Source organism: Rhodococcus indonesiensis, from assembly GCF_047782815.1.
Classification (GTDB): domain Bacteria; phylum Actinomycetota; class Actinomycetes; order Mycobacteriales; family Mycobacteriaceae; genus Rhodococcus; species Rhodococcus indonesiensis.
The window spans coordinates 793,461-851,131 of sequence record NZ_CP180630.1; the positions used below are offsets into that span (position 1 = coordinate 793,461).

Annotated in this window: 51 protein-coding genes (2 of these 51 cut by a window edge); 43 read left to right on the forward strand and 8 right to left on the reverse strand. The window is 67.7% G+C overall.

Going from position 1 to position 57,671, the window contains the following annotated elements:
- The 12 genes from ACM26Y_RS03755 to ACM26Y_RS03810 all read left to right on the forward strand — a co-directional run.
- Positions 1-125, forward strand: the 3' portion of a protein-coding gene (locus tag ACM26Y_RS03755; RefSeq protein ID WP_054371605.1) for a ferredoxin. 61 nt of this gene lie to the left of the window's left edge; 125 of the gene's 186 nt are visible here — the last part of the coding sequence; its start codon lies beyond the left edge, outside the window; it ends in the stop codon at positions 123-125.
- A 118-nt stretch (positions 126-243) separates the two neighbouring features.
- Positions 244-1,188, forward strand: coding sequence for a 3-oxoacyl-ACP reductase (locus ACM26Y_RS03760; protein ID WP_416062672.1), 945 nt, complete (start codon positions 244-246; stop codon positions 1,186-1,188).
- A gap of 465 nt (positions 1,189-1,653) precedes the next feature.
- Positions 1,654-2,418 (forward strand): MlaE family ABC transporter permease, encoded by a 765-nt coding sequence (locus ACM26Y_RS03765; protein ID WP_003939591.1) that lies wholly within the window; start codon positions 1,654-1,656, stop codon positions 2,416-2,418.
- A 20-nt stretch (positions 2,419-2,438) separates the two neighbouring features.
- The gene (locus ACM26Y_RS03770; RefSeq protein WP_040784616.1) at positions 2,439-3,287 is read left to right on the forward strand and encodes an MlaE family ABC transporter permease; all 849 of its coding nucleotides are present in this window, start codon (positions 2,439-2,441) and stop codon (positions 3,285-3,287) included.
- A 4-nt stretch (positions 3,288-3,291) separates the two neighbouring features.
- Positions 3,292-4,470: an MCE family protein gene (locus ACM26Y_RS03775; RefSeq protein WP_003939593.1), complete on the forward strand. Its 1,179-nt coding sequence runs from the start codon at positions 3,292-3,294 to the stop codon at positions 4,468-4,470.
- Between the two features lie 57 nt (positions 4,471-4,527).
- Complete coding sequence (locus tag ACM26Y_RS03780) at positions 4,528-5,547, forward strand: MCE family protein (RefSeq protein ID WP_416062673.1); 1,020 nt, start codon at positions 4,528-4,530, stop codon at positions 5,545-5,547.
- Positions 5,544-6,602: an MCE family protein gene (locus ACM26Y_RS03785; protein ID WP_416062674.1), complete on the forward strand. Its 1,059-nt coding sequence runs from the start codon at positions 5,544-5,546 to the stop codon at positions 6,600-6,602. The genes ACM26Y_RS03780 and ACM26Y_RS03785 overlap by 4 nt, the downstream gene beginning before the upstream one ends.
- The gene (locus ACM26Y_RS03790) at positions 6,599-7,924 is read left to right on the forward strand and encodes an MCE family protein (protein WP_416062675.1); all 1,326 of its coding nucleotides are present in this window, start codon (positions 6,599-6,601) and stop codon (positions 7,922-7,924) included. The genes ACM26Y_RS03785 and ACM26Y_RS03790 overlap by 4 nt, the downstream gene beginning before the upstream one ends.
- A complete protein-coding gene (locus ACM26Y_RS03795; RefSeq protein ID WP_416062676.1) occupies positions 7,921-9,156 on the forward strand; it encodes an MCE family protein in 1,236 nt (411 codons plus the stop codon). The genes ACM26Y_RS03790 and ACM26Y_RS03795 overlap by 4 nt, the downstream gene beginning before the upstream one ends.
- A complete protein-coding gene (locus ACM26Y_RS03800; protein ID WP_416062677.1) occupies positions 9,153-10,568 on the forward strand; it encodes an MCE family protein in 1,416 nt (471 codons plus the stop codon). Before ACM26Y_RS03795 ends, ACM26Y_RS03800 begins: the two co-directional genes overlap by 4 nt.
- A complete protein-coding gene (locus ACM26Y_RS03805; RefSeq protein ID WP_054371599.1) occupies positions 10,568-11,098 on the forward strand; it encodes a hypothetical protein in 531 nt (176 codons plus the stop codon). The genes ACM26Y_RS03800 and ACM26Y_RS03805 overlap by 1 nt, the downstream gene beginning before the upstream one ends.
- The gene (locus tag ACM26Y_RS03810) at positions 11,095-11,673 is read left to right on the forward strand and encodes a twin-arginine translocation pathway signal (RefSeq protein ID WP_416062678.1); all 579 of its coding nucleotides are present in this window, start codon (positions 11,095-11,097) and stop codon (positions 11,671-11,673) included. Before ACM26Y_RS03805 ends, ACM26Y_RS03810 begins: the two co-directional genes overlap by 4 nt.
- Before the next feature lie 6 nt (positions 11,674-11,679).
- Here ACM26Y_RS03810 and ACM26Y_RS03815 read toward each other — a convergent pair whose 3' ends face one another.
- The 3 genes from ACM26Y_RS03815 to ACM26Y_RS03825 are packed head-to-tail and all read right to left on the reverse strand — an operon-like array spanning position 11,680 to position 13,913.
- Positions 11,680-12,204, reverse strand: coding sequence for a response regulator (locus ACM26Y_RS03815; RefSeq protein WP_152975344.1), 525 nt, complete (start codon positions 12,202-12,204; stop codon positions 11,680-11,682).
- Positions 12,201-13,691: an alpha,alpha-trehalose-phosphate synthase (UDP-forming) gene (locus ACM26Y_RS03820; RefSeq protein WP_416062679.1), complete on the reverse strand. Its 1,491-nt coding sequence runs from the start codon at positions 13,689-13,691 to the stop codon at positions 12,201-12,203. Before ACM26Y_RS03820 ends, ACM26Y_RS03815 begins: the two co-directional genes overlap by 4 nt.
- Before the next feature lie 48 nt (positions 13,692-13,739).
- Positions 13,740-13,913, reverse strand: a complete 174-nt coding sequence (locus tag ACM26Y_RS03825; protein ID WP_003939603.1) for a hypothetical protein — start codon at positions 13,911-13,913, stop codon at positions 13,740-13,742.
- Between the two features lie 157 nt (positions 13,914-14,070).
- On the opposite strand from ACM26Y_RS03825, the gene ACM26Y_RS03830 reads away from it, so the two are divergent.
- From ACM26Y_RS03830 to ACM26Y_RS03840, 3 genes are all read left to right on the forward strand, one after another.
- On the forward strand, positions 14,071-15,798 hold the full coding sequence (locus ACM26Y_RS03830) for an ABC transporter transmembrane domain-containing protein (protein WP_416062680.1): 1,728 nt from the start codon (positions 14,071-14,073) through the stop codon (positions 15,796-15,798).
- Positions 15,795-17,561, forward strand: a complete 1,767-nt coding sequence (locus ACM26Y_RS03835) for an ABC transporter ATP-binding protein (protein ID WP_416062681.1) — start codon at positions 15,795-15,797, stop codon at positions 17,559-17,561. Before ACM26Y_RS03830 ends, ACM26Y_RS03835 begins: the two co-directional genes overlap by 4 nt.
- 109 nt (positions 17,562-17,670) lie before the next feature.
- Positions 17,671-18,471 carry an alpha/beta fold hydrolase gene (locus ACM26Y_RS03840; RefSeq protein ID WP_416062682.1) on the forward strand — a complete coding sequence of 267 codons (801 nt, stop codon included), beginning with the start codon at positions 17,671-17,673 and terminating at the stop codon, positions 18,469-18,471.
- Positions 18,472-18,656: 185 nt separating this feature from the next.
- Here the strand turns inward: ACM26Y_RS03840 and ACM26Y_RS03845 are convergent, their stop codons facing one another.
- Positions 18,657-19,253, reverse strand: a complete 597-nt coding sequence (locus ACM26Y_RS03845) for a TetR/AcrR family transcriptional regulator (protein WP_003939607.1) — start codon at positions 19,251-19,253, stop codon at positions 18,657-18,659.
- A 72-nt stretch (positions 19,254-19,325) separates the two neighbouring features.
- On the opposite strand from ACM26Y_RS03845, the gene ACM26Y_RS03850 reads away from it, so the two are divergent.
- From ACM26Y_RS03850 to ACM26Y_RS03905, 12 genes are all read left to right on the forward strand, one after another.
- Positions 19,326-20,513 (forward strand): aromatic ring-hydroxylating oxygenase subunit alpha, encoded by a 1,188-nt coding sequence (locus ACM26Y_RS03850; RefSeq protein ID WP_416062683.1) that lies wholly within the window; start codon positions 19,326-19,328, stop codon positions 20,511-20,513.
- Positions 20,510-21,277, forward strand: coding sequence for an enoyl-CoA hydratase/isomerase family protein (locus ACM26Y_RS03855; RefSeq protein WP_416062684.1), 768 nt, complete (start codon positions 20,510-20,512; stop codon positions 21,275-21,277). The genes ACM26Y_RS03850 and ACM26Y_RS03855 overlap by 4 nt, the downstream gene beginning before the upstream one ends.
- A 9-nt stretch (positions 21,278-21,286) precedes the next feature.
- Entirely contained in the window at positions 21,287-21,949 is a 663-nt protein-coding gene (locus ACM26Y_RS03860; RefSeq protein ID WP_371384363.1) for a PaaI family thioesterase, read from the forward strand.
- Positions 21,946-23,175, forward strand: a complete 1,230-nt coding sequence (locus ACM26Y_RS03865; RefSeq protein WP_371384364.1) for a CaiB/BaiF CoA transferase family protein — start codon at positions 21,946-21,948, stop codon at positions 23,173-23,175. The genes ACM26Y_RS03860 and ACM26Y_RS03865 overlap by 4 nt, the downstream gene beginning before the upstream one ends.
- Before the next feature lie 276 nt (positions 23,176-23,451).
- The gene (locus ACM26Y_RS03870) at positions 23,452-25,017 is read left to right on the forward strand and encodes a class I adenylate-forming enzyme family protein (RefSeq protein WP_416062685.1); all 1,566 of its coding nucleotides are present in this window, start codon (positions 23,452-23,454) and stop codon (positions 25,015-25,017) included.
- A gap of 31 nt (positions 25,018-25,048) precedes the next feature.
- The gene (locus ACM26Y_RS03875) at positions 25,049-26,428 is read left to right on the forward strand and encodes an MFS transporter (RefSeq protein ID WP_416062686.1); all 1,380 of its coding nucleotides are present in this window, start codon (positions 25,049-25,051) and stop codon (positions 26,426-26,428) included.
- A gap of 141 nt (positions 26,429-26,569) precedes the next feature.
- Positions 26,570-28,687, forward strand: coding sequence for a molybdopterin-containing oxidoreductase family protein (locus ACM26Y_RS03880; protein WP_416063610.1), 2,118 nt, complete (start codon positions 26,570-26,572; stop codon positions 28,685-28,687).
- Positions 28,677-30,914 carry a molybdopterin-dependent oxidoreductase gene (locus ACM26Y_RS03885; protein WP_416062687.1) on the forward strand — a complete coding sequence of 746 codons (2,238 nt, stop codon included), beginning with the start codon at positions 28,677-28,679 and terminating at the stop codon, positions 30,912-30,914. The genes ACM26Y_RS03880 and ACM26Y_RS03885 overlap by 11 nt, the downstream gene beginning before the upstream one ends.
- Positions 30,911-32,143 (forward strand): 3-hydroxyacyl-CoA dehydrogenase family protein, encoded by a 1,233-nt coding sequence (locus ACM26Y_RS03890; protein WP_416062688.1) that lies wholly within the window; start codon positions 30,911-30,913, stop codon positions 32,141-32,143. Before ACM26Y_RS03885 ends, ACM26Y_RS03890 begins: the two co-directional genes overlap by 4 nt.
- On the forward strand, positions 32,140-33,774 hold the full coding sequence (locus tag ACM26Y_RS03895) for a 4Fe-4S binding protein (RefSeq protein ID WP_416062689.1): 1,635 nt from the start codon (positions 32,140-32,142) through the stop codon (positions 33,772-33,774). The genes ACM26Y_RS03890 and ACM26Y_RS03895 overlap by 4 nt, the downstream gene beginning before the upstream one ends.
- A gap of 86 nt (positions 33,775-33,860) precedes the next feature.
- Positions 33,861-35,384 carry a class I adenylate-forming enzyme family protein gene (locus tag ACM26Y_RS03900; protein WP_416062690.1) on the forward strand — a complete coding sequence of 508 codons (1,524 nt, stop codon included), beginning with the start codon at positions 33,861-33,863 and terminating at the stop codon, positions 35,382-35,384.
- 7 nt (positions 35,385-35,391) lie between these two features.
- Positions 35,392-36,132, forward strand: coding sequence for an SDR family oxidoreductase (locus tag ACM26Y_RS03905; RefSeq protein WP_416062691.1), 741 nt, complete (start codon positions 35,392-35,394; stop codon positions 36,130-36,132).
- 119 nt (positions 36,133-36,251) lie between these two features.
- Here ACM26Y_RS03905 and ACM26Y_RS03910 read toward each other — a convergent pair whose 3' ends face one another.
- The 3 genes from ACM26Y_RS03910 to ACM26Y_RS03920 all read right to left on the reverse strand — a co-directional run bounded on the left by ACM26Y_RS03910 (position 36,252) and on the right by ACM26Y_RS03920 (position 40,688).
- Positions 36,252-37,613 carry an MFS transporter gene (locus ACM26Y_RS03910; RefSeq protein ID WP_416062692.1) on the reverse strand — a complete coding sequence of 454 codons (1,362 nt, stop codon included), beginning with the start codon at positions 37,611-37,613 and terminating at the stop codon, positions 36,252-36,254.
- Positions 37,614-37,699: 86 nt separating this feature from the next.
- Positions 37,700-39,841, reverse strand: coding sequence for a molybdopterin-containing oxidoreductase family protein (locus ACM26Y_RS03915; RefSeq protein ID WP_416062693.1), 2,142 nt, complete (start codon positions 39,839-39,841; stop codon positions 37,700-37,702).
- 4 nt (positions 39,842-39,845) lie between these two features.
- Complete coding sequence (locus ACM26Y_RS03920) at positions 39,846-40,688, reverse strand: glucose 1-dehydrogenase (protein ID WP_416062694.1); 843 nt, start codon at positions 40,686-40,688, stop codon at positions 39,846-39,848.
- Between the two features lie 96 nt (positions 40,689-40,784).
- Here ACM26Y_RS03920 and ACM26Y_RS03925 point away from each other — a divergent pair, with 96 nt between their 5' ends.
- The 8 genes from ACM26Y_RS03925 to ACM26Y_RS03960 all read left to right on the forward strand — a co-directional run bounded on the left by ACM26Y_RS03925 (position 40,785) and on the right by ACM26Y_RS03960 (position 50,141).
- Complete coding sequence (locus ACM26Y_RS03925; RefSeq protein WP_416062695.1) at positions 40,785-41,600, forward strand: enoyl-CoA hydratase/isomerase family protein; 816 nt, start codon at positions 40,785-40,787, stop codon at positions 41,598-41,600.
- Positions 41,601-41,645: 45 nt separating this feature from the next.
- A complete protein-coding gene (locus ACM26Y_RS03930) occupies positions 41,646-42,683 on the forward strand; it encodes an LLM class F420-dependent oxidoreductase (protein WP_416062696.1) in 1,038 nt (345 codons plus the stop codon).
- Positions 42,680-44,167: an acetyl-CoA acetyltransferase gene (locus ACM26Y_RS03935; RefSeq protein ID WP_416062697.1), complete on the forward strand. Its 1,488-nt coding sequence runs from the start codon at positions 42,680-42,682 to the stop codon at positions 44,165-44,167. Before ACM26Y_RS03930 ends, ACM26Y_RS03935 begins: the two co-directional genes overlap by 4 nt.
- Before the next feature lie 77 nt (positions 44,168-44,244).
- Entirely contained in the window at positions 44,245-44,562 is a 318-nt protein-coding gene (locus tag ACM26Y_RS03940; protein WP_289378434.1) for a hypothetical protein, read from the forward strand.
- Entirely contained in the window at positions 44,559-45,014 is a 456-nt protein-coding gene (locus tag ACM26Y_RS03945) for a Zn-ribbon domain-containing OB-fold protein (RefSeq protein ID WP_416062698.1), read from the forward strand. Before ACM26Y_RS03940 ends, ACM26Y_RS03945 begins: the two co-directional genes overlap by 4 nt.
- Complete coding sequence (locus ACM26Y_RS03950) at positions 45,011-46,204, forward strand: thiolase C-terminal domain-containing protein (protein ID WP_416062699.1); 1,194 nt, start codon at positions 45,011-45,013, stop codon at positions 46,202-46,204. Before ACM26Y_RS03945 ends, ACM26Y_RS03950 begins: the two co-directional genes overlap by 4 nt.
- A gap of 23 nt (positions 46,205-46,227) precedes the next feature.
- On the forward strand, positions 46,228-47,673 hold the full coding sequence (locus ACM26Y_RS03955; protein WP_416062700.1) for an aldehyde dehydrogenase: 1,446 nt from the start codon (positions 46,228-46,230) through the stop codon (positions 47,671-47,673).
- Between the two features lie 41 nt (positions 47,674-47,714).
- Positions 47,715-50,141, forward strand: coding sequence for a CaiB/BaiF CoA transferase family protein (locus ACM26Y_RS03960; protein WP_416062701.1), 2,427 nt, complete (start codon positions 47,715-47,717; stop codon positions 50,139-50,141).
- 76 nt (positions 50,142-50,217) lie between these two features.
- On the opposite strand, the gene ACM26Y_RS03965 is transcribed toward ACM26Y_RS03960, so the two are convergent.
- Positions 50,218-51,456: a cytochrome P450 gene (locus tag ACM26Y_RS03965; RefSeq protein WP_416062702.1), complete on the reverse strand. Its 1,239-nt coding sequence runs from the start codon at positions 51,454-51,456 to the stop codon at positions 50,218-50,220.
- A 472-nt stretch (positions 51,457-51,928) separates the two neighbouring features.
- Between ACM26Y_RS03965 and ACM26Y_RS03970 the strand changes: the two genes are divergently transcribed.
- The 8 genes from ACM26Y_RS03970 to ACM26Y_RS04005 form a co-directional block, all read left to right on the forward strand.
- Positions 51,929-52,360 (forward strand): cupin domain-containing protein, encoded by a 432-nt coding sequence (locus tag ACM26Y_RS03970; RefSeq protein ID WP_416062703.1) that lies wholly within the window; start codon positions 51,929-51,931, stop codon positions 52,358-52,360.
- A gap of 1 nt (position 52,361) precedes the next feature.
- Positions 52,362-53,585 (forward strand): LLM class flavin-dependent oxidoreductase, encoded by a 1,224-nt coding sequence (locus ACM26Y_RS03975; RefSeq protein ID WP_416062704.1) that lies wholly within the window; start codon positions 52,362-52,364, stop codon positions 53,583-53,585.
- Between the two features lie 52 nt (positions 53,586-53,637).
- Positions 53,638-54,450, forward strand: a complete 813-nt coding sequence (locus tag ACM26Y_RS03980; protein WP_416062705.1) for a mycofactocin-coupled SDR family oxidoreductase — start codon at positions 53,638-53,640, stop codon at positions 54,448-54,450.
- A 75-nt stretch (positions 54,451-54,525) separates the two neighbouring features.
- Positions 54,526-55,008, forward strand: coding sequence for a Zn-ribbon domain-containing OB-fold protein (locus ACM26Y_RS03985; protein ID WP_416062706.1), 483 nt, complete (start codon positions 54,526-54,528; stop codon positions 55,006-55,008).
- Positions 55,005-56,180, forward strand: a complete 1,176-nt coding sequence (locus tag ACM26Y_RS03990; protein ID WP_416062707.1) for a thiolase C-terminal domain-containing protein — start codon at positions 55,005-55,007, stop codon at positions 56,178-56,180. The genes ACM26Y_RS03985 and ACM26Y_RS03990 overlap by 4 nt, the downstream gene beginning before the upstream one ends.
- Before the next feature lie 18 nt (positions 56,181-56,198).
- Positions 56,199-56,681, forward strand: coding sequence for a lipocalin-like domain-containing protein (locus tag ACM26Y_RS03995; protein WP_416062708.1), 483 nt, complete (start codon positions 56,199-56,201; stop codon positions 56,679-56,681).
- Between the two features lie 316 nt (positions 56,682-56,997).
- Positions 56,998-57,534, forward strand: a complete 537-nt coding sequence (locus ACM26Y_RS04000) for a flavin reductase family protein (RefSeq protein WP_416062709.1) — start codon at positions 56,998-57,000, stop codon at positions 57,532-57,534.
- Positions 57,534-57,671, forward strand: partial view of a TetR/AcrR family transcriptional regulator gene (locus tag ACM26Y_RS04005; RefSeq protein ID WP_371384387.1) — the beginning only. 516 nt of this gene lie beyond the right edge of the window; the window shows 138 of its 654 coding nt (coding positions 1-138); it begins with the start codon at positions 57,534-57,536; its stop codon lies off the right edge, out of view. Before ACM26Y_RS04000 ends, ACM26Y_RS04005 begins: the two co-directional genes overlap by 1 nt.

Here is a 57,671-nt window from a genome sequence, read left to right on the forward strand (position 1 = left end):
CCGAGGTCTTCGACTTGAACGACGACGACGAACTGATCGTCACGCGTCCCATTGCGCCGGAGCAGGAGGAGAACGTGCGCACGGCGATCGCGCAGTGCCCCCGCGCGGCACTGAGCGAGGCCTGACGAGGCCGCTTGTCAGAAACGAGAACACGTTCTACATTTCTGGTGGTCGCCGGAATCCGCGGCGGCCAGGAACCCGGCGGCCGGGCGGTCGCCCGATATCGCTAGGGAGAACGCGTCGATGAGTGCAACCGGCAACGGTCTCGGCCCCGCGGGAAACGGTGCGGCGGACAACGGCGGCGTGAGTCTCGAGGGCAGGGTTGCCGTCGTCACCGGAGCCGGCGCCGGACTCGGACGCGCGGAGGCCGTCGCGCTGGCCCGGGCCGGTGCCGCGGTGGTCGTCAACGATCTCGCGGCGACGGACGCCGTCGAGGACACCCTCGCCGAGATCCGAGACCTCGGCGCCGACGCGGCCTTCGTGGCCGGCAGCGTCGCCGAACGTGCCACGGCCGATGCTCTGCTCGCGACGGCCCGGGACCGCTTCGGTCGGCTCGACATCGTCGTCAACAATGCCGGCATCGTGCGGGACCGCATGCTGTTCAACATGTCCGACGAGGACTGGGACGCGGTGATCGCCGTCCATCTGCGCGGTCACTTCCTGCTGTGCCGCAACGCGGCGGCGTACTGGCGTGGCGAGTCCAAGAAGGCCGGCGGACCCGTCTACGGCCGGATCGTCAACACGTCCTCCGAGGCCGGCCTGCTCGGTCCCGAGGGGCAGGCCAACTACGGCGCCGCCAAGGCCGGGATCACCGCACTCACCCTCTCCGCAGCGCGGGGTCTGTCCCGATACGGGGTGCGGGCCAATGCCATCTGCCCGCGGGCCCGCACCGCGATGACGGAGGGCGTCTTCGGTGCTGCGCCCGAGGGCGAGGTGGATCCGCTGGCGCCCGAGCACGTCTCGGCGCTGGTCGCCTACCTGGCATCTCCCGCGGCGGACCGGATCAACGGCCAGGTCTTCGTCGTCTACGGCCCGATGGTCGCGCTGATGGCCGCGCCCGTCGTCGAGGAGCGGTTCGACGCGGACGTCCGCTGGACCCCGGAGGCCCTCGCCGATCGCGTCGGGGGGTACTTCGACAACCGGGATCCCGCCCGCACCTTCTCGGCCGCGCAAGCCCTCGCACTCTGAGATCCCGCTAGGTGATACCCGAAGTGACACGCAACGGTGTCCTTCGGTAATATCGCGCCGTCCCGGACCGATCCGGTTAGTGTCGGGCTCGACCCGGGGGGTGCCCCGCCCGGCGACGTCGCCGGGTGTGCCGGCCGCGACCCGGGGCGCGTGAACAGCGATAGTACCTGTTCTAGTTTTCGGTCTTCGAAATCCTGCGTGAGGCGCCGCGACCCGCCGTGGCCGGATGCTGTGGACGGGTGTCGGGCGCGGGCGTCCCTGTCGGCATCTTCCCAGTTCCAGGCTAAATTTCGGGTTCGTCGTGAGTGCTGTGACGGGGTCGGTGCGGCACGGTTCCCGCCGCGTGGACGATGCCGTGTCGCGACGGTCTTTGACACATGAACACGTTCTAGTTAATATGACGCGGGTCACAAGCTGACCTCTCGTCGGCCGCGGCCGGCGAGCGAACCAACGGAGGAGGAGACGGTGGTAGACCTCCTCGAGGTCCCGCTCCGCGCGGTAGGCGGATTCTTCGCGATGACCGGTGAGACCGCCCGGGCGGTGTTCTCCCGGCCCTTCCAGCGACGCGAGTTCGTCGATCAGGCCTGGTTCGTCGCACGGGTGTCCCTCGTCCCGACGGTCCTCGTCGCGGTGCCGTTCACCGTCCTGGTCAGCTTCACCCTCAACATCCTGCTGCGCGAGATCGGTGCCGCGGATCTCAGCGGCGCCGGCGCCGCGCTCGGTGCCGTCACCCAGGTGGGTCCGATGGTCACCGTGCTCATCGTCGCCGGTGCCGGGGCCACGGCCATCTGCGCGGACCTCGCCGCCCGCACCATCCGAGAGGAGATCGACGCGATGCGCGTGCTCGGCATCAACCCGATCCACCGCCTCGTGGTACCCCGGGTCCTCGCCTCCACCGTCGTCGCGCTGCTGCTCAACGGGCTGGTGTGCTCCATCGGCATCCTCGGGGGCTTCGCGTTCTCCGTCTTCCTCCAGGACGTGAACCCCGGTGCCTTCGTCAACGGCATCACCCTGCTCACCGGCTTCGGCGAACTCATGATCTCCCAGGTCAAGGCCGGGCTGTTCGGCATGATCGCCGGTCTCGTCGCCGCCTATCTCGGCCTCAACGTCAAGGGCGGCGCCAAGAGTGTCGGCGACGCGGTCAACCAGACGGTCGTGTTCGCCTTCATGGCATTGTTCGTGGTCAACCTCCTCGTCACCGCCGTCGGCATCAAGCTGACGGGCGGGTGACCGGCACGGCGGTGATGTAGATGGCAGTGATCTCCTGGCGCTTCCCCCGCGCGCGGCGCCGCATCGCCCGGGCCTCCGACTCCGTGGACCGGCTCGGCGAACAGGCGCTCTTCTTCGGCAAGGCGCTCGGCTACACCCCGCGGGCGCTGCTGCACTACCCGAAGGAGACGGTCCGGCTGATCGCCGAGATCAGTATGGGCACCGGGGCGCTCGCCGTGATCGGCGGCACGGTCGTCATCGTCGGCTTCCTGACCCTGTTCACCGGCGGGATCATCGCCGTACAGGGCTTCAGCTCCCTCGGCAACATCGGTGTCGAAGCCCTCACGGGCTTCTTCGCCGCCTTCATCAACGTCCGCATCGCGGCACCCACCATCGCGGGCATCGGCCTGGCCGCCACCATCGGCGCCGGCTCGACCGCCCAGCTCGGCGCCATGCGGGTCTCGGAGGAGATCGACGCGCTCGAGGTCATGGCGATCCCGTCGATCCCGTATCTCGTGAGCACCCGCGTGCTGGCGGGCATGATCGCGATCGTCCCGCTGTACTCGCTGGCCGTGATCGCCTCGTTCGTCGCCAGCCGCTTCGCCACCGTCGTGCTCTACGGCCAGTCCGCGGGCGTGTACGACCACTACTTCGACACGTTCCTCATCCCCACCGACATCCTGTGGTCGTTCGTGCAGGCCATCGTCATGGCGATCGCGGTCATGCTGATCCACACCTACTACGGATTCAACGCCGGCGGCGGCCCGGTCGGCGTCGGCGTCGCCGTCGGCAACGCGGTGCGGGCCTCCCTGATCGCCGTGGTGACCGTGACCCTGCTCATTTCGCTCGCGGTGTACGGAGCGACCGGCAACTTCAACCTGTCGGGATAGGCGTATGGACACACCCTCCTGGAAGAAGAAACTCGCGGCCCTCGGTCTCGTCGGGGGCCTCACCGTCGCCGTCGTGCTGGCGCTGCTGATGTTCGCCGGTGCCTTCACCGCCACCACCCCGGTCACGGTCACCTCGGCACGGTCCGGCCTGGTGATGGAACCCGACGCGAAGGTCAAGCTGCGGGGAGTCGAGGTGGGCCGGGTCCGGTCCGTGGAGCACACCCCCGACGGTGCGCTGCTGCAGCTCGCGATGGATCCCGGCCAGCTGCACCTGGTGCCGTCCAACGTGCGCGTGGCCATCGAGTCCACCACCGTGTTCGGGGCGAAGTTCGTGAACCTGATCGTGCCGGACGACCCGTCGCCGGTGCCGCTCCAGGAGGGCGCGATCATCGCGGCCGAGAACGTCACCGTCGAGTTCAACACCGTCTTCCAGCACCTGTCCGACGTGCTCGCGCAGATCCAGCCGGAGAAGCTCAACGCCACACTGGGGGCGATCTCCGAGGCCCTGGACGGTCGCGGCGACACCCTCGGCGCCACCCTCGTCGAGGCCGAGGACTATCTCGCGACGATGAATCCCTCGCTGCCGCAACTGCAGTACGACATCGCCGTGGCTGCCGACGTCACCAACCTCTACGCCGACGTCGCACCCGACGTGATGAACCTGCTCGACAACGCCACTTCGATCGGCAACACCGTGGTCGACGAGCAGGCCAACCTGGACCTGATGCTGATGAACGTCACCGGCCTGGCGAACACCGGGCGCGACGTCCTCGGCGAGAACGAGACGCAACTGACCTCCGCGCTGGATCTGCTGACGGAGACCACGACGCTGCTCGCCGAGTACTCGCCCGAGCTGCCGTGCTTCATCGTCGGGCTCAACGACGCGCGAATCGCGTTCGAGCCCATGGCCGGCACCGGAAAGTACCCGGCACTGATGCTGAGCACGAACTTCCTGGGCGGCGCCACCATGTACGACCATGAGAAGGACCTGCCGGTGGTGGGAGCGTCGGGCGGGCCGAACTGCCACGGGCTGCCGAACTTCGATCCCAAACGCGACGGCCACGCCCCCTTCGTCGTCGCCGACACCCATCCCGTGCCGTACCACCCGAACACCGAGACGTGGGTGCGGTACCCGACGATCTTCGGTTTCCTGTTCGGCGACATGATCCCGGGAGGAGAGTGAGATGCCGCAGGCGCAGATGCGGACGGACCGGGCGGCACACGAAGGCGAGGTGATCCGGTGAGGCCCACCACGGTCAAGTTCCTCGCCTTCACCGTCGTGATGGTGCTGATCTTCGCGGCGCTGGCGATCGTGTTCAGCCAGGTGCGATTCACCGGCACGCAGACCTATCACGCGACGTTCACCGACGTGTCCGGACTGCAGGCCGGTGACAAGGTCCGCATTGCGGGGGTGCCCGTCGGGTCGGTCGACAGCGTCGACGTCGGGCGAGACAATCAGGCCGAGGTGTCGTTCGACGTCGACGCCGAGCACACGCTGCTGGTGAGCACCAAGGCCACGGTGCGGTACGAAAACCTCGTGGGCGACCGCTATCTCGAACTGCTCGAGGGGCCGGGGACCAGTGAGACGCTGCCGGACGGCGGCACGATCCCGGTGTCGCAGACGGAACCGGCGCTCGACCTCGACCTGCTGCTCGGCGGATTCAAGCCGCTGTTGCAGGGCCTCGACGCGCAGCAGGTCAACGACCTGTCCGGCGCGCTGCTCCAGGTCTTCCAGGGTCAGGGCGGCACCCTGGTGTCGTTGCTGGGCAACACGAACTCCTTCACGAACTCCCTCGCCGACCGGGACCGGCTGATCGGCGACGTCATCGATAATCTCAACGCGGTCCTCGCCACCATCGACGAGAACGACCAGCAGTTCACCGAGACCGTCGACCGGTTGCAGACCCTGGTGAGCGGGCTCGCGCAGGACCGCGATCCGATCGGCACCGCCATCCCGCGGATCGCGGCCGGCACCGGTGATCTCGCGTCGCTGCTGCAGAGCAACCGGCCGGACCTGCAGTCGGTGATCGCCGAGACCAACCGCACCATGACGCAGCTCGACCTCGGGCGCGGCGACATCAACCGGACACTCGAACGGCTGCCGAACGACTACAAGAAGCTCATCCGGGTGGGGGCGTACGGCAACTTCTTCCAGTTCTTCCTGTGTGCCAACACGTTCAAGTTCTCGGGACCGGACGGGACCACCATCCGTTTCACGTCGGCCGAGCAGACGACCGGAAGGTGCGCGAAGATCGAATGAGTCCGATCCGTGAACGCAATCCCGTGCAGGTCGGCATCGTCGGCCTGTCCGTCGCCGCCGCGACGGTGCTCGCGGGCCTGCAGTACGACCAGTTGCAGTTCCTCTCCGGGGGCCTGACCTACTCGGCGTACTTCGCCGACGCCGGCGGTCTCGTGCCCGGCGACACCGTCACACTCGCCGGCGTCGACGTCGGCGAGGTCACCGACGTCCGCCTCGACGACCGGCAGGTGCTCGTCGCCTTCACCGTTCGCGACGGCATCGCCCTCGGCGAGGACACCGGCGCCGACATCAAGACGAACACGGTGCTCGGCCGCAAGTCCCTCGCCGTGCAACCCTACGGTTCGGGGACGCTGGACCCGCGCGAACCGATCCCGTCGACACGCACCGACTCCCCGTACTCGCTCACCGACGCCCTCGGCGACCTCGCGACCACGGTGTCCGATCTCGACACCGAACAGATCGACGCCTCGCTCGATGCGCTGTCGGATTCGCTGCAGGACACCCCGCCCGAGCTGCGGGGGGCGCTCGAGGGCATGACCAGGCTGTCCCAGTCCGTCAACGCACGCGACGAGTCGCTCGAGGACCTGCTGGCCCGCGCCGAATCGGTGACCGGGATCCTCGCCGAACGCAGCGACCGGATCAACGCGCTCGTGGTGGACGCCAACGCCCTCTTCGGGGAGCTGAGCCTGCGGCGCGACGCGATCACCGAGCTGATCGCGAACATCTCCGCGGTCTCGCGGCAGCTGTCCGCCCTGGTGCAGGAGAACCAGGCGCAGATGGCTCCCACCCTGGACAAGCTCAACGCGGTGACCGCCAACCTGCAGGCGAACAAGGAGAACATCGCCGGCGCCCTGGACGGGCTCGGCCCGTACATCAGCGCGCTCGGCGAGTCCGTCGCGAGCGGTCCGTTCTTCAACGCGTACGTCTCGAACGTCCTGCCCGCCCCGTGGTGGAAGGCTCTGGTGGACAGCATGGTCGCCCCCGAACTGCTGCAGCAGGACCTGCAGGACATCATCCCGAAGAACCCGCCGTCGATCACGAAGGATGGCGAATGAGCACCGATACCCTCGAAGCCCCGGAGGACCGGTCCGGGAAGCGCCGCCGCGTGCTGCTGCCGGTGATCGCCGGTGTCGCAGTGGTGGCCCTGGCCCTCGTCGCGTTCGCCGTGGTGCCCGGCTGGGGCAAGCGCACCGTCAACGCCGAATTCGTCTCCACGAGCGGCCTGTACGAGGGCGACGACGTGCGGGTGCTGGGCGTGAGCGTCGGCAGGATCACCCGCATCGAGCCGGGCGACGACCTGGTGCGCGTGCAGATGCAGGTCGACGACTCCGTCGACATCCCGGCCGACGCCAAGGCGGTGATCATCGCGCAGAGCCTCGTGTCCGCGCGTTTCGTGCAGCTGACCCCGGTGTACTCGGGGGGACCGCAGCTCGCCGACGACGCGACGATCCCGGTCGAGCGCACCGCCTCGCCGGTCGAATGGGACCAGATCAAGACGGAACTGATGCGCCTGTCCGAGGCGCTCGGCCCCCAGGGGCTCGACCCCCAGGGCTCGCTCGGCCGTTTCATCGACACCGCCGCCGACAACCTCGACGGCAACGGCCTGACCGTCCGCGCCACGCTGCGCGAACTGTCCGACACGATGCACACCCTGTCGGAGGGGCGCACCGACCTGTTCGGCACCGTCCGGAACCTGCAGGCGTTCGTGTCGGTGCTCTCGACCAGCAACGACCAGATCGTGCAGCTCGGTGGCCGGCTCGCCTCGGTCTCGGACGTCCTCGCCGAGAGCTCGGGCCAGCTCGGCACTTCGCTTGCGGATCTCGATCTCGCGGTCGGTGACGTGCAACGGTTCGTGCAGGACCACCGGGTTGCGCTGACCGAGTCGGTGCAGCGCCTCGCCGACGCCACCGAGGTCCTCGCCCGCAAGCGACCCGAGATCGAACGGGTCCTGCACTCCGGACCGACGTCGCTGGCGAACTTCTACGACATCTACAAGCCCGCACAGGGCTCGCTCACCGGTGCGCTGGCGATCAGCAACCTCGCCAATCCCGTCGAGTTCATGTGCGGGTCCGTGGCCGCGGCGGCGAACGCCACCTCCGACCGCAGCGCGGAACTGTGCCGCCAGCAGCTCGGACCGGTGCTCCAGTCGCTGGCGATGAACTACCTGCCGGTCATGACCAACCCCATCGCCGCGGTGGAGGCGTTCCCCGACCAGATCCAGTACACCGAACCGGGTCTCGAGGCGGAAGCCGCGGCTGCGGGGCGGGGTACCGCGCCCGCGGACGCCGCGCCGCCGGCCGGGCCGCTGCCCGGCCTGCCCACCGTGACGGTTCCCCCCGACCTCGGTGCGCTTCTGCAGCCGGGAGGAGGACGATGAGCACCCGAATCCGGCACTCCCGCCCGGCGCGGCGCTGCGCCGCCGCCGCGACGGTGGTCGTGGCGGCCCTGACACTGACCGGATGCGAGTGGGAGGGCCTGAACTCCCTTCCCCTTCCCGGCACCGCCGGGCACGGCGAGGACGCCTACCAGGTGCGGATCCAGATGCCGAACGTGACCACCCTGACGCAGAATTCGCCGGTGCGGGTGGACGACGTCCAGGTCGGCAGCGTCACCAGGATCGAGGTCGAGGACTGGCACGCCCTCGTGACGGTGGCCCTCGACGGCGACGTCGCACTCCCGGCGAACGCGACGGCGAAAATCGGGCAGACCAGCCTGCTCGGCTCCCAGCACCTCGAACTGGGGGCGCCGGCGGACGAGCCTCCGCAGGGCCGCCTCGAGGACGGCGACCTGATTCCGCTCGAGCGGGCCGGGGTGTACCCGACCACCGAGCAGACGCTGTCGTCGCTGTCGGTGGTCCTCAACGGCGGTGGACTCGCACAGATCGACGACATCACCACCGAACTGAACGCGGCGCTGAACGGGCGGGAGGATTCGATCCGGAACCTGCTGCCGCGGCTCGACGAACTCGTCGGGACCCTCGACCGGCAGCGCGACGACATCATCGCCGCGATGGAGGGCATCGACCGCCTGGCATGGACGGTCGACGCGCAGAACGCCACCCTCGTCCGCGCCCTCGACGAGATGCCGGCCGCGCTGAACGTGCTCGTCGACCAGCGCCAGGACCTGACCACCGCGCTCACCTCGCTCGGTGAGATGAGCACCGTGGCCAGCCGGCTCGTCGAGAACAGCGGCGAGGACCTGCAGACCAACCTGCAGGCGCTGGCTCCGACACTGCGGGCGCTCGCCGACTCCGGCAACGCACTGACCGAGGTGCTCGGCGTGCTGTTGACCTATCCGTTCCCGCAGGCCGGCCTCGACCAGATCATCCGGGGCGACTACACGAACCTCGCCATGACCATCGACCTCACCCTCGAACGGCTGGACCTGAACTTCCTCACCGGCACGCCGCTCGCCGGGCGCCTCGCCGGACCGGAAGGCATCCTCGGCCAGGACGCCGGGCTGGCGGCCCAGTCCGCGGACCCGTTCCAGGCCCCGCTCGAGCAGCCGGCCGCTCAACCCGCACCCGGCCCGGCCGGGACCCTGTCGGTCCCCGGCCTGGGTGAGATCACCATTCCGGGGCTGCCCCCGCTGGGGGTGCCGGCGCCGTGATGCTCTCGAAGTTCGTCCGGATCCAGCTCGCGATCTTCGCGGTGCTCACGGTGGTCGGGCTGCTGGTGATGTCGCTGCAGTACGTCAAGCTCCCGCAGCTGTTCGGCGTCGGCCGGTACACGGTGATCGTGGAGCTGACGTCCACCGGCGGCCTCTACCCGCACGCGAACGTCACCTACCGCGGCAACACCGTCGGGGTGGTCGACAAGGTGCAGCTCTCGCCCACCGGGGTGGAGGCGATCCTGTCGATCGACAGTGACCGCGCGATCCCCGCCGATGTCGACGCGGCGGTGCGCAGCGTGTCCGCCGTCGGCGAGCAGTACGTGGACTTCGTTCCGCCGCAGAACGGTTCGAGTGGGGAGTACCTGTCGGACGGCGATGTGATCCCCGCCGACCGCACGTCGGTGCCGCAGGAGGTGGGTGAACTGCTCGACCAGGCCGACGTCCTGCTCGCCAGCATCAGCGACACTCGGCTGCGCACCGTCGTCGACGAGTCGTTCGACGCGTTCAACGGTTCGGGACCGGACCTGCAGCGCCTGATCGACTCGACCCGCCTGTTCGTGCAGGAGGCGAATGCGGGCAGCGAGGAGACAAAGGTACTGCTCGATCAACTCGGTCCACTCCTCGACACCCAGGTCGTCACCAGCGACGCGATCCGGTCCTGGACCCGGGACATGCTGACGTTCACCGACGGGCTACGGGCCGCCGATACCGACCTGCGGTCGGTACTCGCGAAGGGACCGGGCGCCGCGGCCGAAGCCGAACAGCTGCTGCAGGACCTGCGGCCGACGCTGCCGCTGCTGCTGGCCAACCTGGTCAGCATCGGGGAGGTCGGGGTGATCTACAACGCCGGTATCGAACAGGTCCTGGTGCTGTACCCGCCGATGACCACGGCCCTGATCACCGCGGCCGGCAGCGGACCGGCAGAGGACGGCGCGGTGGTCGACTTCCACCTGCAGCTGCACGATCCGCCGCCGTGCCTGTCCGGCTTCCTGCCGCCCGAGCAGTGGCGCAGCCCTGCGGACACCACGATGGTGGACACCCCCGGTGATGTGTACTGCAAGCTCCCGCAGTCGGATCCGAACGCCGTGCGGGGCGCGCGCAACCTGCCGTGCATGGAGTTCCCGGGCCGGCGCGGACCCACGCCGGAGGCGTGCCGCAACGGGTACCAGCCCGAGTACCTCGACAATCCGTGGCGGGGCGCGCCGACGCCCGTGCAGTCGGAGGGCGACGTGCCGGTCCCGGCCTCCCATGCAACCGGCACGAACCCGGCCGCATCCGCCGGGGTCACGGCGCGGGGCATCGACCCGGCGACAGGGACGTACATCGGTCCCGACGGTACGGTGTACCGCAGCGTCGACACCGGCCCCGAGACCAGTTTGGAGACGTACATGAAGGCGCAGCAAGGCTGATGGCAGACGAACAGACCACCCCGACGTCGACGGCGGAGACCGCACCCACCCGGCCGGGCCGGGTGCTGCCCGCGATCGCGGCCGTGATCGTCCTCGCCCTGGTGGGCGCCGGGGTATGGCTGTGGCTCGACGCGAGAGCCGACCACGACCACGACGCCCGGCGGGCGGCGTACCTGCAGGCCGCGCGGCAGACCGTGCTGAACCTGACCACCATCCACCCGCAGAGCGCGGCGGCGGACGTGCAGCGCCTGCTCGACGGGGCGACCGGTGACTTCAAAGCCGAATTCGAAGGCCGCGAGGGGCCTTTCGTCGACGTGGTGACCAAGGCGAACGTCGACACCACCGGGGAGGTCATCGAGGCCGGCATCCAGACCGAGGACGGCGCCTGCATGTCCTCGCTCGTCGCCGCGCGCTCGATGGTCAGCAACGCGGAACAGACCGAACCCGAACCGCGCGACTTCCGGCTGCGGGTGACGATCTGCGACGAGAACGGCCGGTTGCTCGCCTCGAAGGTGGACTTCGTACCGTGACCGAGAATTCGAAGGACGACGCCGTGACCCGGACCGACGACACCACGCGTGTGGACGCCGCGGAGAACGCGCCGGCACCGCCCCGCTCCGCAGGAGGTCGGCGACGGCTGCTGCTCGCGACCCTCACCGCCGCGGCGATCGTGCTCGCCGGCCTCGTCGGATTCGGCGTGTACGACAAGGTCGAGCGCGACGGTGCCGAGGCCGCCCGGACCGAGGCCCTGCAGGCCGCCGAGGAGCAGGCCGTCGCGATGCTCGCGTACGACCACGGCACGGTCGACGAGCAGGTCGCCGCGGCCGCCGACGGGCTCACCGGCGACTTCCGGGACGAGTACACCAACCTGATGAAGAACGTCATCGCGCCCGGCGCAAAGGAGAAGTCGATCACCGTTCAGGTGAGTGTGCAGGCGTCGTCGGTCGTGTCGGCCGAGGCCGACCGGGCGGTAACCTTGTTGTTCCTCAACCAGATCACCACCAGTTCCGTCAATCCCGAAGCGGTCAGCAGCGGCAGTCGTGTGCGTGTCGAACTCGAGAAACACGACGGCCGGTGGCTGGTGAGCCGCCTGACGCCGGTGTGAGCCGGATCAGCGACCGGGCAGGCGCACCATGTGCACGAAGAACCGGTCGATCTGCCGCACGGTGGCAACGAACCTGTCGAAGTCCACCGACTTGGAGACGTAGGCATTGGCCCGAAGCCGGTAACTGCGCACGACGTCCTCCTCGGCGGTGGACGTCGTCAGCACGACGACCGGGATGGATGCCAGGTCGGGATCGGCCTTGACCGCCTCGAGCACCTGCCACCCGTCGTACTTCGGCAGGTTCAGATCGAGCAGCACCAGCGCGGGCCGCACGGCGTCGGCGTGGTCCCCCCGCCGGTGCAGGAAGTCGAGGGCCTCCGCGCCGTCCCGCACCACGTGCAGGGTGCTGCCGATCTCGTTGGCCTCGAACGATTCCCGAATGATCAGCTCGTCCCCGGCGTCGTCCTCGACGAGCAGCACGTCGAGGGAACCGGTAGGCGTGCGTTGCGCCGGGACGTCGGCCGGCGCCGCCTCGATGCGCTCCGGCGACGGTGGGGAACCGTAGTCCTCGCGGTCCGGTGTGCTCGTCACTCGGGCTCGCCGACCTCCGCCGGCGCGATCAGCGCCGGACCGGCCGCGCCCTGATGGGCGAGCGCGTCGAGGAAGGACCGGGCCCACCGGTCCACGTCGTGGGCGAGGACCTGCCGGCGCAGTGCCCGCATGTGCCGCCGGCCGTCCTCGCGCGGCTGGTTCAGGGCCGCCTCCATCTTGTCCTTGACGTCCTCGAGGTCGTGCGGATTGCACAGGAAGGCCTGGCGCAGTTCGGCTGCGGCCCCGGTGAATTCACTCAGGACGAGGGCGCCGCCGAGGTCGCTGCGACACGCCACGTACTCCTTGGCGACGAGGTTCATGCCGTCGCGCAGCGGTGTCACCAGCATGACGTCGGCCGCGACGAAGAACGCGATCAGTTCGTCCCGCGGAATGGGCCGGTGGATGTAGTGCACCACGGGCCGGCCCACCTCGGCGTACTCGCCGTTGATCCGGCTGACCGTCTTCTCGATGGCGCCGCGCATCTGCACGTACGACTCGACGCGTTCCCGGCTGGGGGTGGCGAGCTGCACCATCACCGTCTCAGCCGGATCCACGCGCCCCTCGGCGATCAGCTCGAGCAGTGCGTCGAGGCGGACGTCGATGCCCTTGGTGTAGTCGAGCCGGTCGACGCCGAGCATGATGTGCTTCGGATTGCCGAGTTCCTTGCGGATCTGCTTGGCGCGGTCGCGGATCGGCTTGCGGCGGGCCTGCTCGTCGAGCTGCCCGGAGTCGATGGAGATGGGGAACGCCCCGACGCGCACCGCCCGGAACCCCACCTGCACCACCCCGAGTTTCGAGCGCACGCCCACGGTGCCGCGGGAGGTCTGGTGACCGGCCAGCCGGCGCGCCAGGTACAGGAAGTTCTGGGCGCCGCCGGGCAGGTGGAAGCCGATCAGGTCGGCGCCGAGCAGACCCTCGACGATCTCGGTCCGCCACGGCATCTGCATGAACAGTTCCACCGGCGGGAACGGAATGTGCAGGAAGAAGCCGATGGTCAGGTCCGGGCGCAGCATCCGCAGCATCTTCGGCACCAGCTGCAGCTGGTAGTCCTGCACCCACACCGTCGCGCCCTCGGCGGCAGCCTTCGCGGTCTCCTCCGCGAACCGGCGGTTGACCTCGACGTAGGTGTTCCACCACTCGCGCCGGTACTCCGGCCGGACGATCACGTCGTGGTACAGCGGCCACAGCGTCGCGTTGGAGAAGCCCTCGTAGTAGTCGGCGATCTCCTGCGCGCTCAGCGGGACCGGATACAGCTCGAGGCCGTCCTGGACGATGGGGTCGAGTTCGGCGTCGGCGACACCGGCCCAGCCGACCCACGCTCCGCGGTTGCTGCGCAGGATCGGCTCGAGCGCGGTGACGAGGCCACCCGGGCTGCGCTTCCACCGGGTCGAGCCGTCCGCAAGACGCTCGAGGTCGACGGGCAGGCGGTTCGCGACGACGACGAAGTCCGAACCACCTGTGCGCGTCGACTCCTCAGCTGCAACCACGTGGTGCCCCCTGTCCTTGTCCGACTGTCCCTGTCCGGCGGTGTCCGATCAGTCCATCTTCGGGTTCGGGCCGATGCCGAGCATGGACAGCAGCATGCGGCACTCGTCCGCATCCTCCGCGTAGGCAGCGACGACACGCTGCGCCTGGCGGGCTGTCTCGTCCGCGACGGGTTCGAGTTCCTCGTCCGGAATGTCGTTCTCGGTGGTGGCGTCCGCGGCCATGGTTGTTCCTCCCGGGCTTGCTGCTCCGTTCGAGCAGGTCATTCGTAGTGCGACTCTATGAGAACCGGCGCTTCCGACGCCACCCGCGCTGCAAGTTAGGGTTGACTCACTTCTCGGGGTGGTGACGTGGAACGGAGAGTTTCGTGTGGTGGAACGCATGAGCGGTGACGGCGACCGCCGGGTCGGCGACGGGAAGAAGCCAGGTCGGGGGCTGTTGCGGCGCACGATCGCGAACCAGCGGATCGCGCTGGCAGTCGGCACCCCGCTGGTCTCGCTGCACCAGGTGATGGAGACCCTCGTGCCCGTCGCCATCGGGGTGATCATCGACGGGCCGGTCACCGACGGCAACGTGTCGATGCTGGTCGTCGCCCTCGCGGGACTCGCCGCGTTGTTCGTCGTGCTCACCTACTCGTGGCGTTTCGGTGCGCGCCGGCTCGTCGCGGCGATCGAGGCGGAGTCGCACCGGCTACGGGTCGCGGTGGCCCGCCGGATCCTCGATCCGCGCGGGGTGCGCACCTCCCTGCGCACCGGGGAACTCCTGGCGGTGGCGACGACCGACGCCGGGCGGGCCGCGCAGATCCTGCACGTGGTGCCCGCCACCGCTGCGGCCGTCACCGCGGTGGTCGGGGCCGCCGTCGCGCTGCTGCTCGTCGACGTCCCGCTCGGTCTGCTGGTGCTGCTGGGCACACCCGCGATCCTCGTCGCGCTCGACCGCGCCACCCCGTTGCTGACCCGGCGCATCACCGCACAGCAGGAGGCGGTGGCGCGAGCGTCGGGTCTGGCGACGGACCTCGTCACGGGTCTGCGGCCGCTGCGCGGCATCGGTGCCGAACCGGCCGCCGCCCAGCGTTACCGGGACGCCAGCGCGGACGCGCTCGCCTCGACACTGCGCGCGACCCGCGCCCTCGGCGTCTATACCGGAACCTCGTCGGCGGTGAGCGCGCTGCTGTCCGTCGCGGTCGCGGGCGTCGCGGGCTGGGCCGCGCTGGCGGGCCGGATCTCGGTCGGCGAACTCATCACCGTCGTGGGCCTGGCCCAGTTCGTCGTCGAACCGCTCGGGACGCTCGCCGCCCTGCCGTCGACGTGGGCCGCGTCCCGCGCCTCCGCCGATCGGCTGGCGCTCGTGCTGCACGCGCCGTCGCTGCTGCCCGCCGGAACCGGGACACCGTCGGACGGCAGCCTCGAGCTGCGCGGGCTCGGCTACCGGTCGCTGCGCAGGATCGACCTGACCGTCGCGCCGGGGGAACTGCTCGGTGTCCTCGCCCACCGGTCGCAGGACGCGGAGGCCCTCGCCGACGTGCTGTCCGGCCAGGTGCCGCCGGAGGACGTCCGCGGCGAGCTGACCGTCGGGGGAGTGCCGCTCGGTGCGCTCGACCCCGTAGCCGGACGCCGGACCGTTCTCGCGGAACCCCACCACAGCGACCTGTTCGCCGGAACGCTCGCCGACAACATCACCGCCGGTATGAGCCGGCCGTCCGACGGCATCCCCCCGGAGGTGCTCGGTGCCTCCGCCGCCGGGCAGGTCGCCGACACCCATCCGGACGGCCTCGACCAGCGGATCGTCGACCGCGGCAGCAGCCTGTCCGGAGGGCAGCGGCAGCGCGTGGCGCTGGCCCGGGCGCTGGCGCGGCGCGCTCCGGTGCTGGTGCTGCACGAGCCGACCACCGCGGTCGATGCCGTCACCGAACAGGCCGTCGCGGAGGGGATCGCGCGCCTGCGGCACGACGGTGACGAGCACACGACCGTCGTCATCACCTCGAGCCCGGCGCTGCTCGCCGCCGCCGACCGCGTGGTCGTGATCGACGACGGTGCGATCGTCGCGTCCGGCACCCACGCCGAACTGTCCGCCACCCACCCCACCTACCGAGCGGCGGTGCTGCGATGACGAGCAACGAGTCCGAGCTGCTGCCGATCGCCTCCGCCGGACGGTCGTGGCGCTGGCTGGGAGCACAGCTGCGCGACGTGCCGGGGCGGGTCGCGCTGACCGTGGCGGTGTCCGTCGGGGCGGCGATCGCCGCGGTGGTGCCGGTGCGCGTCCTCGGTGTCCTCGTCGACCGGGTGCGCGAGCAGGCCCCGATGTCCACACTCGGATGGGTCGTCGCGCTGATCGCGGCGGCGGCGGTCGTCGGCGGCGTGCTCGAGGGGGCCGGCCTGCACCTCGTTGCGCGTCTCGGCGAGACGGTGCTGGCGCGGCTGCGCGAGACGGTGCTGGCGCGGGTGCTGACCCTGCCCCCCGAGACCGTCGAACGCGCCGGGCACGGCGACGTCCTCTCCCGCGTCGGCGACGACGTCGCGGTGCTGGCGAAGGCACTCGGCTCGGTGGTACCGCAGCTGGTGGCCGCGCTGATGCTGGTGGTGGTCAGCGTCGCGGCGATGGTCGGAATCGACTGGCGGCTCGGTCTCGCCGGCCTCGTCGCGCTGCCGATGTACGCGCTCGCCCTGCGCTGGTACCTGCCCCGCTCGGCACCGCTGTACGCTGCGGAGCGGGTCGCGATGGGCGAACGGTCGCAGGCACTCGTCAGCAGCATGCACGGGGTGCGCACGGTCCGGGCCTACGGCCTCGACACGGCCCACCTGTCCGGCATCGATGCCGCCTCGGCCCGGGCGCGCGACCTCACCGTCGGCGTGTTCGGTCTGTTCACCCGGTTCGCGGGTCGTGCCAACCGCGCCGAATTCGTCGGTCTCGCAGCGCTTCTCGTCGCCGGATTCGTCCTGGTACGGGCCGATGCGGTGACCGTCGGCGAGGCCACGGCGGCGGCACTGCTGTTCCACCGCCTGTTCTCGCCCCTCGGGCTGCTGCTGTTCACCTTCGACGACGTCCAGTCCGCGGGCGCGAGCCTCGCCCGGCTCGTGGGCGTCGCCGACCTCCCGGCGGCGCAGACCCGGGAAAACGGTCCGTCCGACGAGCCGCGCGGCGGCCCGCCGGCGCTGGAACTGACCGGGGTGCGGCACCGGTACGCGCACGGTCCCGAGGTCCTGCACGGCGTGGACCTGAAGGTTGCGCCGGGGGAGACGGTGGCCCTGGTCGGCTCGACCGGCGCCGGGAAGTCGACGGTCGCCGCTGCCGCGGCCGGGGTCGTCACGCCCACCTCGGGTGAGGTCCGTATCGGTGGCCGGGCGCTCTGCGAACTCGGCCCGCGGCTGCGCCGCCACGTCGTCGTCGTCAGCCAGGAGGTGCACGTGTTCGGCGGCCCCCTGCTCGACGACGTGCGCCTGGCCCGGCCCGACGCCACCGTGGACGAGGTCGCGGCGGCACTCGACGCCGTCGGGGCGGGCGAGTGGGTCCGCGCCCTCGACGACGGCGTGCACACGGTCGTCGGTGAGGGCGGCCGTCCCGTGACCGCGGCCCAGGCCCAGCAGCTCGCGCTGGCTCGGGTGCTGATCGCCGATCCGCAGGTGGTGGTGCTCGACGAGGCGACGGCGGAGGCCGGCAGCGCGGGCGCCCGGGCCCTCGAAACCGCTGCGGCGGTCGTGACGCGAGGACGCACCGCGCTGGTCGTGGCGCATCGGCTGACGCAGGCCGCGGCGGCGGACCGGGTCGTCGTGCTCGAGGCGGGCCGGGTCGTCGAGGAGGGCCCGCATGCGGCGCTCGTCGCCGCCGGAGGCCGCTACGCGCGGCTGTGGCGCGCCTGGCAGGGCGGCGACTGAGGATGTGCTGGCAGGGGCGCGACCTGCGGTGCAGGGTAGTGTGGATCGGTCCGTTGTGCCCGTGCTGCCGTGCGGCCGCACCCGTGCCACCCATCTCAGGAAGGTTCTCATGCCCATCGCGACAATCAACGGGATCCCGCTGAACTACCAGGTCAAGGGGACCGGCGACCTCGTCGTGCTGATCATGGGGACAGGCAGCCCCGGCCGGGTGTGGGACCTGCACCAGGTTCCCGCGCTGGTCCAGGCCGGCTACCGCGTCGCCACCTTCGACAACCGCGGCATCGCACCGTCGGGGGAGAGCCTCGGCGGCATGACCATCGACGACCTGGTGGCCGACACCGCCGGCCTGATCGAGCTGCTCGGCGGTCCCGCATACGTCGTGGGCACCTCCATGGGTGCGCGCGTCGCGCAGGAGCTGTCGCTGACCCGCCCCGACCTGGTGCGCAAGGCGGTGTTCCTGGCCGGGCACGCCCGCATGGACCAGTTCCAGGTCACCCTCACCGAGGGTGAGCGTCAGCTGTACGACAGCGGCGTCGAACTGCCTGCGAAGTACCGGGCGGCGGTCACAGCCGTGATGAACCTGTCGCCGGCGTCGCTGGCGGACCCGCACACCGCGCGGGACTGGCTCGACGTGTTCGAGTTCACCGGCGGCAAGACGTCGCCCGGCGTGCGGGCCCAGCTGGGAATGGACCGTGAGTTCGACCGTCGCGCCGCCTACCGGGCGGTGCGGGTGCCGTGCCTGGCCGTCGGTTTCGCCGACGACCGGATGATCCCGGCGTACCTGTCGCGGGAGGTCGCCGACGCCATTCCCGGCGCGAGCTACCAGGAGATCCCCGACGCCGGGCACTACGGCTACCTCGAGCAGCCGGAGGCCGTGAACAAGGTGCTGCTGGAGTTCCTGGCCGCTTGACGGGTCCTGGCAGACACGATCGTTGCCGCCCCCCCTGTCACAGCCGGGGGGTCGAGACTGCTGTGACGCCGCGATCGGCTCAGCGGCGTCGGCGCAGACGTGATGGCCTGCCCGTTCGTCGTCGAATCCTGTGAGGACCCGAGTCCGGACAGGATCCGGTCCCAGTGGCCTTTGCGCACTGTGTGTCACGGCTGGGCGAGGAGCGAGGGCACGAAGAAGGCGTACAGTTTCGCGCGCAGCCGGTCGAGCGAGCCTGCATTGGCGCCCAGGGCACTGATGTAGTTCATCTCGATCTCGGACAGCCATTCGTACAACAGGTCCATGTCGATGTCGGAGCGAAGCGCGCCGGATTCCTGAGCTTCGAGCAGGATCGGCTCCCACAATTCGCGAGTCAGTTCGACGGCGCGGCCTGAGGTTGCGAGCAGGGATGTAGCGAGTGTCGCCTCGGCAGGCGACACGAGCAGGTGGATCATCGGGTCGCGAAGGCCGCGGCGGATGTTGGTGCACAGACCTTCGACGATTCGTTCCCCGAGCGTCGGGTACTCCCGGACGCGTGCGCGCCACGACTCCATGTTCATGCGTGCGCGACGGACTATCGATGCCACAATGAGCGATTCCCGGTCCGAGAAATATCGGTACACGGTCGCGCGAGACATGTTCGCGGCCCGGGCGACGTCCGCCATCGTCGTCTTCGCGATGCCGAACTGTTCGAAGCAGGATTCGGCGGCGACGAGGATCGCAGCGCCGACGTCCGCGGTTTCGGTGTCTGTCTTGTGTGCCACCCAGGCACCATACCGCCGGGTAACTCGAATAAGACACTAGACATGCAATGTCTCATGTGCCACTCTCGATCCATGCAGCGTGACGACAAGATCGACCTCACCCGGCGCCTCATCGCACATGTGGACAACGACACCACCGACTACGCGGACGACATGCTCCGCGTGCCATTCTCGGTGTTCAACGATCCGGAACTGGCGGATCGCGAGCGGGAAGTCGTTCGCCGATTCCCGCACATCGTGGCGCACCTGGACGAGTTGAAGAACACCGGCGACTTCGTCACCACCGAACTCATCGGCACCCCGCTGCTGGTGGTCAGGCAATCCGACGGCAGCGTCAGAGCCTTCTCCAACGTGTGCCGGCACCGGGGCGCGAAGGTCGAATTCGCCGAGTCCGGATGCAAGCGCATCTTCAGCTGTCCCTACCACAACTGGGCCTACGGCCGGGACGGTGCGCTGCGGGGTATGCCGCACGCCGAAGGGTTCGACGGGCTGGATCGATCGCAGTACGGCCTGGTCGAGTTCCCGTGCGAGGTCCGTCACGGACTGGTGTGGGTGGTGCCGACGGTCGGCGCCGAGCTCGACATCGCAAGGACGCTCGGGGAGAAGCACGACGCCGAAGTGACCGATACCGGCATCGGCAACTCCTTCCAGGTGCGCAAGGAGACCTGGAAGCTCGACATGAACTGGAAGATCGCCGTCGACGGTGTGCAGGATTCGTACCATCTGTGCCAGCTGCACACCAAGACGGTGTGCAACTTCTTGGAGGGCAACATCACCGCCCTGGACGTCGTCGATCGATCGTGGCGAATCGTGGTGGCCCGCAAGTCGATCACCGAGGTCCGCGACGCCGACCCGGACTCGTTCGACGTGCGCGACTACTCGCTTGCGAACTACACGATCTATCCCGGCACGATGCTGGTCACCGAACCGAACCACTTCGAGATCTGGACGATCGTTCCGGACGTCGAGGATCCCAACGTGTCGTACTGCACGATCCGGCTGCTGGCTCCGAGCGAACCCACGACCGCGCGCGAGCAGCGGGTGCTCGACAAGAACTGGGAACTGCTCATGGAGACGCTCCACGCCGAGGACTGGTTCGTCACGAAGACGATCACCGACAACGTTGCACACGGACAGGTCGACGAACTCGTGTACGGACGAAACGAGCTGCCCGGACAGGTGTTCCACAAGATGATCACGCGCGACGCTGCCGCGATCGCCGCCGAGCGGCGCACGGCCGCAGCCGGATCGGCGCCGTGACCGCACAGCAGCTGCGCGAATCATTCCCCGCGCCGGGCGTTCTGCAGCTGACACTCGATCGTCCCGAGGTCCACAATGCGATCTCGATGTCGCTGCAACGGGCACTCGACGAGCGGCTCACCCGCGCTGCCACCGAGGACGACGTACGGGTCGTGCTGGTCGCCGGCGCCGGTGACGCAGCGTTCTCCGCCGGATACGACCTTCACGAACTCGCGGAGCTGTCACCGGACGAAAATGCGACGCTGGTGCGCGAGCGGGAAGCCCTGCTGTGGCGGTACCTCGAGTTTCCCAAGCCGACGATCGCGGCCGTGCACGGCCTGTCCTACGGTGCCGGAACCCTCTACGCGGCATGCTCCGATCTCCGGGTGGGTGGCCCGGCGTCCCGTATTTCCGTGACCGCCGCGACATACGGCGGGGCGAATCTGACCTGGATCCTCGACACCTTGATCGGTGCGGGGCAGACGCGCGATCTGCTCATGACCTCGCGCGTCGTCGGCGGAGCGGAGGCGTTCCGCATGGGCTTGCTCACCCGATACGCCGAAGACGGGGACGTGTCGGGGGCGGCGACGGCGGCGGCAATGCAGATCGCGACGCAACCACCCGAGGCCGTCCGCGAGATCAAGTCCCTCCTGCTGACCGGCCCGGGCAGTGATCTGCGCAGTCGCTACGACCGCGAGAACGCTGCCGCGCGCAGCACCTTACGGCCACGCCCGATCGCCGAGATGTTCACGGAGTTCTTCCGTGCCCGCGCAGGAACCGAGTGAGAGGCCCCCATGGACGTCACCCAACAGTCGACAATGCCGGGGGATATCTGGAATCCGGATTGGAACGATCCGTTCGTACCCACCGTCGAACCGAACGACGCCTTCGCCGAACTGGTATCGGCGGTGCACGAGGTGCAGGAGGCGTTCACTCGTGCCCGCCCGACCCCCACCGCCTGCGCGGCACTGGCGTCGGACCTGCGCGCCGTCGCAGCGAAGCTGAAGATGTTCGAGGTGGGAGAGGACGATCAGCTGGCTGGACACCGGTGGGATCTGGCCGGTCGAGGTCAGGCCATGGCTCCCCCGCTGCACATCGAGGAGGTCACCGCGACGACGGCGAAGGGCCGGATCACGGTGGGCCGCTTTCATTCCGGACGCTACGCCATGAACGGCGGAGTCACGCCGCTGATCTTCGACGAGATCATGGCGCGGCTCGCCAACAGTGCCGGCCGGCCGTGGGCCCGTACCGCCTCCCTCGACGTGGACTTCCGAGCGCCCGCACCCCTCGACGTCGAACTCAGAGTGCAGGCGCAGTTTCTCCGACAGGACGGACGCAAGCGATACATGCGCGGCACGATGCACCACGGAGACGTACTCGTCGCCGAAGCCGACGGCCTGTGGGTGGAACTGAAACCCGAACAGACACGCAACATCTCCGAAAGAGACACACCATGAGCGGATACTCCTTGCTCGAGGGCCTACGGATCCTCGAGGTCGCGCAACTGGCGCCTTCCTCGGTCGGTGGGCACCTCGCCGACCTGGGCGCAGAAGTCATCAAGATCGAATCAGGTCCGCTGGGGGATCCGGTGCGGGTCGGCGGCAGCCGCGCGATCGGCGACGAGGACGGGCCGTCCTTCATGCATCTGCGGTGGAACCGAGGGAAGAAGAGCGTCGCGCTCGATCTGCGAACACCGGAGGGAAGGCAGGCGTTCCTGGACCTCGCCCGCACCTGCGACGCGGTGGTCGAGGGCATGCGCGGCGGCTACCTCGACTGGCTCGGCGTCGGCTACGAGCAACTGCGCAAGGTCAATCCGAGACTCGTGTTCTGCTCGGTGTCGGGCATGGGCTCGGACGGTCCGTACCGGAATCTCGGGACCGGAGGTCCCGTCTTCGATGCGTTCGCAGGGCTGCGGGAGGTCCACACCCCCGAGGAACCTCCGACCGAGGGAATCGCCGGGTCCACGACTCCACCGATCGCCATGTATGCGCTGGGTGCGTACGGCGCGATGGGCCTGCTCGCAGCGGTGCACCGTGCCGGTCGCACAGGTTCGGGCTGCAAGCTCGAGGTGGCCGGAATCGACGTGGCCGCGGCGTGGATGCCCGACCTGGTCGATGCCGAACTCAACAAGGATCGATCGATTCATCGCCCGTCGTGGCTCCCCGACGGCCGGTTGCCCGACTGGCCGCGACTCGAGGCGTACCGCACCAAGGACGGCGAAGCCGTCCTGTTCGGCTCGCACGTCGATAAGTTCTGGCGAAACTTCTGCACGGCCGTCGACCGGCCCGACCTGCTCGAGATCGATCTGGCCGGCACCGACCCGGAGGCGCCGGCGCGCGCCGACCATGTGTACCGCGAGCTTCGGAACATCTTCGGGCAGCGCACCCGCGAGGAGTGGGTCGCGCTGTTCCTCGCGCACGACATCGCGGGTGGACCGGTGAACAGCGTCCGTGACCTGGTCACCGATCCGCACTTCACCGGTCGCGCGAACACCTACCGGGTCGAGTACGAGGGCGTCGGTGAACTCGAGTTCGTGGCGAGCCCGATCCGGGTGCAGGGCGAGAAGTTCACGCCGTCGCTACCACCGGAACTCGGAGCCGACACGGAAGACGTCCTTCGAAAAGTGTTTGCACGCAGTGTGTCCGATGTTTCCAGCGCCGGGGTACCGATCTCGCCCGAGTAGGGGCGACGAGTCGGCATCGCCGCGACCGTAGGTGCGAATTCGATGCCGCATTCTGTTGTGACAGACATCTACAAATGTTAGATTACTGGCGACTTCAGTGACGGCGATCACACACCTTTCCGGTGTGTGATCCGGCCCGACGGTCACACAGCTACTCCAGACGCGCCGCCCGACACAGGCGCGTCCGAATCGGGTGGACGGGCCCGGCGCGGGCCGCACCCCCACCGCCGTGAGCGAGAGCGGGCACGCCGCCGCGGCGAGCACGAGGAGACGACAATGAATCTGACCGATCTGGTTCGGTACTGGGGCAAGACTCGTCCCACCCAGCAGGCAATCGTGTTCGGCAACACCTCCCAGACCTGGTCCGAACTGGATGCGGTCACCGACGCGCTGGCTCGTGGCCTGGCCGCCCGGGGAGTTCGTAAGGGTGACCGTGTCGGGGTGATGATGCTCAATCGCCCGGAACTGGCGCACGTCATCCTTGCGACCCTCAAGCTCGGCGCGATCAGCGTCCCGCTCAACTTCCGGTTGATCGGCAAGGAACTGGCGCCGATGCTGGTGGATTCGGCGCCGCGGGTGGTAATCGTGGAGAACGAGCTGGCTTCGTTGTTGGAGGAGGCGGTGGCGCAAACCGAGTTCGAGATCTTCGCGATCGGTGGAAGCGACCACCGCGCATACGAGACGCTGCTCGACCCCGGCCCGGGACCGGACGTTCACATCGAGGCGTCCGATCCGGCATTCATCTGCTACACCTCGGGCACCACCGGTGTTCAGAAGGGTGCGCTCGTCACCCATCGCAGCGCCCTCGCCCCCGGCATCGCGCAGGTGCTCAGCCACGGCATCTCCCGCCGCGACCGCGTGATGTGCTCGGCGCCGCTCGTCTACACGGGCTCGGTGCTGTCGATCTTCATGCAGCTCGTGGTGCTTCCGGGCTCGACGATGGTGCTGCTGCGCGAGTTCGATCCGGCGATCGCCCTGGACACCTTCGAGCGGGAACAGGTCACCGCGACCACCACGGTCCCGGTGATCTGGGAGCGCATGTCCCAACTCCCGGACTTCGGAACGCGCAAGCTCGCGAAGTTCACGTTCGCCGGCGCCGGTGGCGCACCCGTGAGCCTGGACCTGCTCGACTTCTACAACAGCCGCGGTGTGCCGCTCACCCAGGCGTACGGACTCACCGAGGCATCGGGAATGGTGTCGACGCTGTACTACGAGGACGCCCGTACCCGGCCGGGCTTCGCCGGCCTGGCCTTGACCGGCACGCAGATACGCATCGGCAGCATCGACGGCGGCTTCGCCGCACCGAACGAGGTCGGCGAGATCCTGGTGCGCGGCGAGCACGTCATGCGTGAGTACTGGAACAAGCCCGAGGCGACCGCGGAGACGCTCGTCGACGGCTGGCTGCGCACCGGCGATCTGGGCCTGCAGGACGAAAGCGGCTTTCTCAAGGTCGTCGACCGCCGGAAGGACATGCTCATCTCCGGGGGCCTCAACGTCTACCCGGCGGAGATCGAAAAGGCACTGCACGGCATCGACGGCTTGGTCGACCTCGCGGTGATCGGCGTCGAGGACGACCGATGGGGTGAGGTCCCGATGGTGGTGTTCCACAGCGAACGACCGGCGGACGAGGTCGTCACCGACATCGCGTCCGTCGCGAGCGGGAATCTGGCCAAGTTCAAGCGCCCCGCGATGGCGGTCGCGCTCGACGAACCGTTGCCGCGCACCTTCTCGGGAAAGCTCGCGAAAGCGGTTCTACGAGAACGGTTTCAGAAGCCACCTGCCGATGCGATCCCGGTTGCCCGCGAGGTTCCGGCGGCCGATGCCGCGACGTCCCGGTCCTGAGTTCGCTCCCTACTCCGAGAGGATACGCACCGTGAGCAGTACTCGCGATGTGGACATCACCAAGATCATCGACGACGCGCCGCTGTCATCCCTGCAGAAGCGCGTTCTCGTCCTGTGCCTGGGTCTCGCGATCCTGGATGGCATCGACGCCCAGCTGATCGGGTTCGTCATTCCCGCCATGTCCGCGGACTGGGGGCTGTCGCCCGCGTCCTTCGGGTTCACGCTTGCGTTGAGCACGGGCGCAATGGTCGTGGGCAGCTTGCTGTTCGGGCCACTGGCCGACCGATACGGTCGCCGCAGGATCATTATCGTGTGCACCGTGGTATTCGCGGTGTTCACGCTCGCCACCGCGCTGGTGACCTCCATGACGGCTCTGATCGTGCTGCGCGTGATCGCCGGTCTCGGCCTCGGCGGTGTGACGCCGAACCTCATCGCAATGGTGAGTGAGTACAGCCCCGCCCGCATCAGGGCGACGATGGTGACCGTCACGGTTGCGGGTATGTCGCTGGGCGGCTTTCTCGGTGGCTTCGCGGCCGCGTTCCTCATTCCCGAGTTCGGGTGGCAGGCGCTGTTCGTCGTCGGTGGCGTGCTGCCGTTGATCTTGACGGCTGTCGTGATCCGGTGGCTGCCGGAATCCGTGAAGTTCCTCGTTGCCGGAGGCCGTACCGAGGAAGCCGCGCGCATCGTCGACAAGATCGCGGCCCGCGAACGCGTGACGGCCACGTCCAGGTTCGTGCAGGACACATCGGCTGCGACGAAGTCGCCGGTGGGCGCGCTGTTCCAGGGCGGCCGCGCGGTCGACACCGTCCTGCTGTGGGGCGTGTTCGTCATCAACTTCCTGGTCATCTATTTCCTGCTCAGCTGGATGCCGACCCTGTTCGGCGAGGGCGGTCGGAGCGCATCGACCGCGTTGCTCGCCGCGTCGCTGTTCAACCTCGGCGGGATGACGGGTGCACTCACATTCGGCCGGATCACCGACCGGATCGGCAACGGCTTCGTCGTGGTGATGGCGGGCTACACACTCGGTGCCGTGTGCACGGCGCTGGTCGCGATGCTTCTCGGCAGCGGATGGGTGCTGCTGGTGGCGGTCTTCTTCGTCGGTTTCGGTATGTCCGGTAGTTCGGCCGGCATCATAGCGATCGCGGCCGCGGTGTATCCGGTGGCTGTCCGTGCCACGGGCGTGGGCTGGGCGATGGGCATCGGTCGAATCGGCTCGATCGCGGGTCCGGCGGTCGGTGCACTCCTCATCGCGGCGGGGTTGGGGGCACAGAGCATCTTCCTGCTCACGATCGTGCCGACGCTGCTCGCTGTCGTGACTCTCGGAATCATGTCGCTCCGGGCCCGCCGGGTACAGGGCACCCGCAGTTTCCGGACCACTGGGACACCGCACACCATGGCTGCGGCCGAATAGCACTTCGCGTGGCGGACGTAGCGGAACCGGGTTGTGCCGTTTATCTACAGATGTTAGATTCTCGACACGTCGGTGACGGCAATCACATCCCGCAGAGCCCATTGCCTCTGCCGATCAGTGGACGGAGAGCAGACAGTGCCGGTGAAGTTGTCCTATTGCCGCCTGTGCCCCGCCTCGTGTGGGGTGCGAGTAGAAATCGACGGCGATCGGATCCTCAGCATCGTCGGCGACGGCCTGCACCCGTTGTCACGCGGCTACTCATGCCCGAAGGGGCGTCGCGGTGGCGACCTCCACCAAGGGCCGGATCGGCTCACCACCTCGATGCGCCGCACCCCCGGCGGCACCTTCGAGCCCGTCCCGGTGGAGGTCGCGATCGCGGAGATCGCCGAGCGTCTCGAAGCGATCAAGGGGGAGCACGGTCCGGACGCACTGGCGCTGTTCATGGGAACCCAGCAGAACTTCGCAGCGCTGACCGGTCCGATGGCGCGGGCATGGTTCCGCACCACCGGCTCGCGGAAACTGTTCTCGACCATGACGATCGATCAGTCCGCCAAGTGGATCGTGCAGGCGCGGATGGGGGAGTATCTCGGCGGGCGCCAGCGCTTCGACACCGCGGACGTGTGGCTGCTGGCCGGCACGAATCCGATGGTGTCGCTCAACGGCGGGGACGGGGACGGCGCGATCACCCAGAACCCGTCCGTCACGATCCGCAGGGCGCGCGAGCGCGGGCTGAAGCTCATCGTCGTCGATCCTCGGCGCACCGAAACTGCGGTTCGTGCGGACCTGCACCTGCAGCTCCGCCCCGGCACCGATGCCGTACTGTTCGCAGGGCTGCTGCACGTGATCCTGTCCGAGGCTCGTCACGACCGCATATTCTGCGACCGTTTCGTCGAGGGCCTCGACGAACTCCGCGCGGCGGTCGCGCAGGCGACACCCGCGCACACCGAAGCGGTGACGGGCGTGCCGGCGACCGACGTGATCCGCGCGGCCCGGATGTTCGCCGAGGGGCGGCGGGGCATGGCGACCACGGGCACCGGGGTGTGCATGGGCCCGCATTCCAACGTCGCCGAGCATCTCGTCGCATGCCTGAACGTCGTCTGCGGCCGGTACCTGCGCGAAGGGGAGATGACACCCGACCGCAACGTTCTCGCGCGGACGATCCCGTTGAAGGCGGAGGTTCGTCCGCCGCACCGGACCTGGGAATCCGGCTTCCGCAGCCGCATCGGCGGGATCGGCACGATGAACGGCGAGCTGCCGTCGGGCATTCTTGCCGACGAGATCCTCGAGCCCGGCGCCGACCGGGTGCGGGCCCTGGTGGTCTCGGGCGGAAACCCGGCGCGGGCCCTCCCGGATCGGGAGAAGGCCGAACGTGCATTGAGCGAGCTGGAGCTGTTGGTGTGCGTCGACACACGCATGTCCGAGACCGCCCGGCTGGCCGACTACGTGATCGCGCCGACGATGGTGTACGAGCGACCCGACCACACCTTGCTGATGGAGTTCTTCTTCGCCCAGCCCTTCGCGCAGTACACCCCACGACTCGTGGCGCCACCCGCAGGAGTGATCGAAGACTGGGAGTTCTTCTTCCGCCTTGCGTCCGCGTCCGGGCACAAGGTGAAGTTCGCCGGACGGGTGCTCGACCCGGACGCGCCGCCCACCTCGGAGGAACTGCTCGCGATGTTCGCCGAACGCGGGCGCGTCCCGATAGGCGCAGTGATGTCGGCGCGACGCGGTGTGCTCGCACCTCCGGAGGAAAAGGTGGTCGGTCCGCCCGCACAAGGCGCATCCGAACATCGCCTCGCGCTGTGCCCGGACGACGTGAACGCGGAAATCGCTGCTGCACTGAACGAGTCGCCGCGGCAACCCGGACATACGATGCAACTGACGGTGCGGCGCATGCGGGAGTTGATGAATTCGTTGGGCCGCGATGTCAGTGGACTCGCGCGCTTCGGCTACAACCCCGCACACGTGCATCCGCACGACCTACAGCAGCTCGGCATCGACCACGGCGACATCGTGCGCATCCGTTCGGCTCACGGCCGTATCCGAGCTGTCGCACACACCGACCCCACCGTCCGGCAGGGCACGATCTCGATGACCCACTGCTGGGGCGCGTCCGACACCGACGCGGACCCCCGCCGGGTCGGTAGCAACGTCAACGACCTGACCGGCTACGACCGGGTCCAGGACATCAACGCGATGCCGGTGATGACTGCGGTGCCGGTCAGCATCGAAGTGGAGGTCCCCGCCGGTGCTCACTGACACTTCCGCCAGAACGGTAGGCGCACGCATCTGCCCGCTGTGCGAAGCGACGTGCGGCCTGCTCTTCGAACTCGACGGACGCACCGTGACGTCGGTGCGGCCGAACCCCGACGATGTGTTCACCGCGGGGCACAGTTGCGCGAAGGGACTGGGCCTCGGGCAACTGGAGAACGACCCCGACGTCCTCCGCACCCCGTTGATCCGCGACGGGGACGATTTCCGTGAGGCAACGTGGGACGAGGCATTTGCCGAGATCGATCGGCGACTGCCGCCGATCATCGCGGCGGACCCCGACAGCTGCGCTGTCTACTCGGGTAATCCCGCCGCGCACCACCTGGACCCGTCGTTCTACACGCTGCCACTGATCTCGGCGATCGGGACCCGCAACGTCTACTCGCCCGCGAGCATCGACACACTTCCGAAGAACTACGCGAACGCCCTGCTCTACGGAACCGGGCTCGGAATGGCGGTCCCCGATATCGACCGCACGTCGTACCTGCTGATCCTGGGGTCGAATCCGCTCGTGTCGAACGGCAGCACCGTCACCGCACCGGGAATCGGCAAGCGTCTGGAAGCGCTGCGAGAGCGCGGTGGCACCCTGGTGGTAGTCGACCCGGCGCGCACCCGCACGGCGGAGGTCGCCGACCTCCACCTCGCCATCCGGCCCGGCACCGACGCATTTCTCCTGCTCTCACTCGTCTCGGTGATCGCGACCGAGAAGCTCGCTGCGCCCGGTCGCCTGACCGAGCACGCCGACGGTCTGGACGAGGTCCTTCGACTCACGGAACAGTTCACCCCGGATGCGGTCGCGCCGATCTGCGGTATCGATGCCGACGTGATCCGCCGGGTGGCACGGGAATTCGCCGGTTCCGACGCGGCCGTTGCACATTCTCGGATGGGTTCGTGTACCCAGGAATTCGGTTCGGTCGCCAACTGGATGGTCGAAGTACTCAACATCGTGACCGGAAACCTCGATCGGCCGGGAGGCGCGATGTTCCCGGTGCCACCCGCCGGCGGACCGACCACCTGGCCTGCCAACCCGAAGGCCCCGCTCGTGTTCGATCGGTGGCGGTCGCGGGTCCGGAACATGCCCGAGGCGATGGGAGAACTCCCCGCGGTCTGTTTCGCCGAGGAAGTCCTCACCCCGGGTCCCGGACAGGTGCGCGCTCTGGTCACCATCTCCGGGAACCTGGCCCGGTCGTTTCCGAACAGCCACGCTGTCGAGACAGCTCTGGCCGACCTCGAATTCATGGTCTGCATCGACGGGTATCTGAACGAAACGACCCGCTACGCCGATGTCATCCTGCCCCCTCCACCGCTCACGACACGGGGACACCACGACCTCGCGCTCACACACTTCCAGGTGCGCAATGTGGCCCGGTACACCGCCCCGCTGCTCGAGCCGGGCCCCGGGGAGATGCCCGAGTGGCAGATCCTGCTGCGCCTGACGGGGATCGTCCGCGGCGAACCGGAGCGGCCGATCACCGAACTGGACGACGAGGTGGCGACCACCGCGATCCGTCGCGCAGCCAAACTCGCCGGCCGCGAAGTCGACGACGTCGTCCGGGCAACCGAGGGCCGCACCGGTCCGCAGCGGCTGCTGGACCTGCGGTTGCGCAGCGGCCCGTACGGCGATCGGTTCGGCGCTGTGCCCGGGGGACTGACCCTCGAACTACTCGAGCGCACTCCAGACGGCATCGATTACGGGCCGTTGCAGCCGCGGGTCCCCGAAGTGCTGCGCACCCCGAACGGCAGAATCAACCTCCTGCCCGATGCGTTGGCTGCCGACCTGCCGCGCCTGCGTGATGCGCTGGAACAGCCCGTGCCGGAGTTGGTCCTCGTCAACCGGCGCCAGCGTCGCGGCATGAACTCCTGGCTGCACAACGCGCTGCCCCAGCCCGACGCAGGCCAGTGCGCGCTGTACATGAATCCGTTCGACGCTGCCGAACGCAACCTCGTCGACGGCGACACGGTGCGTATCGCCTCGAAGACCGGTGCTGTCGTCGCCGAACTACACATCACCGACGCGATGCGCCAGGGGGTGGTGAGCCTGCCGCACGGGTGGGGTCACCACGGCCCTGGTCTGCGCACCGGACGCTCGGCCGCCGCCCCCGGTGCAAACGTCAACGCCCTCGTCGACGACACCGTGGTCGAGCCGCTGACCGGCGCCCCGATCTTCAACGGGTTCTCCGTCGAAGTCACCCGCGTAGAGAGCCCACGGTCATGAGCGCGGAGTCGGGCGATTCGGCCGGGATCACGATCGGTGTCGTCGGCGCCGGGATGATGGGCTCGGCCCTCGCGTACACGTGCGCGCGGACCGGAGCCGACGTCGTGCTCGTTGCCCGGAGCCTCGAGGGTGCGCACCGAGGAAAGGCCTACGCCGCCCGGCGCGAAATGCGCGCGCTGCAGGCCGGAAGGACCGATGCGGCCGCCTCGTCGGCGTTGCTCGATCGCATCGCGCCTACCGAACGGGTGTCGGACCTGGCGCCGGCGTCGTTGGTGGTCGAGGCCGTGGCGGAGAGCGTCGCCGTCAAGCAACAGGTCCTGCAGTCGATCGAGGCCGTCACCGAGCCGAGCACCCTCCTCGCTTCGACGACCTCGACCCTGCCGGTCACAACCCTCGCCGCCACGCTGGCCCGCCCGGAGAACTTCGTCGGGATGCACTTCTTCTCACCCGTGGACCGGATGTCGTTGGTGGAGACGGTCGTCGGTGCGCGCACCTCGGAGGCGACGCTCGCAGCATCGTTGACGTACTCACGGATGCTGGGGAAGACGCCCATCGTGGTGCGAGACAGCCGGGGGTTCTTCACCAGCCGGGTGATGCAGCCGTATCTCGACGAGGCGATGGTCGCGGTCGGGGAAGGAATCGATCCGGTGCTCGTCGAGCGTGCGGCGCTCGAAGCCGGATACCCGGTGCCGCCGCTGCAGTTGCTCGACGAGATCACGCTGACCCTCAACCGCACGGTGCAGCGAGAGAGCCGTGTCGCTGTCGAAGCCGTCGGGGATGTGTGGCGGGCGAATGGCGCGGACCGTGTCCGCGACCGGATGATCGACGAGCACGGTCGGGGTGGTCGATCGGTGGGTCGTGGGTTCTACGAGTACGACGCGGCCGGCACGCGACTCGGGCTGTGGCCCGGTCTTCGCGACGTGTTCGGGAGTCCCCGGACCATCCCGCTCGAGGACATGCGCGATCGGTTGCTCTTCGTCGAGGTGCTCGAATCGATGCGTTGTCTCGACGAGGGCGTGATCGGCTCCGAGGCCGACGCCGATACCGGATCCGTCCTCGGGATCGGATTCCCCGCGCACACGGGGGGAGTCGTCTCGTTCAGACGGTCCTATTCCGCTGGTGTGGAGGGGTTCACGGCCCGCGCCCGTGAACTTGCAGACCGCTACGGCCACCGCTTCCTCCCACCGGAACCGAGTTCGGAAGCACACAATCAACCGGAGTACCAATGACGTACGTAGTCACGCAAGCATGCTGTAACGACGCGACGTGTGTCGCGGTGTGTCCGGTGAACTGCATTCACCCGACGCCCGACGAAGCGCAGTACGCGCGCACCGAGATGCTCTACATCGATCCGGACACCTGCATCGATTGCGGGGCGTGCGCCGACGTGTGTCCGGTGGAGGCGATCGTGCCCGACAGCGATCTCACACCCGAGACCGAGATCTACAAGGATCTCAATGCCGCATACTTCCTGGGTAACCCGACCGTGTCCGGCCCGACGGAGGTGCCGAGGGAGCCCGTCGTCGTCGCCGAGCGGCCCGGTCCGCTGCGAGTGGCGATCGTGGGTTCCGGTCCGTCCGCCTTCTACGCTGCCGAGGAACTGCTGAAACGGCGCGACGTCGACGTCGAGGTCTCCATGTTCGAGCGGCTCCCCGTCGTCGGCGGCCTCGTCCGCTTCGGTGTGGCCCCGGATCATCAGACGACGAAGGCCGTCGAACGGGGATTTTCCCGTACCGCCGGCCGCAGCGGCTTCCGCGCATTCCTCGGTGTGGAGATCGGACGTGACCTCGGCGTCGGCGAGCTGCTCGACCACCACCATGCGGTGATCCATGCGGGTGGAGCTTCCGACGACCGGAAGCTCGGTATCCCGGGCGAAGACCTGCCGGGTAGCAGTGCCGCAAGGGAATTCGTCGGCTGGTACAACGGGCATCCGGACTACGCGGACCGAACCTTCGATCTGTCGGGGCGTCGCGCCGTGGTGATCGGCAACGGCAATGTCGCGTTGGACGTGGCGCGGATCCTGGCACGCGATCCCGAACGGCTCGTGCCCGGCGACATCGCGGAGCATGCCCTGGATGTACTGCGCCGCAGCGCGATCGAGGAAGTGGTGGTGCTCGGGCGCCGCGGACCCGAGCACGGCGCCTTCACGACGCCGGAGTTGCTCGCGCTGGGATTGTTACCGGAAGTCGACGTGACTGTCCAGGACGGATACGACGCGCCGGAGGGTGCCTCGATCAAGCTGCGGACGATCGCCGAGTATGCGCGGCGGCGTCCGCAACCGGGCAGGCGGACGATCACCCTACGTTTCCACGCCGCGCCGATCGAGGTCCTCGGCGGCACTCGCGTCGAGGGATTGCGGATCGCACCGTACGGCGTGGCGGGGCCCGGCGAGGATCTCGAAGCCTCGCTGGTGCTGCGGTCGGTGGGATACCGCGGCCGTCCGGTGCCGGGTCTGCCGTTCGACGCGGCGCGCGGCACGATACCCAACATCGCAGGTCGTGTCGTCGATCCGGCCGACAACCGTCCGATACCCGGTTTCTACGTCGCAGGCTGGATCAAGCGGGGGCCGACCGGGGTGATCGGAACCAACAGATACTGCGCCGCCGAGACCGTCGAGGCGATCGTCGCCGACCACGAACGTGCGCTGCTGCCGCGACCGAGCCGTACCGGCGACGATCTGGCGTCGATCGTCGAGGCGCGCTGCCCGGGTGCGTTCGGCTTCGACGGCTGGCGGCGCATCGACCGGTACGAACGTACCGAAGGGCGTCGTCGAGGCCGGGCTCGGCAGAAACTGGTCGAGGTCGAGGCGATGCTCGCGGTCGCCCACGGTGCAGACGCCCGTTCGTACTTGCCCGGATAAACAACAACCTTTAGATTTGACGAGCGGGTGTGATCTGCCTCACTGAGGTGGGCCCGCGTCGACGACACACATTCATGGAGGGCTACATGAGCGGCACCGTTGTAGACGCTTTGACCTACTGGTCCCGGTCGAAGCCGGATCTGCCCGCGATCGACTTCGACGGCGATGTCGTCACCTACGCAGAGCTGTCGAGCTGGGCGGACGGCGTCGCGAACGACCTCGCCTCCCGCGGCGTCACGCCGGGTGATCGCGTGGGCTTTCTGGGCGCCAACAGCCTCGAATGGGCCGTGGCCTCGCTCGGCGCCATGAAGGTCGGCGCCATCGCCGTGGGATTCAACCAGCGGATGCTCACCGGCGAGCTCACCACCCTCGTCGACGACTGTGAACCCACCGTGGTCTACTGCGAAGAGGCGCTGCTGCCGCGACTGGAAGAGGTCCAGCAAGCGCGCAACACCTTCTCGATCGCCGTGTTCGAGAAGGATGTGCGCCCGCTACGCGGCCGCGAACATGCGAAATACCGCTCACCGGTCGTCGATCTCGACACTCCCACTGCCATCGTCTTCACCAGCGGCACCACCGGGAAACCGAAGGGCGTGATCTTCACGCACGCCACGATTGCCGGTGAGATGCACGAGTGGTCGCTGATGGAACCGATTCAGCCGAACGGTCTGCGCCCGGTACTGGTCCTGCCGCTGTTCACCGCCGCCGGCATCGTCTGGGGCATCTCGCGTGTCGTGATTCACGGCGGAACCCTGTTCCTGCAGCCGGGATTCGATCCGTCGGCGGCGCTGCGCATCCTCTCCGAGGACAAGGCCAACACCCTGACCGGACCCCCGATTCTCTTCGAGCAGATCGCGAAGGTGCCCGGGTTTGCCGATACGGATCTGAGCCACATGATCACCGCACACGTCGGCGGAGCGCGCGTGCCCGTCGACCTGCTGCGCAAGTGGCAGGCTCGAGGGGTGTCCCTGCGGCAGATCTATGGTCAGACGGAGATCGGCGGATCGGCCACCGCAATGCCGCGGGACGAAGCCGCGGAGCACCCCGACAAGTGCGGGTGGGGCGGCATCTTCACGAAGATCCGGGTGGTCGACTCCGAGGGCAACGACCTACCTCCCGACGAGGTGGGCCAGATCCTGTTGCGGGGACCGGGGATGATGCCCGGGTACTGGCGCAACGAGGAGGCCACGCGTGCTGCCCTGATCGACGGCTGGTTGCAGACCGGAGACCTCGGCAAGCTCGACGAGAACGGCTACCTGACGTACGTCGACCGTCTCAAGGACATGATCATCTCCGGTGGTCTGAACATTTCCCCCGCCGAGATCGAGACCGTCATCAACCAGATCCCGGAGGTCGAAGAGGTCGCTGTGATCAGCGTCCCCGACGCCAAGTTCGGGGAGACCCCGGCAGCGCTGGTCAGAACGACCACGGAGATGAAGGAATCCGAGATCGTCGGCTTCTGCAACGAGCGCCTCGCCGACTACAAGGTACCGCGCTATGTCGTCTTCCTGGACGAACCGCTGCCCCGAATGCCCAGCGGGAAGATCGCCAAGCGCCAGCTGCGCGACACCTTCGCGCATGTGCCCGACAACTACGAAAGGGTTCGGTGAGTCAGACGTGAGCTCGCAGAAGGTTGCCGTCGTCACCGGAGGGGGACGCGGCATCGGCGCGGCCGTCTCCCAGCGGCTCGCCGCCGACGGCTTCGCCGTCGCGGTCAACTATTCCCGTAGTGCGCGCGACGCCGAGGACGTCGTGGCGAAGATCGTCGCAGACGGTGGGCGAGCCGTGGCAATCCAGGCCGATGTCTCGAAAGCTACCGACGCGGAGCGTCTCGTTGCCGACACGACCGCCCGACTGGGTGCCCCCACCGTGCTGATCAACAATGCGGGCATGAACAAGGCCGGTGCGGCCCGCAAGCAGGGCCCCGAAGAGTTCGACGAAGTCATTGCGGTCAATCTCAACGGGGCGTTCTACTGCACGCACTTTGCCCTGCCTGCCATGTACGAAGAAGGTTGGGGCCGTGTGGTGTTCGTCAACAGCCCGTCGGGCGGCCGCCGCCCGTCGCCCGGCATGAGCGCCTATTCCGCGGCGAAAGCCGGCCTGGTTGCGATGACCAAGACGATGGCCGTGGAAGTCGCCCGTCGCGGCATCACGGTCAACTCGGTGATGCCCGGGTTCGTCGCTACCGACATCGTGGCGTCGGGAGGCGAAGCCGGCGTCGAGGCACTGACCAGACACTGGCCGTCGATTCCACCCGAATCGATCGCCTCGACGGTGTCGTTTCTGGTGAGCGACGCCGCCGCCGACGTCTCGGGTGAGGAGATCGGTGTCTGGCGAGGCGGTCCGGTAGGCGTCTGAGATCCACAACGATGCGACCCATGCCGATTCGATCGGCATGGGTCGCATTGTCGTTGCGTTCCCCCGCACCCGTGCGCGTTTCTGGTAGCGCTCGCTACCAGAAACGCGCACGGGGGGTGTTACACGGGCACCGGTGCCGTGTTGTCGTTCTGCTCCCTCGGGGACGTCGATCGGGTACGGGACAGGACGGTCGCCGCAAATCCGAGTAGCGAGACGACACAGATCAGGAGGCTGAGCCACACGGTGGTGTCGTCGAAGGCCAAGGCAACCGCGATGACCGGGACGAATGCCGCGCCGAGTGCATTGCCGGCCTCACGGCCGAGGCCGAGGCCACTGTAGGCGTGCTGCGTATGGAACAGCTCGATGACGTATGCGCCCATCGGGCCGAAGATGGCCGCGACGCCGATACCGTTTCCGGCCGCCATGACCACCCAGTACAGCAAGGGGGGTGTTTCGACGCCGGACAGGAGCGAGATGCCGACCCATGCGAATACGGCGCTGTAGAGGAAGCCGAACATGATCACAGGTGCGCGCCCGACCCGGTCCGACAGGGACCCGAACATCGGAATCAGAAGGGCATTCGTGAGCTGTGCGGCGATCAGACCGACGAGCACTTCCGTTCCGCCGAAGCCGAGCTGGTTGGTGCCGAAGGTGCCCATGAACACGATGTAGAAGTAACCGATACCGGTCTGGCCGATGGTCATTACGAGCACGGTCAGCAGGGCGCGCGGTTGCTGGCGGATCACGTCGAAGAGCGGACGCTTCGAGACGGCATTGTTCTCCTCGATCTCCCGGAATGCAGGTGTTTCGGGCAGGCTGCGGCGTAGCCACAGGCCGTAGGCGAGGATTACCACGCTGCACAGGAACGGGATGCGCCAGCCCCACGCGAGGAAGCTGTCCTGGGACATCAGGGATGACACCGTCAGCAGGGACAGCGTCCCGAGCACGCCGCCGAGTGCCGCGCCCATACCGGGCAGCGATCCCATCAAGCCCTTCTTCTTCGCGGGTGAGAATTCGACGGCTACCAGAGCCGCGCCTCCGTACTCACCGCTGGCGCCGATGCCCTGCAGGATTCGGAGGAAGACCAGAAGAGCCGGTGCGACCCAGCCGATCTGGTCGTACCCCGGCAGCAAGCCGACGAGCAGGGTGGCGATACCCATCAGGACGAGGGTGAAGACGAGGATGCGCTTTCGGCCGATGCGGTCGCCGAGGCTGCCCAGGATCACCCCGCCCACCGGACGGATCAGGAAGCCGACTGCGAACGTGCCGACGGCCTGTAGCGTTCCCAGAAGTGGGCTCGAGCCGGAGAAGAACACGCTCGCGAATACCACCGACGCCGCCGAGGCGTAGAGGCTGAAGTCGTAGTACTCGAGAAGGGTTCCGACAAAGGCGGCGCGGCTTGCGCGTCGTGAGTCCGCGCGAGAGCGCCCGGAGTTCGCATCTGCAGGAGAGCCTGCAACGGCGGTTGTACGTTCGGTCATGCGAAACCTCGCGTTGTGAGGGGTGGGCGATCGGCCCGAATGGTGTAGTGACGGAGGACACAGTAGCCTATAGGCATTAGATTGGTCTAACGCGAACTCCCTGGCTCACGTCGTGTGATCTCGACATTGATGCCGGTGAGGTGCGACTGATTGCTGAGGATGTCGTATCCTTCTTTCCCGTTGGGGGACAGACTGTTCACGTTCACGCCGGGGTAGCGACGCGCCACGTCGAGGCCGCGAGCCGAGCGCTGGCCCCATCCGTGTGTCATCGCGACCACTCCCGGCCTGAGGGTTGCGTCGTATGCCAATATCGCGTCGATCGACCCGTGACGGTTGTGGACGATGACATCGTCACCGGCGACCAGTCCGCGGCGATCCGCGTCGTCAGGGTTCATCCACAGTGGATTGTCCTGGTGATCGCCTTGTTTCAGTATCGGTAGGTTGTGCAGCCAACTGTTCACCATGTACAGGGTGCGACGGGTGATGAGTTTGAGCTGTTCCGGGCTCTCGTTGGACAACTCCTCCAGAATGTCCTCGACGGTGCGGTATGCGCGCCGGAAAATTGCCGGACAGCAGTCGATCAGACCGTCGTCGTGCTGCACCGCGATGGTGAACACGTGCGACGAGTCCGCCTCGGGCAATACCGCGGTCTGGCAGGGCATTTCCTTGAGCCGCTCGAGGCTCAGTCCGGCGTCGCGCATGGCGGCATCTGCGTTGGCGAGAGGGTTCGGATCGGGGCTGTCGAGCAGCGTCTTCACGCCCATCTCCTGCAGGATTCGTGACAGGATCCACCAGTCGTCGCGCCGGTCGTTCCTCGGCGGTACCACCGCGGGGGTGTACTGCACGTAGGGTTCCATGGCGACGCCCATCGTGTTCAGGAAGTTGACGTCCTCGTGTTCGAGCCAGTCCGTGGCGGGAAGCACGTAATCTGCCATCTCTCCGGTGACCGTGCGGTACAGGTCGATCGTGACGATCAGTTCGAGGTCTTCCAGCGCGCGACGCATACCCTCTGCTCCACCTACCGACAACAGCGGATTACCGGAGATGACGATCAACGCCCTGATCGGATCGTCCCTGTTCGCGATGTATTCCGGCAGACGTGCCGCGGGTAGGTCCCCACCGACCGTGCGGACCTCACCCAAGCTGTCCCGGAAGAACGGATCCTCGCGTTTGCGCTTCGAATTGTGCACGACGTCGGTCATGCCGCGGGAGTAGATGTTGCCGCCTCGGCGGCCGAGATTGCCGGAGAAGAGGCTGATCATGTTGAGCATCCAGTACGCCAGCGCGCCCTGGCGTCCCTGGTTCACCCCGGTCGCCATGTAGATGCTGGCGGTGGGGGCGGCGCAGAAGTCGTCGGCGACCCGCCGGATGACGTCGGCTTCGATGCCGGTCGCTGCGGTCACTCGCTCGACGGGATACCCTCGCACGAAATCGAGCAGCCCGTCGATGTTGCGGGCATGCTTCTCCACCGCGGGGCGGTCGTATCCGATCCGGAAGACGATCTCGTGCAGGATTGCCGCGAGGAAGTAGAAGTCGGAGTCGGGTTTGATCAGCAGCACATCGCCGGTGTCCGGTCCCGACGACTCGATCCGTCGCGGATTGACGAACAGAACGGTGCCTCCGCGCTTCTTGACGGCCTTGATCTTGGCCATCGGGTCGGAGATGTGCAGCAACGTCATATGTGAGACGAGAGGGTTGCTGCCGAGGCACAGGAAGTAGTCGGTGTGCAGCAGATCCGGGATCGGATGCGCCATCGATGCCCCGTAGATCGCCTCGCTGGCAGCATATTTTGCCGACGTGTCCTGGGTGCCGGCGCTGAAACGCATTCTGGTGTCGAATCCACGTGCGAGTGATTCCGCGTTGGCGTAGTAGGTGCCGTTGAACGCGGACGGGTTGCCTTGATAGACGGCGAGCGCGTTGCGTCCGTACCGTCGGCGAATGTCCATGAGTTCTTCGGCGATCTTGCGGACCGCATCGTCCCAGTCGATCGGTACGAAGTTGCCGACCTCCTCGTGCCGGGGATTCGTGCGTTCGAGTGGACGGTCGAGGCGGTTCGGGTCGTTGTGGACGTGGAGGAAGTGCACACCCTTGTGGCAGGCGAACCCCTTGTGGATCGGATGATCCTTGTCCGGTTGCAGTGTGATCACCTGCTTGTTCCGGACGTCCGCGACGAGGCCGCAGCCCGGCTCGCAGATGCGGCAGAACGTGTGGACCCGGCGCGTCGTCACGGGGTCAACCGGCTACGGTGACTGCGCGACTCGATGCCGCCTGTGCCTCGTCCCGATAGTTGGACGGCCACTTCTTACCCAGAGTCAGGCCTCCGTCCACTCCCAGGGCCTGTCCCGTGACGAACTCGGCGTCGTCGGAGGCGAGGAACGCCGCGGCGTGCGCGAGGTCCTCGGGTTCGCCGGCTCGAGGGATGGGCTGGAACGTCGTCAGGCTGCGCCGTACGGCGTCGACGCTGCGGTCGAGTGCTTCGTCCTCGAGTCCCGCACCGTGACCGACGATGCGGGTGGCGACTCCGCCGGGGACGAGTGCATTGACACGGATCCGGAACTCGGCCAGTTCCACGGCCGCGGTCCGAGTCAGTTGCAGCACTGCGGCTTTCGCGGCGCTGTAGGGGTGGGGTCCGAATCCGGTGCGTATGCCCGCGACGCTCGAGACGTTGACGATGCTGCCCGAGCCCTGGTCGCGCATCACGCGCGCGGCGTGCTTGGTCCCGAGGAACACGCTGCGTGCGAGCACGGCGAACCCGTGGTCCCATTCCTCGACAGGGGTGTCCTCGAGGAATGTCCAGGCACCTACGCGGCCGGCGTTGTTGACCATGCAGTCGAGTCGTCCGAACCGGTCGATCGCCAGTGCGACGGTGGCCTCGACGTCGGATTCGACGCGCACATCGGTGTGCAGGTACACGCCGCGTGGTCCGAGGGCGGCGGCGACGGCCTGCCCGCGAACGTCGTCGATATCCGCCACGATCACGCGGGCCCCACGCTCGGCGAACACCTGTGCGGTGGCCGCGCCGATTCCGCTGGCGGCTCCCGTCACCACCGCCACCTTGCGGTCGAGGTTCGTCATCGTGGGCTCCTTCGGTTGTGTACGCCGGTTCCTCGAGCTTTAATCTAAAGGCATTAGTCTGTCTCTGTCGAGTCCTTCGTCCCCGGGGAGAGCCCTATGTCCGATGCAAAACCGATCCTGACCGAGCGGCCGCGGCCGGGCGTTCTCCTGATTCGGCTCAATCGTCCGGACGAGCTCAACGCCATGAACGTGGACCTCATCGACTCGCTGCACCAGGTGCTCGCCGAGGTGCGAGACGATTCGACCACCCGTGCGATCGTGCTCACCGGTGCGGGACGTGCCTTCTGCGCAGGTCTGGATCTGCGCGGATACGGAACCCCGCAGGGCGCGACCGAAGGGGAAGGTCGCGCGCAACTCGGAATGCGGGTGCAGAAGCACATCGCGGGTCTCGTCGATGCATTCCGCAGTGCGCGGCCACCGATCATCGCGGCGGTCAACGGCGCCGCAGCGGGCGGTGGAATGTCCCTCGCGCTCATGGCCGACATACGTATCGTGTCCGAATCCGCCGTGTTCCACGCCGCCTTCATCCGCCGTGGCCTGTCCAACTGCGACATCGGCATGAGCTGGCTGCTGCCGCGCATGATCGGGTTCTCCCGCGCTGCACAGATCATGCTCACCGGCAGGTCCGTCGACGCCGCCGAAGCCGAGCGGATCGGACTGGCCTCGTCCGTCGAGCTCGCCGACGAGCTGCTCGACGTCGCGCTGGACACTGCCGAGGCCATCGCACGCAACAGCCCGTTCGGTGTCTGGATGACGAAGGAAGTGATGTGGTCGAACCTGGAAGTGCCGAGTATGCGCGCCGCGATCGACCTCGAGAACCGGACGCAAATCCTCAGCTCCCTGACCCGCGATCACAAGGAAGCCGTGGTCTCGTTCCTCGAGAAGCGTCCGCCGCAGTTCCGGAATCACTGACGGTACCCGATCGATTCGACGACACCGAAGAGGCAGTGGAGCAGCATGAGAGTTGGTATCGCCGCAGGGTATTGGGGCTCGGGTCCGCCGCGCTATGTCGAACGGATGCTCGCCGAGGCCGAAGCGCTCGGAGTCGACAGTTTCTGGACCGCCGAGACCTACGGGTCCGATGCGCTGACGCCTCTGGCGTGGTGGGGAGCCCAGACTTCGAGGATCAAGCTGGGGACATCGGTGTGCCAGATGTCGGCACGCACACCGACGGCGCTGGCGATGGCCGCGCAGACCCTCGATCACCTCAGCGGTGGTCGCGTGATCATCGGCATCGGCGCGTCCGGACCGCAGGTCGTCGAGGGCTGGTACGGGCAGCCCTACCCGCGCCCGCTCGAACGCACCCGTGAGTACATCGAGATCATGCGGCAGGTGTGGGCGCGGGAGAAGCCGGTGACCTACTCGGGACGGCACTACCAGCTGCCGCTCGAGGGTGGCTCCGGACTGGGGAAGCCGCTCAAGTCGATCGTCCATCCCCTCCGCAACGACATCCCCGTCTACATGGGCGCCGAGGGCCCGAAGAACGTGGCGCTCGCCGCCGAGATCGCCGACGGCTGGACGCCGCTGTGGTTCTCGCCCAAGAGCGACGAGTTCTACCGCAAGGCACTCGCCGAGGGCTTCGCGCGCGAAGGAGCGCGCCGCACCGCCGACGACTTCGAGGTCGCGAACGTGTGCTGGCTCATCGAGAACGACGACGTGGAGAAGGCCGCCTCCCGGCTCAAGCCCACCGTCGCGCTCTACGCCGGCGGTATGGGGGCCAAGGGTGTCAACTTCCACAACGACGTGTTCGCCCGCATGGGGTGGGGTCAGGTGTGCGCCGAGATCCAGGACCTGTACCTGAGCGGACGCCCCGAGCTCGCTGCGCAGGCCGTACCCACCGAGATGGTCGAGGACGTCGCCCTCGTCGGTCCCGCGGACAAGATCATCGAAGAGATCGAAACCAAGTGGAAGTCCACGTGCCTGACCACCCTCATCCTCGGTGGCTGGCCGAAGCCGGAGAACCGCGAGCGCATTCTGGAGGCAGTGCAGTCGTGACCCTCGATCCGAGAACCCCGATCCTGGTCGGCACCGGCCAGGCCGACGAACGCGGCGGCGGCGTCGAACCCGTCGATCTGATGGTGCGCGCGGCGCGCGAGGCCGCTGCCGACGCCGGGTCCGCGCGCCTGCTCGAACTGGTCGATTCCGTCCGCGTCGTCGGGCTCTTGTCGTGGCGTTATCGCGACCCCGGCGCACTCGTCGGGGAGCGTATCGGCGCGACCGTACGGCACACCGGTTACTCCGGAAACGGTGGCAGCACCCCGCAGGTCCTGGTCAACGGTGCCGCCGAGGACATCGCCGCCGGCCGCGCCGACGTCGTGCTCATCGGTGGCGCCGAATCGTGGCGCACCCGCACGAAGCTGCGGGCGCAGAAGCAGCGCCCGGAGTGGACCGTGCAGGACGAGTCGGTGCCCGCTGCCGAGATCATGGTCACCGATGTGCCGATGGCGGACGAGAGCGAACGCCGGATCGGGCTGGACCGGCCCTCGTACGTCTATCCGCTGTTCGAGCAGGCGCTGCGGATCTCGGCAGGACGCTCTCCCGAGGAGCACCGCGAATTCATCGGGGGCCTGTGGTCGCGGTTCAGCAAGATCGCGGCGACGAACCCGAACGCGTGGGTGCAGCGGGAGTACACCGCGGCGGAGATCGCGACACCGTCGCCCGAGAATCGGATGATCTCCACGCCCTACACCAAGCTGCTGAACTCGAACAACATGGTCGATCAGGGTGCGGTGCTGCTGATGTGCTCGGTCGAGACCGCGACTCGACTCGGTATTGCGCGGGAGAACTGGGTGTTTCCGCAGTCCGGTACCGAATCGCACGATACGTACGCGATCGCCGAGCGAGGTGCCCTCGACGGGTCGCCGGCGATTCGCATCGCGGGCGCGCGGGCTCTCGGGCTCGCAGGTATCGGGCTGGACGACGTCGCCCACGTCGATATCTACTCGTGTTTTCCGTCGGCGGTACAGGTTGCGGCGAACGAGCTGGGGCTTGCGCTCGACGATCCGGGTCGGCCTCTCACCGTGACCGGTGGTCTGACCTTCGGGGGTGGCCCGTGGAACAACTACGTGAGCCATTCGATCGCGACCATGGCGCGACGGGTGCGGGAGTCCCCAGGTTCGTACGGTCTGGTGACCGCCAACAGCGGTTATCTCACCAAGCATGCCGTGGGCGTGTACCGGACGGAACCTCCTGCCGGAGGGTTCCGGCGGCTGGACGTGCAGGCCGAGGTGGTGGGGCAGCCCACGACCGCCGCGCTCGTGTCCTACGCGGGCACGGCGTCGGTGGAGTCGTGGACCGTGGTGTACGGCCGCGACGGTTCACCGGAGCGCGGTTTCCTCGCGGCACGCACGGCGGCAGGGGAGCGGACCCTCGCGGCGACCACGGATGCCGAGGACCTCGCGCGCCTCACGGAGGTCGATGTTGCAGGTCAGCACGTCTCGATCGCGGAGAACGGGCAGTTCCACTTCGCGCGACGTTGACGGCGTTTATCTAACGACATAAGGTTATTGCACTGACGGACACGACCGGCTCGTGTCACGAATCGAGGAGTTCACAGATGTCTGTCGAAGACTTTCGTGCACTGTACGAACAGCATGTCGGCTACGTTGTCGCCGGAAACATGAAGGCCGCTCTCGCCGACATGGTGCGAGAGAACATTCCGCAGGTTTTCGACGGAATCGACGCCCCCCGCGAGGCCACGAAAGGTTTCGAGATCAAGGACGTGCGCGCCGAGGGTGACCGGATGGTGGGCGAGACCGTCTACGACATGGGCGACCGTTCGATCGGGCTGCGCTCGATCTGGGAGCTGCGCGACGGACGCTGGCTCGCGGCGAAGCTCGAGAACTTCCCCGCCGGAACCGAGGCGAACGCATGACCGCAACAGAACTCGCGACCGAACCGTGGGGACCCGCGCCGGACGGACTCGATCAGCCGTACTGGGACGGTCTCCTCGCCGGTGAGCTGCGCCTTCAGCGCTGCAGCGATTGCCGCACGTGGATCTGGGGGCCGCAGGCCATCTGCGGCAACTGCCACAGCTTCGATCTCGACTGGGAGGCCGTCGAACCGGTCGGCACCGTCTACAGCTGGAATCGCAGCTGGTACCCGTACATGGACGAATATGCCGATCGGTTGCCGTACGTGACGGTGCTCGTCGAACTGCCGCACGCCGACGGCCGCCGGGTCCTCGGCATCCTCACCGACGACATCGAGGCGAACCCCGAGATCGGCGACCGAGTCGTGGGAGTGTTCGAGCGGACCGAAGGTGCCGCCTGGCCGTTGTTGCGCTGGCGCCGGGCCGGCTCGATCGTCGAGGGAGAAAAGCGATGAGCGACAACGTCCTACGCGGTGCCGCCGCAGTCGTCGGCATCGCCGAACGGCACTACCGCCGCGGCGAGGCGCCGCACAGCGAAAAGCGCATGACGCTCGAGGTCATCCTCGAAGCATGCGCCGACGCAGGCATCAACCCCCGCGAGATCGACGGCTTCGTCTCCTACGCGGGTGGCGCCAACGACGGGGCCATCATCGGCGGCGCACTGCTGATCGACGAGCTGCGTTGGTCGAACATGATGTGGGGCGGTGGCGGCGGCAGCGTCGCAGCTGCCATCACGAACGCGGCGACTGCCATCGCCACCGGTCAGGCCGAGTGCGTAGTGGTCTACCGCGCCATGACGCAGGCGGATACGGGTCGGCTCGGATACGCGAAGTACCACTACGGCAGTCACTTCCTCGCGCACGGCATCGGTTCCCCCGCGCAGATCTGTGCAATGCGCACTCAGCGGATGCTCGAGCACGGCGGGGTGCCGCGCTCGGCGATGCGCTCGCTCGTCCTCGCCTCGTACCAGCACGCGCAGAACAACCCGACCGCGCAGGGCTACGGCCGGCCCCTCGACGAGGACTCCTACGAGAACTCGCGGTTGATCGCCGAGCCGTTCCACCTGTTCGATTGCTCCCGGGAAAGCGACGGCGCGGTCGCGTTGGTGCTCGTCTCGGCCGAGCGGGCCAAGGCTCTGCGCCCCGACCCGGCGTACCTGCTGTCCGGCGCACAGGGCGCACCGGGCGGATACTCGGAACTGATCGACAACGACCTGGGTGAGCAGTACATGAGCGCCGGATTCGGCCCGGCGAACAACGGAAAACCCGGTGTCGCCGAGCGACTCTGGGCCGGGGCAGGCCTCGGTCCGGACGACGTCGACGTCGTGCAGGTCTACGAGAATTTCAGCGGTCCTGCCGTTGCGGCACTGATCGATCACGGCTTGTGCCCGCCTGGAGAGGCGGCCGGCACCTTCATGACCGTCGACAATCTCACTGCCCCGAACGGCAAACTGCCCGTCAACACCAGCGGCGGCAACCTCGCCGATTCGTTCATCAACGGTCTCAACCTCGCGGTCGAAGCAGTCCGGCAGATCCGCGGCACCTCGACCAACCCGGTGGCGGGCGCGAAGACCTCCCTGTTCATCGGCGGCCCGATGGCGCCGTTGGTGAGCTCGGTGCTGCTCGGCCACGAAGACACCCTCTGACCGCCACCTCCGAAAGGCACGACATGAACGATCAGGACAGGAACGAACTGTTCATCGGCGGCCGATGGGTGGCGCCGAAGGCCGGTGGCACCGTCGACGTCGTCGAGGCGGCCACCGAGAAGGTGCTCGGTACTTCCGCTCTGGCGTCCGAGGCCGACATCGACGACGCCGTTGCGGCCGCGCGCACAGCACTCGCCGGCCCGTGGAGCAGGCTGACCGACGTCGAGCGTGCGGACCTGCTCGACAGGTTCGCGGCCGCCCTCAAATCCCGCGGTCGCGACACGTCCCGACTGGTGAGCCGCGAGAACGGCATGCCGATCGCGCTGTCGGGCGGTGTCAACGGTTTCGGCCCCGCAGCGATGCTCTCGTACTACGCCGGGCTGATCCGCAACGCGTCCAACGAGGACGTGCGGCCGAGCGCATTCGGCGGTCGCACCGTCGTGCGACGCGAGCCGGTGGGTGTGGTCGCGGCCGTCACGCCGTGGAACTACCCCCAGCCGCTCGCCGCGATGAAGCTGGCTCCCGCGCTCGCGGCGGGATGCACGGTGGTGCTCAAGCCCGCACCCGAGACGGCACTCGACGCGTTCGCTTTCGCCGACGCCGCGCTCGAGGCCGGTCTGCCCGGCGGTGTGGTCAACGTCGTCCCGGCCGGCCGCGACGCCGGTGCCTACCTGGTCTCGCATCCGGGCGTCGACAAGGTGGCCTTCACCGGGTCCACGGCGGCAGGCCGTGCGATCGGTGAGGTCTGCGGGCGGCTGCTGCGTCCGGTCACGCTCGAGCTCGGCGGCAAGTCCGCGGCGCTCGTCACCGAACAGGCCGACCTCGACGTGTTCGCGAGGAACCTGCTCGAGGTGTCGCTGGTCAACAACGGCCAGACCTGCCACGCGAGCACTCGGATCCTGGCACCGCGTTCCCGGTACGACGAGGTCGTCGACGCGGTCACCGAGACCGTACGGGCACTGACCGTCGGCGATCCGCTCGACAAGGCCACCGACGTGGGGCCGCTGGTCTCGGCGGCCCAGCGCGACCGCGTCCTCGGTTACATCGAGTCGGGCCGCGCCGACGGATACCGCATCACCACCGGCGGCGGCGTCCCCGGCGATCAGCCGCAGGGGTGGTTCGTCGAGCCGACCGTGTTCGCCGGGGTCGACAACTCCGCGCGCATCGCGCAGGAGGAGATCTTCGGCCCGGTCCTGACCATCACCCCGTACGGCGACGAGGACGAAGCGGTGTCGATCGCGAACGATTCGGAGTACGGGCTCGGCGGCACGGTGTGGACGACGGACGAGCAGCACGGACACGAGCTCGCCTCACGAATCCACAGCGGCACCATCGGAGTCAACTACTACGCCCTCGACCTCGCCGCGCCGTTCGGCGGCGTGAAGTCGTCGGGTCTGGGCCGTGAACTCGGACCGGAGGGGCTTGCACCCTACTTCAACGTGAAGTCGGTGTACTTCGGAACTCGCTGATCGAGAACAGCTTTCGCAGCGAACACACTTTGGAGCTCAAGATGGCACTACCACTGCAGGGTGTCCGGGTACTCGAACTGACGGACGGATTCGGCGACACGGCCGGTCGATTCCTCGCCGACCTCGGCGCCGACGTCGTCCGGGTCGAATCTCCCGGCGGCTCGGCGTCGCGAGCCGAGGAACCGATCCGGAACGGCGTGAGCATCCCGTTCGCGCTTCGCAACGCGAACAAGCTCGGCGTCGTCCTGGACCTCGACACCGACGAGGGCCGCGACCGGCTGCGCACCCTGGTGCGCCACTCGGACATTCTGCTCGAGTCGTTCGCCCCCGGATACCTCGCCGCCCGCGGCGTGGGTGCTGCGGACCTGCGCGAAATCAATCCCGCGCTCGTGGTGGTGTCGATCACCGGGTTCGGCCAGGACGGTCCGTATCGCGACTGGGTGGCGACGGAACAGGTGCTCTACGCCCTGAGCGGTGTGCTGTCCCGGTCCGGGGAGCCGGGCGAGCCGCCGCTGCTGCCGCCCAACGGCCTCGTCGCGGAGTCGGTGGGTGTGCACACGGCGTGGTCGGCGCTGCTCGCCTACTTCGATCGGTTGCACACCGGACGGGGACAAACCGTCGATATCTCGGCGTTCGAGGTCGTCGTGCACGGCTTCGACCCCGGATTCGGTGTGCAGGGCTCCGCTGCCGCAGGCCGCTCCGAGGACTTCCCCCGTGGCCGGCCCGACGCCGCCAACTTCTACCCGGTGTACCGCTGTGCCGACGGGCAGGTGCGCATCTGCCTGCTCGCCAGGCGTCAGTGGCGGGGGATGTTCGAATGGCTCGGTGAGCCGGAGGAATTCGCCGATCCGAAGTACGACACGATCCCCGCACGTTTCGCCGCATCCGATCGGCTGAATCCGCTGATCGAGAAGCTGTTCAGCACCTACACCCGCGACGAACTCGTCGCGGAAGGCGCCGCTCGCGGGATTCCCATCGGCGGGCTCAACACGGTGTCGGAGGTCCTGAGGACCGAGCACTTCGATGCATCCGGCACATTCGTCGACGCCGAGATCGCGTCCGGGCTCGCCGCTCGGGTGCCCTCGGGCTACGCGAAGATCAACGGTGAGCGGGCCGGATTCCGCACTTGTGCACCGGAATTGGGTGAGCATAATCGAGTGCTGTTCGGTTCGATCGCCCACGACGCTCCCGTTCGGATCCCCGCGCCGCTCCGCGAACCGGGTGCCCGTCCGTTCGAGGGACTGCGCGTCCTCGACATGGGCGTGGTGGTGTTCGGCGCGGAACTCGGGCGTCAGTTCGCGGACTACGGAGCCGATGTCATCAAGATCGAGAACTCCAATTTCCCGGACGGTCTGCGACAGTCGAAACGTGGCGCAGCCCTCGCGGCGTCCGTGGCGTGGGGTCACCGCAACCGTCGCAGCTTCGGCCTGAATCTGCGCAGTCCCGAAGGCATCCGCATCTTCAAGCGCCTGGCGGCCGAGGCAGACATCGTGCTCGCCAACTTCAAGCCCGGCACGCTGGCTTCGATGAGGCTCTCGTACGACGAGCTCGCCGCCGTCAACCCGCGGATCATCGTGTCCGAGAGCAGCGCTTTCGGCAGTGTCGGCCCGTGGAACAAGCGGCTCGGTTACGGACCGCTGGTGCGGGCAGCCTGTGGCGTGTCGGCACTGTGGCGGTACTCGGACACGGCCGACGGATTGTGCGACGGCTCGACCGTCTACCCGGATCACATCGCCGGGCAGGTCACCGCCACCACCATCCTGGCCGCGCTGATCGACCGACTGCGGACCGGGCGCGGTGCCGCGATCGAAGTGGCCCAGGCCGACGCCGCGATCGTGCAACTGGGCAACCAGCTCGTCGCCGAGCACCTCGAACCGGGGTCGATCGGTGCGCCCGGCAACGCCGATCCCTACTCGGCGCCGTCCGGCGTGTACGCGTGCGCAGGGGACGACGAATGGTGCGTCGTCACCGTCCGCGACGACGCGGACTGGGCGAGGCTGTGCGGTGTGCTCGGCCGGTCCGATCTCGTCGACGACTCTCGCTTCGCCACCGCCGAGCTCAGGATCGGCCACCGCGCCGAGGTCGACGAGGTGCTGGCGGAGTGGATGCTCCGGCACGCGCCGACCGAGGCGATGGAGACTCTGCAGGCGGCTGGAATACCGGCGGGCGCCATGGTCCGGCTGCCGGAGCTGCTCACCAACCCTCAGCTGATCGCGCGTGGTGCCTACACCGAGCTCGAGCATCCCATGCTGCCCGCTCCGCTGCCGACGGCAAAGCAGGTCGCGCACTTCGCTGCGCTGCCGGACTGGCCGTTGCGGCCCGCACCGCTGGCGGGTGAGCAGACACGTGAGATCGCCGAGGACACCCTCGCGCTGAGCACCGCGGAGATCGACTCACTCGTGCGTGACGGCGTGCTGCAACCGCCCGCGGACGATCGGGCGCTGTCGCCGGTTTCCTCCACGGCGTGACACGGCAGAGAAGGTCCCCGGAGTTTCCTCCGGGGACCTTCTGCTGTTCGGACCGACGTCCCGCGACCGAGCGGGATCAGCGCGACGACGGCGTGAACGTGATCGGCAGCTTCTCACATCCACGGACCTGGGACGAGTGGAAGACCGGGGGATTGTCCGGAACGAGGGCGTAGTCGGGGATCCGCTTGTGAATCTCCTCCAGGGCGAGCCTCAGCTCGAGCCGCGCGAGATGGGAGCCGAGGCAGCGATGCGGGCCGGCGCCGAACCCGATGTGGCGGTTGGGGTGCCGTTCGATCTGTAGCTCGTCAGGGTTGTCGAACTCGTCGTCGTCACGGTTGGCGGAGGTCATCACCACCAATAGTTGGTCGCCGGCCCTGATCGAGACACCACCGATCTCGGTGTCTCGGGTCGCGCGACGGCCGCCGCTCGTGGCGGTCTCGATCCGCAGGATCTCTTCCACTGCCGACGGGATCAGCGTCGGGTCGTCGATGATCGCTTCGCGCTGCTCGGGGTTCCGCGACAGGTGGATGAGTCCCCAGGCGAGAGCGCCTTGGACGGTGTGGAGTCCCGCGACGAGAAGCAGGAAGAACATCCGGCACAGTTCCTCGTCGGTGAGCTGCCTGGGTGTTCCTTCGACATCGAGCGGGGTGTCGATGATCTGCGCCGTGAGGCTCTCGGAGTCGTCTTCGCCGGATCGGACCCGGTCGACCACTCGCCCGAAGTACTCGTAGATCTCGCCGGCGGCCTTCGCACGGGCCTCGGCCGATTCCTCCTCGCTCGCCCCGGGGATGCCCTGGAGCGTGATGTCGGTCCACTCCGTGAATCGCGGTGCGTCGCTCAGCGGCCAACCCATGAGCGCAAGAAAGATCCGCGTCGGCAGCTCGTGTGCGAACTCGGAGATGAACTCGCACTCGCCCTTTACTGCGAAGTCGTCGATCAGTGCGGTGATGATGCCCCGGATCGCGGGCTCGAGTGCCTTCATCTGCTTGGGGCTGAAGAGCGGCTGCAGTGCCTGCCGGTAGTAGCTGTGTTCGGGCGGGTCGAGCTCGAGCGGGAGGAACTTGCCCTGCGCCGCGTTCAGGAGATTGTTCGGGTAGCTCGAGAACGTCTCCGGATCCTGAAGGATCTGCAGGGCTTCCTTGTACCGCGTGACGACCCAATGCCCACCGTGGTGGGGGGAGTAGAGGATCGGACCCTGCTTGCGCAGGGCGGCGGCACGCTCCTGGAAGACGTCGCTCGGCACAGCCAGGGACGAGTCGTACACATCGAAGTCGGTGATCAGATGTGCGGGAATATCGATCGGTGTCGTGATCATCGGGGTCCTTCGCGAGGGGTGTGGTCCGGGAGATCGCCTCGGCGGTCGGGTGGTCCTCCGGCGAGTCAGGTGAGACGGCGCTGTGACGAGCGCAGACTGACGTGGGGGAGGGGGGATTGCCTTGGGCCGAAGGTGGATCAGCAGATTCCTACCGGCAACAGCGTATGTGCTCACGTCCGCATTTCGCAGGGAAATTGCCGTCGCGCAGTGCCCCTTGACCGATTAACCGATAGCCTTTAGATTGTTTGGTGTGATGCGCAGCACTCACGGACTGTGGGTGGAGCGCGTACCGCACGCAGCATGCCGTGGTTGTCGCGTGCGCTTGGACTGAGTTGAAATCCGTTATAGAAAAGTCTCTTTCGTTTCTACTCTCGTCTCTCTTCTCGTCACCGTTCGCCGTCGTAGAGCTATCTCCCGAAGGGCAATTATGAGCTTTCGCCGCGTCGTCACAGTCGAACAAGATGGTGTAGCCGTGCTCGTCGGAGACGAGAAGATCGAGAGGTTCGACGCCGCCGGCATCGATCCGATCTGGCGAACCGACTACGTTCCCGCGGTCCCCAATTCCGGGGTGGTGTCCGACACCGTGGGATTTCCGGATCCGGGCGGAGTGTGGGTGATCGGCTGGGTGCTCGAGCCTGGTCGCATCGGCGACAGCGACAACGGAATCGTCGTCATGGACGACGAGGATCCGGGATTCCACCGGACGGATTCCGTGGACGTGCATGTCCTCCTCGAGGGTTCGCTGGTGCTCGAACTCGACGACGGAGTGGAGATCGAACTGAATCCCGGCGACACGGTGGTGGTCAACGGGAACAGGCACCGATGGCACAACCGCGGAGAAGGGACCGCTCGGGCCGTTGTCACCATATGCGGCGCGTCACGCAACGACCGACAGGAGAACTGAAATGGAATCGGCAACCGAGAACATCGGGTCGGACGTGAACTGTGCGCCGGCTGCGAGGAAGGCTCCGCTCCGGTGCGGAGTGTTCCTTCCGCCGTACCACAACCCCCGGCGTAATCCCACGATGGCGATCGAACAGGATCTCCGACATGTCGAGGATCTCGATCGGCTCGGTTTCCACCAGGTGTGGTTCGGCGAGCATCACAGCGGTGGATACGAGGTCGGTCCGTCACCGGAACTGATGATCGCGGCAGCCGCGCAGCGGACCGAGCGCATCGAGCTGTGCAGCGGTGTCATCTCGCTCCCGTACCATCATCCGTTGATGGTGGCCGACCGAATCACGTTCTTGGATCATATGACTCGAGGACGAATCAGGATCGGCGTCGGGCCGGGCGCGCTCGTTGCCGACTCGCAGATGATGGGCATGGACTACAACCTTCTGCGGCCGCGGATGGAGGAATCCCTCGACGCCATCCTGGAACTGCTCGAGACACCGGGACCGGTCGACCGGAAGACCGAGTGGTTCTCCCTCGAGGATGCCCGGGTGCAGCTGGGCCCCTATTCGTACCCCGGCGTGCCGATCACCGTCGCGGCCGCGATGTCCCCGTCCGGGCCCAAGCTGGCCGGCAAGTACGGACTCGGTCTGCTGTCCATCGGAGGCACCAGCGACAAGTCGTTCGAACTGCTCGAGCGGACGTGGGGCATCACGACCCACGAGGCGAACGAACACGGTCGGTCGGTCGACCGTGCCGACTGGGCGATCGTCGGCAACATCCACATCGCCGACACCTTCGAGCAGGCCGTCGAGGACACCCGGTACGGGCTGCGCGACTTCATGGACTACCGCCACGTCGTCACCCCGATGAAAATGATCGAACCCGGCGAGGAAATCGCGCACGAGGAACTGGTCCGGCGCGTCAACGAGTCCGGATACGGCTGCATCGGCGATGCGAACGACGCCATCGACTACATCCAGAAGATCATCGACCGCACCGGGGGCTTCGGCACCTTCCTCGCGACGGCCCACGACTGGGCCGACACCGAGGCCACCTCTCGCATGTACCGCATTCTCATGCGCGACGTCATGCCGCGCTTCACGGGTACCTGCGAACCGCTGCTGAACTCCTATCACTGGACCCAAACGCGCAAGGACGGCTTCAGTGAGCGCTTCGCGACCGGCATCAGCCAAGCGACTCAGGACTACGAGCGTGTGAAGAGTGCACGGTAGTCCGTCCGGAAATTCCCCGCTCGACACCGCTATTTCGAATCCAGGAGAATCGATGACCTCACTCGACGGAAAAGTAGCAGTCATCACCGGCGGAGCTCGCGGTCAGGGTCGCTCGCACGCGCTCACCCTTGCCGCCGCCGGCGCCAAGATCGTGGTCTGCGACGTCGCCGCACCGATCAGGGATGTGCAGTACGCACTCGCGACACCGGAGGATCTCGAGGAGACGATCCAGCTGGTCAAGGACGCCGGGGGTGAGATCGCCGGCATGCAGGCGGATGTGCGGAGCAGTGCGGACATGAAGGCTGTCGCAGATCTGGCGGTATCGCAATTCGGACGGATCGACATCCTGCTGGCGAACGCCGGTATCCACGATCACTGCGAGTCGACGATCGAGATCGAGGACGACGCGTGGCAGACGATGCTCGACGTCAACCTCACCGGAGCGTGGAAGGCGTGCAAGGCTGTCGTACCGGTGATGATCGAGGGTGGACGAGGCGGATCCATCGTGATCACCTCGTCGGTCGACGGACTCGGCGCGTCTCCCTCGTGGGGGCACTACGGCGCAGCCAAGCACGGGCTTCGAGGATTGAAGGACACGCTCGCATTCGAGCTCGCCGAGCACAATATCCGCGTCAACACGGTCAACCCGACAGGCGTGAACTCGCCTATGGCAGAGGGGCTGTCGAAGGTCCTGCCGCACGTCGTACGCAAGTGGAAGCACAACGACCGGACGAATCTGCTGGACGTGATGATGCTCGAACCGCAGGACATCTCCGACGCCGTGCTGTGGCTCGTATCCGACGGCGCGAAGTACGTGACCGGGATCGACCTGCCGATCGACGCAGGCTACCTGACCAAGCACTGACCGACCAGGTCTCCCGCGAGACCCGCCCGCAGGGCGAAGGAGCGACATGCCGATTCACGACAGTGGAGTGATCCGATGACACCGGGTACCGGAGAGGTCCGCGAGTTCCCGGCCACCGCCCTGGCCGGACCGTACGCCGACGGCCTGGATCTGCCCTACTGGGAAGGCCTGCGAGCCGGTGAGCTGCGCCTGCAGAGATGCGACCAGTGTGGACTGTGGATCTGGGGGCCACGCTGGATGTGCGGGCAGTGCCGGACGTTCGATCCGGCATGGGTCGCCGTGGAACCGGTCGGACGGGTGTACTCGTGGTCGCGGACCTGGCACCCCTTCGTCTCCGAACTAGCCGGCGACCTGCCGTTCGTCACGGTTCTCGTCGAACTTCCGCACGCCGGGGGACGACGGGTGCTCGGTCTGCTGGCCGAGAACAGCGAAGCCGACATCGCCATCGGTGACGCGGTTGCGGGAATCATCCAGCAACCTGCCGACGCGCCCTGGCCGGTGCTCCGCTGGCACCGTGCAAGCACGTCGAATGCGACCGGACAGGGAGACAGGCGATGACCGGTACCTTCCTCCGCGGTGCCGCGGCCGTCGTAGGTGTCACCGAGTTCCACTACAAGCGTGGCCAATCGCCCGACAGCGAACTTCGGATGACGTTGCGGGCCATCGTCGAGGCGGCTGCCGACGCCGGGGTGTCGCCCCGCGAGATCGACGGCTTCGTCTCGTACGGCGGCGGTGACAACGACGGAACCGTCGTGGGGGCGTCACTCATGTCCCACCGGATCGGCTGGTCCACCATGATCTGGGGCGGTGGCGGTGGTGGGGCCGCCGCGGCGATCACCAACGCGGCGGTCGCCATCGCAGCGGGGCAAGCACGGTGCGTCGTAGTGTACCGCGCGATGGCACAGCGTGATTCCGGCCGACTCGGCTATGCCAAGCATCATTTCGACGGTCACATGCTCCCGCACGGAGTCGGATCCCCCGCCCAGGCCTGTGCACTGCGCACCCGACGGATGCTAGAGCACGACGGCGTTCCGGAATCCGCGATGAGGTCCCTGGTTCTCGCCGACTACTTCCACGCGCAGCGGAATCCGGATGCCGCGGCATTCGGCCGCCCACTCGACGAGCAGACCTACGAAGCCTCCCGGATGATTGTCGAGCCGTATCGGCTGTACGACTGTTCCCGCGAGAACGACGGAGCCGTTGCCCTGATCCTGGTCGCTGCCGATCGCGCCGAGGAACTCCATCCGAGTCCGGCCTACGTGCTGGCCGGCAGCCAGGGTGCGGTAGGGGGCTACGCCGTCGACACGGAGAACGATCTCGACTACACCTCGGCGGGATTCTCCGGGGCGGCGGGGGTCGCGGAGAGTCTGTGGGCAGGTGCCGACCTCGGTCCCGACCAGGTCGATGTCGTCCAGGTCTACGAGAACTTCAGTGGTTCCGGGGTGGCTGCGCTGATCGACCACGGGCTGTGCCCACCCGGTGCCGAAGCCGGCAAGGTCATGACCCTCGAGAATCTGACGGCTCCGCACGGACTGCTCCCGGTGAATACCAGCGGGGGCAACCTCGCCGACTCGTTCGTCAACGGGATGGGGCTGGCAGTCGAGGCTGTGCGGCAGGTGCGGGGAACCTCGACCAACCAGGTTCCCGATGCAAAGGTCTCGCTCTTCATCGGCGGCCCCATGGCCGCGCTGTCGAGTTCGGTCCTTCTCTGCACGCGCGACGTGCTGTGAGCTGAAAGGAAGCATGACGTGAACATCGACGCCGACGGTCTCTCCATCGCCGACCGCATCGTCGGGGCCTGGGAACTCGTCGAGTATTCCACCACCTCCGACAGCGGGAAGGTCGACTACCCACTCGGCCCCGAGGCCCGCGGACTGATCGTCTACTCGGCGGACGGGTACATGTCGGCGCAGATCATGCGTCCCGACCGAACCCGGTACCGCTCGCGAAACGTGCACAGCGGCGAAACGAACGAACGAGCCGAGGCTGCCGGGGGATACCTCGCCTATTCGGGGCCCTACGACGTCGACGAGGACGACTCCGCCGTATGGCACGAGATGGCGGTCTCGCTGTACCCGAACTGGCTCGGTGAGAAACAGAAGCGAACCGTGCGCTTCGACGGTGACCGGATGACCCTGTCCTCGGATCCGCTCGTGTTCCGCACCACCACCCTGTCCCCGGCCCTGGTCTGGCGTCGGACCGCGCCCCGTGCGGAACGGGCCGCACCGTGAACGCGAAGGGCGTCACCGTCGCCACAGGCCTGTCGACACCAGCCGCGCCGGTTCGACAGCACGCCGGCTGAGACCCCACCCAACCATCGAGGGCGGAGGGATCCGTGCGCATCGTTCTCCACCGAAGGTCCGGCGACCCGCAGATCCGGCTCGAGGACACAGGGGAGTTCGGCTCCCTCCGCATCGAACCTGCCGACCCCGAGCACAGCATCTCGACGAATGCACATGCCTGCTTCGGCAGACCACCCCTCGAATGGATCAGTGCTGCAGTCGATATCAGGGTGCACATCGCACCGAGCGGATGAGAGGACGAGACATGTCGACCCGTTCGGACGGCAGCACCGGCCAGGTTACGGACACTCGGGCGCTCCGCGACGCCCTGGGACATTTCTGTTCCGGTGTGACGGTGGTGACGGCAATGGTGGGCGACGAACCGGCCGGATTCACCTGTCAGTCGTTTTCGGCGCTGTCGCTGGATCCGCCTCGGATCCTGCTGTGCCCGAGCCGGCGTTCGACGAGCTGGCCGGCGATCCGTACGGCCGAGACATTCTGTGTCAACGTGCTCTCCTCGGGCCAACACACGCTCAGCGACGGCTTTGCGAGATCGGGTGGATCGAAATTCGAGGGAGTCCGGTGGCGACCGGCCGTGCGCGGTGCGCCGATTCTCGACGGTGCGGCAGCGTGGTTCGAGGCGGCGCTGGTTGCGGAACACGACGGTGGCGATCACCTCGTCGCGGTTGCCGACCTCCTCGACTTCGAATCCGATTCGACCACGCAGCCACTGGTTTTCCATCGGAGCCGATACGGCGAGGTCGTAGAACTGAGGCCTGGGACGATCGAGGGTAGGAAGTGATGGGAAGACCGGCAAGGCCTCTGATCAGCCGGAGCGCGACGATCGCGGCAAGCATCGAGCTCATCGACACCGAGGGTTTCGATGCGTTCAGCCTGCCGCGGGTGGCCAGACAACTGAAGGTGAAAACCTCATCGCTG

Excerpts from the sequence above, each read along its gene's own strand:
- ACM26Y_RS03760 (WP_416062672.1), top strand. The coding sequence starts at position 244 with ATGAGTGCAACCGGCAACGGTCTCGGCCCCGCGGGAAACGGTGCGGCG.
- ACM26Y_RS03770 (WP_040784616.1), top strand. The coding sequence starts at position 2,439 with ATGGCAGTGATCTCCTGGCGCTTCCCCCGCGCGCGGCGCCGCATCGCC.
- ACM26Y_RS03775 (WP_003939593.1), top strand. The coding sequence starts at position 3,292 with ATGGACACACCCTCCTGGAAGAAGAAACTCGCGGCCCTCGGTCTCGTC.
- ACM26Y_RS03785 (WP_416062674.1), top strand. The coding sequence starts at position 5,544 with ATGAGTCCGATCCGTGAACGCAATCCCGTGCAGGTCGGCATCGTCGGC.
- ACM26Y_RS03790 (WP_416062675.1), top strand. The coding sequence starts at position 6,599 with ATGAGCACCGATACCCTCGAAGCCCCGGAGGACCGGTCCGGGAAGCGC.
- ACM26Y_RS03795 (WP_416062676.1), top strand. The coding sequence starts at position 7,921 with ATGAGCACCCGAATCCGGCACTCCCGCCCGGCGCGGCGCTGCGCCGCC.
- ACM26Y_RS03805 (WP_054371599.1), top strand. The coding sequence starts at position 10,568 with ATGGCAGACGAACAGACCACCCCGACGTCGACGGCGGAGACCGCACCC.
- ACM26Y_RS03825 (WP_003939603.1), bottom strand. The coding sequence starts at position 13,913 with ATGGCCGCGGACGCCACCACCGAGAACGACATTCCGGACGAGGAACTC.
- ACM26Y_RS03830 (WP_416062680.1), top strand. The coding sequence starts at position 14,071 with ATGAGCGGTGACGGCGACCGCCGGGTCGGCGACGGGAAGAAGCCAGGT.
- ACM26Y_RS03835 (WP_416062681.1), top strand. The coding sequence starts at position 15,795 with ATGACGAGCAACGAGTCCGAGCTGCTGCCGATCGCCTCCGCCGGACGG.
- ACM26Y_RS03840 (WP_416062682.1), top strand. The coding sequence starts at position 17,671 with ATGCCCATCGCGACAATCAACGGGATCCCGCTGAACTACCAGGTCAAG.
- ACM26Y_RS03850 (WP_416062683.1), top strand. The coding sequence starts at position 19,326 with ATGCAGCGTGACGACAAGATCGACCTCACCCGGCGCCTCATCGCACAT.
- ACM26Y_RS03860 (WP_371384363.1), top strand. The coding sequence starts at position 21,287 with ATGGACGTCACCCAACAGTCGACAATGCCGGGGGATATCTGGAATCCG.
- ACM26Y_RS03865 (WP_371384364.1), top strand. The coding sequence starts at position 21,946 with ATGAGCGGATACTCCTTGCTCGAGGGCCTACGGATCCTCGAGGTCGCG.
- ACM26Y_RS03870 (WP_416062685.1), top strand. The coding sequence starts at position 23,452 with ATGAATCTGACCGATCTGGTTCGGTACTGGGGCAAGACTCGTCCCACC.
- ACM26Y_RS03890 (WP_416062688.1), top strand. The coding sequence starts at position 30,911 with ATGAGCGCGGAGTCGGGCGATTCGGCCGGGATCACGATCGGTGTCGTC.
- ACM26Y_RS03895 (WP_416062689.1), top strand. The coding sequence starts at position 32,140 with ATGACGTACGTAGTCACGCAAGCATGCTGTAACGACGCGACGTGTGTC.
- ACM26Y_RS03900 (WP_416062690.1), top strand. The coding sequence starts at position 33,861 with ATGAGCGGCACCGTTGTAGACGCTTTGACCTACTGGTCCCGGTCGAAG.
- ACM26Y_RS03910 (WP_416062692.1), bottom strand. The coding sequence starts at position 37,613 with ATGACCGAACGTACAACCGCCGTTGCAGGCTCTCCTGCAGATGCGAAC.
- ACM26Y_RS03920 (WP_416062694.1), bottom strand. The coding sequence starts at position 40,688 with ATGACGAACCTCGACCGCAAGGTGGCGGTGGTGACGGGAGCCGCCAGC.
- ACM26Y_RS03925 (WP_416062695.1), top strand. The coding sequence starts at position 40,785 with ATGTCCGATGCAAAACCGATCCTGACCGAGCGGCCGCGGCCGGGCGTT.
- ACM26Y_RS03930 (WP_416062696.1), top strand. The coding sequence starts at position 41,646 with ATGAGAGTTGGTATCGCCGCAGGGTATTGGGGCTCGGGTCCGCCGCGC.
- ACM26Y_RS03940 (WP_289378434.1), top strand. The coding sequence starts at position 44,245 with ATGTCTGTCGAAGACTTTCGTGCACTGTACGAACAGCATGTCGGCTAC.
- ACM26Y_RS03945 (WP_416062698.1), top strand. The coding sequence starts at position 44,559 with ATGACCGCAACAGAACTCGCGACCGAACCGTGGGGACCCGCGCCGGAC.
- ACM26Y_RS03950 (WP_416062699.1), top strand. The coding sequence starts at position 45,011 with ATGAGCGACAACGTCCTACGCGGTGCCGCCGCAGTCGTCGGCATCGCC.
- ACM26Y_RS03955 (WP_416062700.1), top strand. The coding sequence starts at position 46,228 with ATGAACGATCAGGACAGGAACGAACTGTTCATCGGCGGCCGATGGGTG.
- ACM26Y_RS03960 (WP_416062701.1), top strand. The coding sequence starts at position 47,715 with ATGGCACTACCACTGCAGGGTGTCCGGGTACTCGAACTGACGGACGGA.
- ACM26Y_RS03965 (WP_416062702.1), bottom strand. The coding sequence starts at position 51,456 with ATGATCACGACACCGATCGATATTCCCGCACATCTGATCACCGACTTC.
- ACM26Y_RS03975 (WP_416062704.1), top strand. The coding sequence starts at position 52,362 with ATGGAATCGGCAACCGAGAACATCGGGTCGGACGTGAACTGTGCGCCG.
- ACM26Y_RS03980 (WP_416062705.1), top strand. The coding sequence starts at position 53,638 with ATGACCTCACTCGACGGAAAAGTAGCAGTCATCACCGGCGGAGCTCGC.
- ACM26Y_RS03985 (WP_416062706.1), top strand. The coding sequence starts at position 54,526 with ATGACACCGGGTACCGGAGAGGTCCGCGAGTTCCCGGCCACCGCCCTG.
- ACM26Y_RS03990 (WP_416062707.1), top strand. The coding sequence starts at position 55,005 with ATGACCGGTACCTTCCTCCGCGGTGCCGCGGCCGTCGTAGGTGTCACC.
- ACM26Y_RS04000 (WP_416062709.1), top strand. The coding sequence starts at position 56,998 with ATGTCGACCCGTTCGGACGGCAGCACCGGCCAGGTTACGGACACTCGG.